47 protein-coding genes and 3 tRNA genes (1 of these 50 cut by a window edge) are annotated in these 45,951 nt (G+C 50.9%); 20 read left to right on the forward strand and 30 right to left on the reverse strand.

Annotation, left to right across the window (positions count from 1 at the left end; translation table 11 throughout):
* A protein-coding gene (locus WCV85_06085) for a glycerophosphodiester phosphodiesterase family protein (protein ID MFA6474416.1) crosses the window boundary here: on the reverse strand, nt 1-23 show its start. It extends 646 nt beyond the left edge of the window; the window shows 23 of its 669 coding nt (coding positions 1-23); it begins with the start codon at nt 21-23; its stop codon lies off the left edge, out of view.
* A 124-nt stretch (nt 24-147) separates the two neighbouring features.
* Between WCV85_06085 and WCV85_06090 the strand changes: the two genes are divergently transcribed.
* The 5 genes from WCV85_06090 to WCV85_06110 all read left to right on the forward strand — a co-directional run bounded on the left by WCV85_06090 (nt 148) and on the right by WCV85_06110 (nt 4,320).
* Nucleotides 148-615, forward strand: coding sequence for a hypothetical protein (locus WCV85_06090; GenBank protein MFA6474417.1), 468 nt, complete (start codon nt 148-150; stop codon nt 613-615).
* 84 nt (nt 616-699) lie between these two features.
* Nucleotides 700-1,644, forward strand: a complete 945-nt coding sequence (xerA, locus tag WCV85_06095; protein ID MFA6474418.1) for a site-specific tyrosine recombinase/integron integrase — start codon at nt 700-702, stop codon at nt 1,642-1,644.
* 7 nt (nt 1,645-1,651) lie between these two features.
* A complete protein-coding gene (locus WCV85_06100; GenBank protein MFA6474419.1) occupies nt 1,652-2,755 on the forward strand; it encodes a metallophosphoesterase in 1,104 nt (367 codons plus the stop codon).
* A 260-nt stretch (nt 2,756-3,015) separates the two neighbouring features.
* Nucleotides 3,016-3,091: transfer RNA gene (locus WCV85_06105), tRNA-Arg, on the forward strand.
* 128 nt (nt 3,092-3,219) lie between these two features.
* On the forward strand, nt 3,220-4,320 hold the full coding sequence (locus tag WCV85_06110) for a prenyltransferase/squalene oxidase repeat-containing protein (GenBank protein ID MFA6474420.1): 1,101 nt from the start codon (nt 3,220-3,222) through the stop codon (nt 4,318-4,320).
* 11 nt (nt 4,321-4,331) lie between these two features.
* Here the strand turns inward: WCV85_06110 and WCV85_06115 are convergent, their stop codons facing one another.
* Nucleotides 4,332-5,366 (reverse strand): polyprenyl synthetase family protein, encoded by a 1,035-nt coding sequence (locus tag WCV85_06115; protein MFA6474421.1) that lies wholly within the window; start codon nt 5,364-5,366, stop codon nt 4,332-4,334.
* A gap of 304 nt (nt 5,367-5,670) precedes the next feature.
* Here WCV85_06115 and WCV85_06120 point away from each other — a divergent pair, with 304 nt between their 5' ends.
* The 5 genes from WCV85_06120 to WCV85_06140 all read left to right on the forward strand — a co-directional run bounded on the left by WCV85_06120 (nt 5,671) and on the right by WCV85_06140 (nt 8,314).
* Nucleotides 5,671-5,937 (forward strand): helix-turn-helix transcriptional regulator, encoded by a 267-nt coding sequence (locus WCV85_06120; protein ID MFA6474422.1) that lies wholly within the window; start codon nt 5,671-5,673, stop codon nt 5,935-5,937.
* Nucleotides 5,938-6,071: 134 nt separating this feature from the next.
* Nucleotides 6,072-6,440: a hypothetical protein gene (locus tag WCV85_06125; protein ID MFA6474423.1), complete on the forward strand. Its 369-nt coding sequence runs from the start codon at nt 6,072-6,074 to the stop codon at nt 6,438-6,440.
* An 84-nt stretch (nt 6,441-6,524) separates the two neighbouring features.
* A complete protein-coding gene (locus tag WCV85_06130) occupies nt 6,525-7,031 on the forward strand; it encodes an NUDIX domain-containing protein (GenBank protein ID MFA6474424.1) in 507 nt (168 codons plus the stop codon).
* Nucleotides 7,028-7,561 (forward strand): NUDIX domain-containing protein, encoded by a 534-nt coding sequence (locus WCV85_06135; protein MFA6474425.1) that lies wholly within the window; start codon nt 7,028-7,030, stop codon nt 7,559-7,561. The genes WCV85_06130 and WCV85_06135 overlap by 4 nt, the downstream gene beginning before the upstream one ends.
* Nucleotides 7,562-7,660: 99 nt before the next feature.
* On the forward strand, nt 7,661-8,314 hold the full coding sequence (locus tag WCV85_06140; GenBank protein ID MFA6474426.1) for an HD domain-containing protein: 654 nt from the start codon (nt 7,661-7,663) through the stop codon (nt 8,312-8,314).
* 50 nt (nt 8,315-8,364) lie between these two features.
* Here the strand turns inward: WCV85_06140 and WCV85_06145 are convergent, their stop codons facing one another.
* The 6 genes from WCV85_06145 to WCV85_06170 all read right to left on the reverse strand — a co-directional run bounded on the left by WCV85_06145 (nt 8,365) and on the right by WCV85_06170 (nt 10,949).
* Nucleotides 8,365-8,616 carry a hypothetical protein gene (locus WCV85_06145; protein MFA6474427.1) on the reverse strand — a complete coding sequence of 84 codons (252 nt, stop codon included), beginning with the start codon at nt 8,614-8,616 and terminating at the stop codon, nt 8,365-8,367.
* Nucleotides 8,617-8,822: 206 nt separating this feature from the next.
* Nucleotides 8,823-8,898: transfer RNA gene (locus WCV85_06150), tRNA-Lys, on the reverse strand.
* 261 nt (nt 8,899-9,159) lie between these two features.
* Nucleotides 9,160-9,654: a hypothetical protein gene (locus tag WCV85_06155; protein MFA6474428.1), complete on the reverse strand. Its 495-nt coding sequence runs from the start codon at nt 9,652-9,654 to the stop codon at nt 9,160-9,162.
* 136 nt (nt 9,655-9,790) lie between these two features.
* Nucleotides 9,791-10,438, reverse strand: a complete 648-nt coding sequence (locus tag WCV85_06160) for a hypothetical protein (GenBank protein ID MFA6474429.1) — start codon at nt 10,436-10,438, stop codon at nt 9,791-9,793.
* Nucleotides 10,439-10,470: 32 nt separating this feature from the next.
* A complete protein-coding gene (locus WCV85_06165; protein ID MFA6474430.1) occupies nt 10,471-10,794 on the reverse strand; it encodes a hypothetical protein in 324 nt (107 codons plus the stop codon).
* Between the two features lie 17 nt (nt 10,795-10,811).
* The gene (locus WCV85_06170; protein ID MFA6474431.1) at nt 10,812-10,949 is read right to left on the reverse strand and encodes a hypothetical protein; all 138 of its coding nucleotides are present in this window, start codon (nt 10,947-10,949) and stop codon (nt 10,812-10,814) included.
* A 362-nt stretch (nt 10,950-11,311) separates the two neighbouring features.
* Here WCV85_06170 and WCV85_06175 point away from each other — a divergent pair, with 362 nt between their 5' ends.
* Nucleotides 11,312-12,076, forward strand: a complete 765-nt coding sequence (locus WCV85_06175) for a helix-turn-helix domain-containing protein (protein MFA6474432.1) — start codon at nt 11,312-11,314, stop codon at nt 12,074-12,076.
* Nucleotides 12,077-12,128: 52 nt separating this feature from the next.
* Here the strand turns inward: WCV85_06175 and WCV85_06180 are convergent, their stop codons facing one another.
* Complete coding sequence (locus WCV85_06180; protein MFA6474433.1) at nt 12,129-12,929, reverse strand: polyphosphate kinase 2 family protein; 801 nt, start codon at nt 12,927-12,929, stop codon at nt 12,129-12,131.
* A gap of 150 nt (nt 12,930-13,079) precedes the next feature.
* Here WCV85_06180 and WCV85_06185 point away from each other — a divergent pair, with 150 nt between their 5' ends.
* The gene (locus WCV85_06185; GenBank protein MFA6474434.1) at nt 13,080-13,637 is read left to right on the forward strand and encodes a hypothetical protein; all 558 of its coding nucleotides are present in this window, start codon (nt 13,080-13,082) and stop codon (nt 13,635-13,637) included.
* A gap of 66 nt (nt 13,638-13,703) precedes the next feature.
* On the opposite strand, the gene WCV85_06190 is transcribed toward WCV85_06185, so the two are convergent.
* The 15 genes from WCV85_06190 to WCV85_06260 all read right to left on the reverse strand — a co-directional run bounded on the left by WCV85_06190 (nt 13,704) and on the right by WCV85_06260 (nt 30,688).
* Entirely contained in the window at nt 13,704-14,246 is a 543-nt protein-coding gene (locus tag WCV85_06190; protein ID MFA6474435.1) for a hypothetical protein, read from the reverse strand.
* Between the two features lie 93 nt (nt 14,247-14,339).
* The gene (gene trxB / locus WCV85_06195) at nt 14,340-15,260 is read right to left on the reverse strand and encodes a thioredoxin-disulfide reductase (GenBank protein ID MFA6474436.1); all 921 of its coding nucleotides are present in this window, start codon (nt 15,258-15,260) and stop codon (nt 14,340-14,342) included.
* Entirely contained in the window at nt 15,257-15,922 is a 666-nt protein-coding gene (locus tag WCV85_06200) for an NYN domain-containing protein (protein MFA6474437.1), read from the reverse strand. Before WCV85_06200 ends, trxB begins: the two co-directional genes overlap by 4 nt.
* 544 nt (nt 15,923-16,466) lie before the next feature.
* On the reverse strand, nt 16,467-18,365 hold the full coding sequence (locus WCV85_06205) for a hypothetical protein (protein MFA6474438.1): 1,899 nt from the start codon (nt 18,363-18,365) through the stop codon (nt 16,467-16,469).
* A 93-nt stretch (nt 18,366-18,458) separates the two neighbouring features.
* Nucleotides 18,459-19,067 carry a type II secretion system protein gene (locus WCV85_06210; protein ID MFA6474439.1) on the reverse strand — a complete coding sequence of 203 codons (609 nt, stop codon included), beginning with the start codon at nt 19,065-19,067 and terminating at the stop codon, nt 18,459-18,461.
* 3 nt (nt 19,068-19,070) lie between these two features.
* Complete coding sequence (locus WCV85_06215) at nt 19,071-21,242, reverse strand: carboxypeptidase regulatory-like domain-containing protein (GenBank protein ID MFA6474440.1); 2,172 nt, start codon at nt 21,240-21,242, stop codon at nt 19,071-19,073.
* 85 nt (nt 21,243-21,327) lie between these two features.
* Nucleotides 21,328-23,124 carry an AAA family ATPase gene (locus WCV85_06220; protein MFA6474441.1) on the reverse strand — a complete coding sequence of 599 codons (1,797 nt, stop codon included), beginning with the start codon at nt 23,122-23,124 and terminating at the stop codon, nt 21,328-21,330.
* 161 nt (nt 23,125-23,285) lie between these two features.
* Nucleotides 23,286-24,155, reverse strand: coding sequence for an ATP-binding cassette domain-containing protein (locus tag WCV85_06225; GenBank protein MFA6474442.1), 870 nt, complete (start codon nt 24,153-24,155; stop codon nt 23,286-23,288).
* A complete protein-coding gene (locus WCV85_06230) occupies nt 24,152-24,958 on the reverse strand; it encodes a hypothetical protein (protein MFA6474443.1) in 807 nt (268 codons plus the stop codon). The genes WCV85_06225 and WCV85_06230 overlap by 4 nt, the downstream gene beginning before the upstream one ends.
* 61 nt (nt 24,959-25,019) lie before the next feature.
* Nucleotides 25,020-26,828: an OmpA family protein gene (locus WCV85_06235; GenBank protein ID MFA6474444.1), complete on the reverse strand. Its 1,809-nt coding sequence runs from the start codon at nt 26,826-26,828 to the stop codon at nt 25,020-25,022.
* Between the two features lie 64 nt (nt 26,829-26,892).
* Nucleotides 26,893-27,957: a hypothetical protein gene (locus tag WCV85_06240; GenBank protein ID MFA6474445.1), complete on the reverse strand. Its 1,065-nt coding sequence runs from the start codon at nt 27,955-27,957 to the stop codon at nt 26,893-26,895.
* 4 nt (nt 27,958-27,961) lie between these two features.
* Nucleotides 27,962-28,723, reverse strand: a complete 762-nt coding sequence (locus tag WCV85_06245; GenBank protein MFA6474446.1) for a hypothetical protein — start codon at nt 28,721-28,723, stop codon at nt 27,962-27,964.
* Nucleotides 28,724-28,872: 149 nt separating this feature from the next.
* Complete coding sequence (locus WCV85_06250) at nt 28,873-29,205, reverse strand: hypothetical protein (protein MFA6474447.1); 333 nt, start codon at nt 29,203-29,205, stop codon at nt 28,873-28,875.
* 247 nt (nt 29,206-29,452) lie between these two features.
* Nucleotides 29,453-29,905: a hypothetical protein gene (locus WCV85_06255; GenBank protein MFA6474448.1), complete on the reverse strand. Its 453-nt coding sequence runs from the start codon at nt 29,903-29,905 to the stop codon at nt 29,453-29,455.
* 186 nt (nt 29,906-30,091) lie between these two features.
* Nucleotides 30,092-30,688, reverse strand: a complete 597-nt coding sequence (locus WCV85_06260; protein MFA6474449.1) for a hypothetical protein — start codon at nt 30,686-30,688, stop codon at nt 30,092-30,094.
* A gap of 220 nt (nt 30,689-30,908) precedes the next feature.
* Here WCV85_06260 and WCV85_06265 point away from each other — a divergent pair, with 220 nt between their 5' ends.
* The 6 genes from WCV85_06265 (at nt 30,909) to WCV85_06290 (ending at nt 38,397) form a co-directional block, all read left to right on the forward strand.
* A complete protein-coding gene (locus WCV85_06265) occupies nt 30,909-31,433 on the forward strand; it encodes a hypothetical protein (protein MFA6474450.1) in 525 nt (174 codons plus the stop codon).
* Between the two features lie 29 nt (nt 31,434-31,462).
* Nucleotides 31,463-33,070: an SPFH domain-containing protein gene (locus WCV85_06270; GenBank protein MFA6474451.1), complete on the forward strand. Its 1,608-nt coding sequence runs from the start codon at nt 31,463-31,465 to the stop codon at nt 33,068-33,070.
* 8 nt (nt 33,071-33,078) lie between these two features.
* Nucleotides 33,079-33,675, forward strand: a complete 597-nt coding sequence (locus WCV85_06275) for a hypothetical protein (protein MFA6474452.1) — start codon at nt 33,079-33,081, stop codon at nt 33,673-33,675.
* 112 nt (nt 33,676-33,787) lie between these two features.
* The gene (locus WCV85_06280; protein MFA6474453.1) at nt 33,788-36,886 is read left to right on the forward strand and encodes a SpaA isopeptide-forming pilin-related protein; all 3,099 of its coding nucleotides are present in this window, start codon (nt 33,788-33,790) and stop codon (nt 36,884-36,886) included.
* Nucleotides 36,887-37,066: 180 nt separating this feature from the next.
* Nucleotides 37,067-37,342 (forward strand): hypothetical protein, encoded by a 276-nt coding sequence (locus tag WCV85_06285; GenBank protein ID MFA6474454.1) that lies wholly within the window; start codon nt 37,067-37,069, stop codon nt 37,340-37,342.
* A 125-nt stretch (nt 37,343-37,467) separates the two neighbouring features.
* Nucleotides 37,468-38,397 (forward strand): Clp protease N-terminal domain-containing protein, encoded by a 930-nt coding sequence (locus tag WCV85_06290; protein MFA6474455.1) that lies wholly within the window; start codon nt 37,468-37,470, stop codon nt 38,395-38,397.
* A gap of 99 nt (nt 38,398-38,496) precedes the next feature.
* On the opposite strand, the gene WCV85_06295 is transcribed toward WCV85_06290, so the two are convergent.
* The 3 genes from WCV85_06295 to WCV85_06305 all read right to left on the reverse strand — a co-directional run bounded on the left by WCV85_06295 (nt 38,497) and on the right by WCV85_06305 (nt 41,738).
* The gene (locus tag WCV85_06295) at nt 38,497-39,663 is read right to left on the reverse strand and encodes a DUF5666 domain-containing protein (GenBank protein MFA6474456.1); all 1,167 of its coding nucleotides are present in this window, start codon (nt 39,661-39,663) and stop codon (nt 38,497-38,499) included.
* A 62-nt stretch (nt 39,664-39,725) separates the two neighbouring features.
* Nucleotides 39,726-41,318: a hypothetical protein gene (locus tag WCV85_06300; protein ID MFA6474457.1), complete on the reverse strand. Its 1,593-nt coding sequence runs from the start codon at nt 41,316-41,318 to the stop codon at nt 39,726-39,728.
* Between the two features lie 168 nt (nt 41,319-41,486).
* Nucleotides 41,487-41,738, reverse strand: a complete 252-nt coding sequence (locus tag WCV85_06305) for a hypothetical protein (GenBank protein ID MFA6474458.1) — start codon at nt 41,736-41,738, stop codon at nt 41,487-41,489.
* 227 nt (nt 41,739-41,965) lie between these two features.
* On the opposite strand from WCV85_06305, the gene WCV85_06310 reads away from it, so the two are divergent.
* Nucleotides 41,966-42,502 (forward strand): hypothetical protein, encoded by a 537-nt coding sequence (locus tag WCV85_06310; protein MFA6474459.1) that lies wholly within the window; start codon nt 41,966-41,968, stop codon nt 42,500-42,502.
* Nucleotides 42,503-42,899: 397 nt separating this feature from the next.
* Complete coding sequence (locus WCV85_06315; protein MFA6474460.1) at nt 42,900-43,406, forward strand: hypothetical protein; 507 nt, start codon at nt 42,900-42,902, stop codon at nt 43,404-43,406.
* A gap of 175 nt (nt 43,407-43,581) precedes the next feature.
* Here WCV85_06315 and WCV85_06320 read toward each other — a convergent pair.
* The 3 genes from WCV85_06320 to WCV85_06330 all read right to left on the reverse strand — a co-directional run bounded on the left by WCV85_06320 (nt 43,582) and on the right by WCV85_06330 (nt 45,546).
* Nucleotides 43,582-43,653, reverse strand: a tRNA-His gene (locus WCV85_06320).
* A gap of 130 nt (nt 43,654-43,783) precedes the next feature.
* Nucleotides 43,784-44,593 (reverse strand): ABC transporter permease, encoded by an 810-nt coding sequence (locus WCV85_06325; protein MFA6474461.1) that lies wholly within the window; start codon nt 44,591-44,593, stop codon nt 43,784-43,786.
* Nucleotides 44,593-45,546 carry an ATP-binding cassette domain-containing protein gene (locus tag WCV85_06330; protein ID MFA6474462.1) on the reverse strand — a complete coding sequence of 318 codons (954 nt, stop codon included), beginning with the start codon at nt 45,544-45,546 and terminating at the stop codon, nt 44,593-44,595. The genes WCV85_06325 and WCV85_06330 overlap by 1 nt, the downstream gene beginning before the upstream one ends.
* Nucleotides 45,547-45,951 lie beyond the last annotated feature (405 nt).

Genomic DNA, 45,951 nt, shown 5'->3' on the forward strand with positions numbered 1-45,951 from the left:
CCGCGATGGCCAATGGTGAGCATGAAAGTATTGTAGCCTGAGCCGCATCTCACCGCCAATCTCCAGTACCCTTGACCATTTCCACTTTCCGTAGTACAAAGAACGTTCAGTAAAAAACAAAAAACTTGGACGTTGAAAGGATGCAACATGGACAACTTGGAAATATACCAAGCCTTCGAAAAAAAATGGTTCGCCCTCCCGCTGGGAAAAGTGATTGTGGCGAATCTTCCTCGAGATCGCCGAACCTACACAGTCGCTTTCGCCTGCGGCAACCTTCGGCTCATATCCTCTTTGATTCTTAGCTCGCATGGTACCGTGTCGGAAGAGGTAACCCTGGTGGATATTGCGCAGCCCGTCGCCACGGACCGGGTACTGCTGCACGATAGAACCTTTGTGGGTCTGCCCACCCTGCTCATTGAATTGCCTAGTCTGGACCACATGATTCGGACAGGGCAAGGCGCGCCGCACGATCTGTGCCTGGAGCGCATGCACTTCAAGTTACTCTGGTTAAAAAGTAATCCAGAGCAATCGGAGGCATTTCTCCGTTCCCTCAAGCCCCATACGGAAACCGTGGGCACCCTCTCTGCCTGGCGCACTGCCTACACAAAGGCGTAACAAAAAAAGTTCCTCCAGCAGCACCCCCAAAGGTGCTGCTTTTTTATAATGACAGAATTCCCTTTGTGTCGTACAATATCAGACATGGCCGTCCCCATAAAAAAACTCCTTACTGACTTCCTGGAGTATTTGGAAGTGGAGAAGAATGTCTCACCGCTTACCGTGCGGAACTACGGCTTCTACCTCAAACGATTTGTAGATTCAGCCAAGCTGGAAAAACCCACCGATGTCACTATCGAAAAAGTGCGGCAGTTCCGGCTTTTCCTCAACCGCCAGCTGAACCACCAAAAAGAAGTATTGAAAGCCAGTACTCGGAATTATCACTTGATTGCGCTGCGCGCATTTTTGAAGTACCTGGCCAAACGGGATGTCCCCAGTCTGGCTGCAGAGAAAGTGGAGCTTGCCAAGCAGACCGAGCGGCAGGTGAGCTTTTTGGAAGGGACGGACTTGGAGCGATTCTTGGAAGCACCGTTGAAATTGGAACAGCCGGATTTGCTGAAGGCCCGGGACAAGGCGATTCTGGAACTCCTCTTCTCCACTGGCTTGCGCGTTTCAGAACTGGCGAATCTAAAGAAGGATGGGATCAATTTGGAGAAAGACGAGTTTACGGTTCGCGGCAAAGGCGGGAAGCTCCGCATTGTCTTCCTCTCCCACAATGCCCGGCACTGGGTAGGCGCATATTTGAAAGCCCGGAATGATGACGAGCCGTGGATTTTCCTACGGCATGACCGCGCCATCAAACGCTCCGGCGCAGAACACAAACCCTTGACCTCCCGATCCATTCAACGGTTGGTGCAGCACTACGCCACCGTGGCCGGCATTACCAAACGAATTACCCCGCACACGCTCCGGCACTCCTACGCCACCGACCTGCTCATGAATGGGGCGGACATTCGGAGTGTGCAATCCATGCTGGGACACGCCAGCATTACGACCACGCAAATTTACACCCACGTCACCAACCAGCAGCTCCGCGAAGTGTACCAGGCCTACCACGGCCGGCGCCGGAAGAAAGACTCGTCCAAATAACTCCCTTATGAAATACCTCATGATCGTGTTCATCGTTGCTGCCACTGTCATTATCATTGCCGGACATGGGCTGCTCTTCGTCTCGTGGGTGAAGTTTTTTCACATCACCTCGCACAGTCTCAAACTCTGGCTGGGTATTGCGTTGGGCATACTGAGCATCAGCTTCTTGGTGACCATCCTATTGGTACACGCTGTGGAGACGCAGTACACGGACGCACTGTACGCCGGTGCCTCGGCCTGGCTGGGTTTTGTGTGGTACGCCGCGTTAGCTGTTGCACTCACCTGGGCGCTCATTGGTTTGGCAAAATTGGCGCAGGTGAACCTGCCCATTAGTACAATCTCCGCCATACTCCTGGTCATCGCTTTGGGCGTGAGTGTGTACGGCGTCTGGAATGCCTTTCACCCAGTGGTCACGCGCATAACCGTTCGTTTGCCCAACCTGCCCGAAACATGGAAAGGCCGGGTGGCTGTGCAACTCTCCGACATTCACCTGGGACCCATTCACCGTAAGAGCTTTTTGGATGACGTGCTCGCCCTGACGAAAAAAGAAAACCCCGACATTGTTTTTGTGACTGGTGATCTATTTGATGGCGGCGGCGCAGATATAGCAAACCTCCCCCTTGCCTTCAATACCCTTACCCCACCGCTTGGTACGTTCTTCAATACCGGGAACCACGAACAGTACCTGGGCTTGGAAAAATCCTTGGCTGCCATTGCAAAAACCAACTTGCGCGTGTTGCGAAACGAAATTGTGGATGCGGATGGAATGCAAATTGCCGGGCTGGATTACGCCGACACGCCGGATCGTACGGCAATCCAGAGTGTCCTGGCCAAGCGGGATACCACCGCCCCACTCATTGCCCTGTACCACGTCCCAATACTGCGTGACCTCTTCCAGGAAAATGGCGTGAACCTGCAACTCTCTGGCCATACGCACAAAGGCCAGCTCTGGCCCTTTGGGATTATTACCAAATGGGTGTACCAGGGGAAGGACATTGGCTTGCACACCGATGGCGAGTACAACATTTACACTTCAACCGGTGTTGGCACCTGGGGCCCGCCCATGCGCACGGGTAATCGACCAGAAATTGTAGTGATAAGATTTGAGTAGTGGTTGACGTGCAGAGCAATCCAACGTAGTATGAGCAACTTGCCCCGGTAGTTCAACCCCGACGTTTGCGCAGCGCAAAGTCGGGGCTCCGACGCCAAAGGCCGTCGGAGCGGATAGAACCGTGGACTTCCCCGCCCGACTCGCCTGACGCCCTTGTAGTTTCCGGCGGAGCCGGATCCCCCGCCTCCCGAAGCCGTGCGGCGGGCAGGCGCTTCTGCGGGACAATAGAGAAACCACGGACTTCCCCGCTTGCCTTGTTCGCCCCTGTAGCTCAACGGATCAGAGCAAGGGACTTCTAAGCCCGAGATGCACGTTCGATTCGTGCCAGGGGCACCAAGGCAAGCGGGGCAGGTAAGCCGGTTGTTGGGTTTCCGGCGTAGCCGGACCCCGCTACGCGGGGCAATTCCCTCCCGGGGCACCACCTATTCTGGACGAGTTCTGAAGGTGTACCTAATATTGTATGTTTGTCTAAAGACCTAACACTAAATAGAAAAATGGGAATTCAAGCACATAAAAAAACTCTCCCTTTGTTGACCGGGAATCTAGACGGCCTCAATCACTCGAAGTTACCGATACAAAATTGGGAATTTGTAGAAGCACGGTCATCTATCCGCGCTGCGCTTCGGTTCTTATTAGGAAAGCAACGATCGGACGGATCATGGCGCGATTTTAACGTCTTATTTGGTGAATCTTCTTCTTGGGTCACTGCATGTGTTCTCATCTCGCTTAGCGACACTCCTTCGTATGTACCTCGGGCTGACTTAGCCGGCGTTAAGGCCAAAGCACTTCAATTTCTTCGTTCGAGCTGCAAACCAACAGGCGGTTGGGGCTATAATGAAAATCCGATTGTTCCAGATGATTGTGATTCTACTGCCCATGCGATTCTCGCGTTCCGAATGAATGATCAGATGGTACCAAATCGTAACATAAGACGACTTGAGGAATTTGAGATCGAACCCGGTCATTTTGTCACATTCCTTAATCGAAAGGAAGGCCATTCTTGGGGTTTAACACATTCCGAAGTTGGGGCTATTGCAACAATCGCATTAGGTGGGTCTTCACGAGTTAGGGGACTGGCTGAGAAACTTGAATATGATCTGGACAGATTTGGCTCCTGGCCCAGTTTTTGGTGGCGCAAACCACTATATTCGACATATGCATGTTCTTGGTTCCTTTCGCATTTTGGAATTTGTTGTAGGTCTTTATCAGATCGTAGCGAGCAGTTGGCAGATACGCTGAGCAGTAGATCACCCTTGGAAGCAGCATTCTCAGGGCTTGCGGCGTATCAACTTGGCCATCACCAATTCGTGAAGAAAGCCTTTCGATACCTTATACGCAATCAGAAATCGGACGGATCTTGGGAATCATCAAGGCTCTTGCGTAATACCGATTCAGATCAAACTTCGAATTGGCTAAACACCGGTAAGGTTCGAGGCAAGTTGTATCACGATCAAAATAAAGTTTTTACAACATCTACAATCACACGATTTCTTATGACTGTAATCACCGAAGTACAACCATGTGACTATTCGATGTCGGCCTTTGAAGCTCATAATGTTCTATAAACTTCTATAGTTCATTGATAGCCTGCAGCAATGAACTCATTCTGATCCCAGCAAGCTCGCTGCCGAATCCACTCGCAAAAAGCCCTGAGTTGCTCGCGTGTGCTGCCCGGCGAGAATTCAGCAAGCAGCCTCAAAGTCAACTCGAATTGTTTTTCAGCTCTCTGAAGCGCTGTTACCTGAACTTTCAATTCTCTCAATAATTGAGCAATCTGCCCTCCCGTCTTGGAGTCACACGTCTTTCCAATCGCGCCCAAAACTAGACTTCGCTCTGACGTGCTCGCTGAATCCAAAGCCACAGCGATCGGCAGGCTGAGATTTACCACATAGGAACTAGGCGCTTTTCGTCGCACCGAACTTTCCCCAGATTCATCGTATACATCATTATACATCTGATACGTCTTGCCAATTTCATTACCCAATGTCGCATAGCGAGTTACTGAATCACTATCGAAGCGCTGTAGACGAGCTGCGGCTATAAAGACAAAACGAAATAACGCGGATGTCTTCTGAAGTACCACTGACTCATAGAGTTCGACATATGATCCTCGAGGGGAAACATACCCAACGTCGGCAAGTTCTCCAGTTGACATGCGGCGTATGGCGTGTCCGAACTCTGCGGCTAGATCTAATTTGTGGCTCTTATCTACTTTGTGCAGCCGAAGTATCGACTCTCCCAACAAGAGGGGAATGAGCAAGTTCGTTGCTTTGTTACCGTGCTGTTGGTGAAAGGTCTGATGCCCACGTCGGATGACATCCTCGTCAATTAAATCATCGAGAATGATTGATCCACGATGACACAATTCGATCACGGTCGCCAATTCTCCTGCTATCAGGTCATTTGACACGGTGTTCTTCTCAAGAAGCAGCATAAAGGTAAGTGGGCGCAATCTCCTGCCGGGGAAAAGAGCATCTCGCAGCAGTCCACGAAGCACAGAATCGCTTGTCGCCATAACGAAGTGATTCAAATTCTCATCAACTAACGATTGCACCTGACGGCGCGTCGAACGAGATAGAAACGAATCTATAGTGAGCTGCGGTTGGGACATATTACAATACTACCCCTTTGTCGTTAGCTGGCACAAGGACAAACCCCATCTGCATGTGGCTTCAGTAACTTACTGTGCCACAACCGCTCAGACAAGTGTACAGAGCCTCTACGCTCCTTCCCAATTTTCCTTCCCCCAGAAACACCAGCTTCTTTATTTTTTTGCAGAAGCTCTTTGAACGTGAGTATGCCAGGATTATTCTGGTAGAAGGTTCAAACGTCGTGTATCAGGGCGCACCACCACAATAAAGCCTCTTGACGATATATCGTATATGATATATAGTAGTTGTTGCGTAGACTATTTTATGAATAAGAATAACTATCTCTACAAATTGCAAAAAAATAAGGAGTATAAGAAACTTCTTAAAGAAGAGAAGGATCTACTTGATATTGCTTTGCAGATTTCCCAAACACGAAGGAAGCGTAAAATTACTCAGGTGCAATTGGCAAAAAGAGCTGGCATGCCCCAAAGTCAAATTGCAAGAATTGAAAGTGGGAATCATAACGTGACTATCGGGACTCTAAATAGGGTTGCGGGTGCATTGAACTTACGAGTGGTTGTTGGAGAGTAGTACGCTGGCATTCATTCTGAAAGGTATACCTAAACTTCCTCTACTTACTTTGAGGAATTTTACGTATTCACAGATTGAACGCAAAAAAACAAAGGTATGTTATGATTTCCAAAAATCAGCTTTTTTAGTCAGCCTTGACAACGTTACCAATTTGGTATAAGTTCGTATTTGGACATACACAGACACTCACATTACAACCCAAGGAGGAAATTATGTGCGGTGGATATCCTTACCCGCACCCGGCAGGACACGTCATTGCGCAGCTGGTATCTGGGCAAGAAGTGAAAGTTGCCAAAGGCTTTGGCTTTCCGAAAAAGCAAGAAGATTCGACCTGCATTATTGCACGCGTCGTTGGCTACTCTGCGCTTTGCGCTGATGGCACGCTGCTAGGTTGCATGGATGGCGCAGGCGTCACACCCACAGACGTCATCCACCAAACTTTTGAACTGAGCGATGCAGCCAAACAGAAAATCGCCGAGGTTGACGCAGAAAAACAAACCTAAAAATGTTACGTTAACCGAGCGTCCTCTGCGCTCGGTTTTTCATTATTCTTGCTATACTACCAAAAGTTCGCTTTTCTTTGAGTTATGCCCATCAACACTGATCCTCACATTCACCAGAATGTGATGTGCGCAAATGTGTACATCCGAAAAGGTGATAAGTATCTACTGCTCAAGCGCTCACCCAAGAAGCGGTTTTTGCCAAATCTCATTAATCCCATTGGCGGAAAAATTGAGCCCAACGAAAACCCTTACCAAGCCGCACTCCGCGAAGTGCAAGAAGAGGCCGGGATTACGCTGAAGAACCTTCGGTTAGAGGCGGTGATTCTGGAAATTCAACCCTACAAGGATAAGCCGCACAACTGGCTGGTCTTCCATTTTTCTGCGGATTGGGACGCTGGTGAGCTGCAGCCCACAGAAGAAGGCGAGTTCATGTGGTTCACCGCCGCTGAGATTCCACAGCAACCTCTTTTCCCGTCCGTGCGGGAAATTATTCACCATATCCTGAACCCAAAGGATGGCACGGTTTTCGCCACGATATCCTATGATGAGAAAGGGAAGGTGGTGAACGTAGAAAAACAACTTTGCCTATGACGGACATAGAACTCCTCCACGTTATGGATGAACAAGGTAATGTGCTCCGCACAGTGACCCGTGAAGAGGCGGAGCGGGATAACCACCTGACCCCGAACGCTATCATGTTTATTTTTACGCCCAAAGGTGAAGTTTGGATCCAAAAGCGGGCGAAGACCAAGAAGCACTTCCCCGGGGTGTGGGATATTTCCGCGTGTGGCGGGATAGTCCACGATGAGAAACCAGAAGAGAGCGCACGGCGGGAAATGGAAGAGGAGATGGGCTTCACTTGCAAGCTGCATTTCGTAGAAGCATTTTTGAACGAATTCCCAGGGGAAGACGGCTCGCTACGGCGGCGGCTATCCCATCTCTTCATTGGCGTGAGTGACAAAATTCCGCAGGTGAACGAAGAAGTAGAAGAGTTTGCGGCAGTGTCTGTGACTGAACTGGTGAAAAGGATTCAAAGCCAGCCGGCAATGTACGTTCCCTCATTCCTGATGGAACTGGAGAAGGCGCGGGTAGCTGCCCAAGCTTTGGGTTTCCTACAGTAGCCACCTCGTCAGTTGCCCTGTGGTTGGTTAATGTTAGTATTGAATCATGCTAAGTCTTTTCCGCAACAATTCATTTCTTGGCATGCTACACTAAGATTTATGAAGAGCAAGCAAATCATCACCAACGTCGCAAACCTCGTCCGCAAAAAGTTTGAGGGTGAGGGTTCAGGCCATGACTGGTGGCACATTCTCCGGGTTTGGAACATGGCCAAACATCTGAACCAGGAAGAACGGGCTGATGCTTTTGTGGTGGAACTTTCGGCGCTCTTGCACGACATTGCAGATTGGAAATTCCACGACCGAGACGAATCGGTTGGGCCACGGGTAGCGCGGGAGATACTTACAAAGCAAGGGGTACAAGCCGCAACAATTGATCACGTGTGTGATATTGTGGCGAACATCTCCTACAAAGGCGCAGGTGTGCAAAATGGCATCAGTACTTTGGAAGGCAAAATTGTCCAGGATGCTGACCGTTTAGATGCCCTTGGCGCGATTGGCATTGGACGCACATTTGCATACGGCGGGCATGTGGGGCACGCCATGTACAATCCAGAAGAAAAACCTGTACTGCACCAAACCAAAGAAGCATACAGCAAAAGTACAGCCTCAACGGTCGGCCACTTCTACGAAAAACTCTTACTCCTCAAAGATCGGATGAATACGAAGACCGCGAAACAGTTGGCGAAAGACCGACACAAGTTCATGGAAACCTTCTTGGCGGAGTTTTATAAGGAGTGGGAGGGGGAGCTATAAAAAATCCTTCGCCAGTAGAGCGAAGGTTGTAGCATTCGGTGAAAAAAGAATTAGATCTGCAATGGTACCCCAAGCTTGTCAGCGATTTGCTTGATCCATTTTTCATGCCGGTCAACACGGTGTACTTGGACAACGAGCTCTTGGAAAAAAGTATCAGCCTTTTTGGCGTAGGCATCTACTGAACTAATAAGCGAAGACACCTTTTCATCAAGGCGTTTTTCGGTATCTGCCAAATCTTGCTTTGTAGCAAAAGCATTGCTGAGACCATCAATTAGTTGGGTGATTTCTTCCTTGTTTAACATAGCTTCCTTAGAGTACCGAAAAGCGGTTTTCTCGTCAAACCGGTTGATTATCCATCTTGTACGCTTTTCTTACGGGGTCCCCACGAATGTGGCGCGGAGTCCTGCCGCAGGACGAGCACGCGTTCGTGGGGCAAAGCGAGGCTTCGCGCGACGGGCGGAGCGGAGACGTAGCAACGTCTACGCGCAGCTCTGAGCGCGAAACGAGCTGGTGCGTCCAGAGGGAATCGAACCCCCAACCTTGGGCTTAAGAGGCCCCTGCTCTGCCAGTTGAGCTATGGACGCGTGCCAGACTATTGTACTTATTCTGCAGCGCAATGCAAGCCTTTCGGTTATCCAGTTGACCTATCAAACGTAAAAGAGTGAAATTGGACAACAAAATGAAAGGCCCTTTGAAAGGCGCCAACGTGCCACGTGCGAAGCATGGCGCTGCTGGCCTCATCATCGAGAAGAAAAAATGAAGTACCTTGGGCGACGTAGCAATGCGCCGCCTTCTTCATCTGCAAAAAAGCCGAGTTGTGTAAACTCGGCTGTAGTAACGGTCTGCTATTTTCCGTAGTACATATGGACTAAGGAGATAGCAAGGTACTCAGGAAAAGATCGGCACGAGCGAATTTGGAAACCAATACGAACTGTGCCATCCATCGTATTGAACCCTGCATTGTAACCATCGCCACATTGCGCAAGGAATGCGGAGCCCCATGCACAGGCACTTTTTTTAATGACCTTTTGCACATGATCAATTGCAGCATCCACAGACTGGAACGTTTTCCAAGGACCATAACCATTGAAGTAGGAATTTGGCCTCCCAGGTTCTGGCGCATGCCATCCACCAATGAAGAGCACGGGGTAGCTCGCGCTTTGGTCCTTGAACACTGGAGGCAAATGTAGGCTGAAGTCTGAACTCGTCCTGTCCAGCATTTTCACGGCCAATTCTTGCGTTGCATCCAGTACCGTTGGCATAGCTACAGTTAAGTACTGCTTGAGTAGTGCCGGTGAATCAACTTCAACCAGAAATTCTTGCACTTTGTGAATGGGCATTGGCGCCCTCCTTTCAAACTTTTTTCTACTATTTTGGATACTTCTTCTTATCATTCCACCGAAAGTTTGTCAAAGCATATAAGCATATAAAAAAGCCGAGTTGTGTAAACTCAGCTTTGAAAGTACATTGAACTCCTTACAGCCCGCGTATTGCATCTCTCCGAATGTCGAGACTAATTATAACTCCAGGGATGAGACTCTCAGCTCGTTGCCGCATCTGGTCCAAGAAAGGTTCAAGTGCGCAACGTTGGCAACTCAGACTCGCCGTCGTATCAACCCGTGGAATGGGTGTTTCCAGCAGCGTGTGAAATTTCTTCCTGGCACCCGCCTCAAGTGCATCTTGATTCTGATATATACGGTGGAGCTCAAGTAGTCGCGCAGTGTCCGGCATTACCCAGGCCCACATCGTGCTGCCGTCAACTGATACCCTATAGTACTCCGCCACCTTTTCACCATGCCAAGTGAAAAAGAAACCATCACCCATCCGATCCAACAATTCATTTTCTGGGACGCAGATAACCTCATCATGTGAAGCATGATTGATGAGCAGCGGCAGGCTAAAGCCGGCTTGCCAGATCAAAGTACCCACTACCAAGTGTGCCCAAGTCAATTTGTCAGACACCATCGGAAATAAACTAAATGCGAAACCGACCAATATTCCTAATACCAGAATGAAGCCCCGGTCAACCGTCATGCCGCCCCATACGCTTGTGCCTAACCATAGAAGCACCCAAATCCCACTGGTCAAAACGAAATTCGTTATGAGCCACTTTTTAAAACTCATACCTTCTCCTTGTTTTTATCATCGGCTTAATTTTACTCTTCTTCAATTTCCCCAAGCTCTTTTTTGAGCTGCGTGATTTTCTCTTCGTTACGTATTTCAGCACTCACGACTTTATTTACAGCAAGCAGCCAGGCCCCAAACCAGATCAAAACGAACGCAACAAGGAAGAAGACATTTTCAATAATGACTGCTACCTCAGGGTTGCTGTCTGCCCATATCCGAATAAACATTGGAACCGGAAACATCATCAGCGTGCAATACAATACTGAGATGACCCAAAAGACGAACTTCTGTTTCTCAATCTTTCTCTTAAGCCTCTGGATCTCTTGCCGTTTGTCCTCATCGGTCTCAAACATTTCTACCTCATTTCGAATTACTCTTTGTTTTCCAAATACCCACAGACACAAATAATGAGAATGAAAAACCCCTCAATAATCCACGACCAATACAAAACCAATGGATTCTCAGTAATTTTAATAACAATTTGCGCACGGTCTGGAAGAATGAACATAGCAACCTCTGCAATAGCAATAAAAACTAGTATGGCGCGTGGACCAGAGGAAACCCATATGATTCTTCTGACCCGCTGAGTAAGCGGTTTGTCATTCCTGAAAAGCAGCCGGAAATCATTGATAATGAATGCAATCAATGCAACCACTCCAAGATAATAGAATGTCGTTAACGTATATGCCTCATTTCTCAATTGTGAAAGTTCTTTGTTTAACCACCTATGATAGCGCAAATATACGTATATGTCAATTATTACGTTATATACTTAGTCAATAATTTAGCTAATATTAAACATATATTGGATATATATTTATGAATGACATAATTATTGACACATTTTGATATTTGATTTATACTGAAGTTATGGATATTCAAGAAGCACTGACCGAGCTCAACCTCAGCCCACGGGAGGCGGCAATATATACGGAATTACTGGGGATTGAGCATGCTTCCCCGGCTTTTTTGGCTCGGCGGACTGGCTTCAAACGCTCCACTATATACCTGGATTTAGAATCCCTGAGAAGGAAGAAACTGGTGGGTCTAGCTTTTGCCGGCAAACGGACTGTATACGCCGCAGAATCCCCCACCCATTTGCTTCAATCTATAAAGCAACAGGAAAAGACGGCCGTTGCCTTACTGCCCTATTTGCAAGCCAAAGCAAACCACCAGAAGGGTAAACCGCAGATTCGGTACTATGATGACCCTAAGGACATCAAAAGAGTCTGGGTAGAGGAAACGTTTAATGCAAAAGACAATGATTATGTCTCACACTACGTGGACACGCTGACAGAATTTGCAGATCTTGAGGAGAAGTACCAGGCAAAAATTAATGATGGAACAATTCAAAAAAATAGGGAGCTGCACCCTTACACGCCCGAAAGTATTTCTTTTTCACTAAAACACGCAAAGAAAAACCGGCCTATCCGAATAATGCCCGCGGGTATGCAGTTTGATGTAGATATTTCCGTCTGGGAAGACTCCGTGGCGCTGTACTCGCAGTCAGGCAAGTACATGCTGGTCATCCGAGATGCGGCAATCGCCCAGAGCTACCACACACTCATCGACATGGCATGGCAGGTGTCTTTGACGCCGCAGGAAGCGGAGAAACAATTGAGAGTGAAAAAATAAAACACCGCTCTGGGAAGCAGAGACGGTGTGTTTGCATAGAAAGGGCGAGGCGCTACGGGATGATGATGCTTTGCGGATCAAACGTCGGGGTTGGGTACCGCATTTTCAAATCCTCCAGCGTTTTAACGACAATCCGGGCGATAGCCAGGTTCCGGTACCACTTGTGATTTGCCGGAATGATATGCCACGGAGCAGCAGAGGTGCTCGTTGCCGAAATAGCGTCCTCGTACGCTTGTGTGTACTTCGGCCACAGTTCACGTTCCTTTAGGTCGTCCGGGTTAAACTTCCAGACTGCCGTTGGATCTTGCAACCGTTCCAACAGACGCTGCTTCTGCTCTTCCGGATCAATGTGGAGGAAAAATTTCAGAATGGTAACGCCACTAGCAGCCAGTATGGCTTCGAAGTTGTTAATAGCGGCGTACCGTCTGCGACATTCTTTTTTGGTAATCAGACCATGGACAGGCACCACGAGCACGTCTTCGTAGTGGCTACGATTGAAAATGACCAACTCGCCTTTGCCCGGCACTTTCTGGTGCACACGCCACAGGAAGTCATGGCTGCGTTCCACTGCAGTGGGTACTTTGAAATTGGAAACTTGCACTCCTTGGGGATTCACACCACTGAAGACATGGCGGATAACGCCGTCTTTACCGCTGGTGTCCATGCCCTGCAATACGATGAGAATCTTGTGCTTGTCTTCTGCATACAGGCAAGCTTGCAGGGCGCCAATTTGGGCTGTAAGTTTTGCCAGCTCCTTTTGACTCTTTTTCTTGCCACCATCGAAATCCGGTGTAGCATTCGGATCAAGCTTTTCCAGATTGACCTTGGTTTGCGGTTTCACTTTGAGACTCACGTTTTCTCCTTGGTTGTAAAGGTTGCATTCTACTTTTCTGTTCCAGCAACCCTAGCGGGTTTTGGGGTGGCTGTCAAGACCAATGCCATTCTCTTGACTGCCAATCAGGAGTGGACTAGGTTGAAATGAACACCAAACATTGGAGGTTATATGCACGTTGCTATTGTGTGCGGGTACGGATTGTACGATCCTGCAGTACGCACCCCAGAAGAAATGGAGGGTTTACAGGAATACCTGACGGCGGTCTTCCAAGATATTCAACGCCGACCGGAAATCACCACCATTGTGCTCTGCGGTGGATGTACCAACCCATTGCGACCACAGGTATCTGAAGCGAAGTCCGTCATGGAAAACTGGGTGCTGAAGCAAACCGTTTTCGACCCACGAGAGTACCGGTGGGCCTTGGAAGAGGCGAGTGCGAATGCAGCGCAAAGCCTAAGCTTCGCCGCGATGCTACTGCTGTACCACCTGCCACAAAAATGTACGGTATACTGTGACACTGTGCGAGAGTGGAAAACCCGGATTCTCGCAAAGCAAATTCTTGGCAACCTGGGCTACGCGTACGAAGTGGTTGGCTTCCCCCGCCGTGACATCCACCCGCGCAGTACCTGGGGTATGCAAATTGCCCAAGGCATTCGCTGCCTGGTCTCTCCAGAGTACGTGCGCAGCCTGCTGATGGCCGAACCCGCACATCCGCCTTCTCCTTAAGAGAAGGCGGTTTTCCTATGACAAAAAGCCGAGTCCTTATGACTCGGCTGTGGCAAACTTGTGGGCTTACGACGTTTCCTTCGGGAGTAGCTTCCAAGAAGGAAGCCACTGAGATAAAACGGTGAGCACAATTGCTTCCCGCTCAGCAAAGGTATTACTCTCGCTATACCAAGGAATGAGCTTGGTCAGCCAGAGAATGTCCACCGCGCCAGTAATAGCAAACTCTTCCGGGGTGTCTTGATCGTAGTAGGTCCAAGATTCACTCCGAGCACAGAGCTCCTGATTCTCAAAGATACTGTTGAGTGTACTGGCGACATCCTGTAATTGGCTGTCGGTCAGCTCGCTGAAAAACTGCCACCGCTTCGGATGCTGTTCAACTGCTTGAAGCACAGCTTCAACGATGTTCCCATCGCGGTCGCCATGTATCCCTTGAGGCAAATCAAAGATGAGAAATCTGAATCGCTCCTGAACTGGTGTAGTGTACAAATCCTCTGGCGGTACAGGGGGTTTGTACCCCGGCTGTAAGCAATTTTGGCGGGTGAACTTCAACCAGAAGAAGACAATTGAAAAGAAGATGATTTGCTGCTCACGAAGATTCGGTTTTCTCAAAGATCCACAATCCATGTTTCCCTCGCTTGGTTTGGATTTTCAATAACAAAAAGTAGCACAGTAAGCCGGCTCTGTCAAGCGTCTGTACGTTCTCTACTCCCCCTTCGCTGCCAAAAACTTCTCTGCGTCCAGCATAGCCATGATACCCCAGCCAGCCGCAACCCCAGCTTGGCGGTAGCGCGGGTCTTGCACATCACCAGCCGCAAAAACCCCAGGCACGGAAGTATTGGTGTAGTTCGATACCACCATGAACCCATGGCTATCCGTCTGCACCTGGCCTTGGAAAATGGTGGTCGCTGGCACGTGACCAATTGCCAAGAATAACCCTTGGCAGGTAAAGTCTGATTCCTCTCCGGTTTTTGTATCTTTGAGCTTAAGCCCGGTAACGACATTTTCACCCAGCACATCGGTGATGCCCTTGTTCCAGAGTACGGTGATTTTTGCATTGTTCAGCACACGCTGCTGCATAATCTTACTGGCATTGAAGGTGTCTTTGCGGTGGACGATGGTCACCTTGCTGGCAAACTTGGTGAGGAAGTTTGCTTCTTCCATGGCTGAGTCACCGCCGCCCACAATTGCCACTTCCTTGCCCTTGAAGAAAAATCCATCGCAGGTGGCACAGGCCGAGACACCCCGACCGCGGAGCCGCTGCTCATTGGGCAGGTTCAACCAACGGGCACTAGCGCCCGTGGCAATAATGACGGATTCGGCCTGGTGCTCTTGGTCACCCACCCAAACTTTGAACGGTTGGTTTGTGAAATCCACCTTGGTTGCATCGCCGTCCACAAAAGTTGTGCCAAAGCTCTCGGCCTGCTTCCGCATGACTTGCATAAGCTCTGGACCTTGGATGCTGGGTACACCGGGGTAATTTTCCACTTCCGTGGTGTCCATTAGCTGGCCACCAGGCTTGCTGCCAGAAATGACCACGGGTTTGAGATCAGCGCGGGATGCGTAAATGGCGGCGGAAAGACCTGCTGGGCCGGAACCGATGATGAGAAGTTTATGGGGATTCATAAAGATAACGTTGCTTGGGGTTTGATAGTAAAACGACGAAGATCATTTTCAACAAAAACCCGTTGGATATCGGTACTCGCGATCATCGTCGGAACAGGCTTCGTTGATTCTGCCGCATCTATTGCTGGAATTGAAAAGCCGATGTACTCAATAAGTTTCTTTCCACGATTTCGAACCCAGTCAATGGCAGGGACAAGATCTGTGTCTGAGCTCACGACAATTGCAACGTCATACCTATTATCAACCGCTCCTACAATAAGATCAGTTGCAAGCTTCACGTCTATACCTTTCTCTCGACTTCGCGTAAATTCAATTTTTTCTACACCTAGTTTCAAAAGACGCTTATAGTCCTTTACACGCGTATCAATAGTGAGCCGTTCTGTACGTATCCGAAGTTTGCTTGTCTGAATTTGCCACCCTGTCTTTTGAAGTACTGTAAAAAGCTGCGTTTGCCTGGACATCGCTTCTATAGTTTTTGGATTTTTTACGTCTTCACGAACAGTGCCAATGTAGTAGCGCTTCCCTAATGAAGTAATCACGCGCTCACCTGCAAGAAATATGGAAAATTTTTCAAAGTCAAAATCACGCTCTTTCAGTCCAAGCGGCTTTAACGCGCGATGGTAGAAATTTCCAGCGTCAATAAAAATTTGTACTCGTTGCATAAATGAAGGTATAGAAACCCTGCACACTGCCCCCGGAGGGGCAGGCGCAGGGGACGTAACACTTGAAGCCTAGCGGATTGTGGGACATCTGTCAATACCACGCTTTAGCAGAGAATTCCACAAAATTTTTTATGAAAAGACATGCATCCTTCAGCTATATTTCATGAGTTCGATTTTTGATCTTCTTCATATTTTCAAATCTTTGCGCATCGGGCATTCCGTTCTTTTTGCATATTTTTTCATGTTCTAGACGTTCTTCATTAGTGATGTATGATTTTTCACAAAATGTGCACTGGTAGTATGTGGGCATAAAAAATTTTAGGGAATCAGCGTTTCCATAATAGCATATTCAACTACCTGATACTGTTTAGGGTTACCACCCCTTCCCCTCCTTAAAAAGGAGGGGACAGAAAATGCACCGAGGCTGGTTCCGTGTTACAGCGGGATTGCCGCGTCACTCGAGGACTCGTTCCTCGCAATGACAGATTGATACAATACTGCAAGATCTCTAATGCTCTATACCTTTATACCTCTACACCTTCCCCTACTCCTCCTCCCAACTCAAAATATCGTACTGGCCAGTGGTGGGGAAAGAGGGTGGCGGGGCAAAGGTGAGGTTGGAGTCAAAGATTAAGTCACGGGTGCAGTACCCGGAATTGTTCCAGCTGCTGCCGCAGTTGAAGAGATTGAAACCGGTCCAGGCAAAACCGTACCGCTGGTTGGTGGCAATGGAGCCAAAGGCAGTGAGCTGGGTGCGGCCACGGTACTCCTGGCAAGTGGAGGTCCCAGCCGGATTCGCGCTGATGATACAGGTGCCTGGGTTGACGCAGTTTGCCGTGGTTGCACAGGCGCGGTTCACGTTGTTGGAACAGTACCCCCGAAGCGGACTGAATAAGCACACTCGATTACTTCCAGATGGACAATTACTGTTGACCGTACATACCTGGTTGACGCTGTTCTGACAGTAGCCAACCGTAGGCGAAAGTTGGAAATTCGCATTGTTCGTGGAACTGGTGAAGCCCGCTCCATAGTATGGGCGGCCCACCCGGCCATTCTGGGCAATGAGCGCCGCGTCAATGCGAAGGTCATTTTCGCTAAAGAATCCAGCGAGAATGTTGTTCTGCGCTATGAGGCCAATCGCATCTGTGCCATCGTACGGGGCAGTGTACGTTAGGTCATTGGTTACAAAAATATTTGCATTACCAGATGCCAAAGGCTCACGTGCGGCTACAAGCGTCACCCGAGAATTGTTGACAGAACCGTCCACCCACACATCGTCCTCAATGAAGATAATCCCATTCGTTGGTAAGTCAACCCCCAATGATGAACCGCTATTGTACGTAAAGGTAGACTGATCTGTATCACGAGAACCAATGGAGTGACTTGACTGCGTGCAGGAAAAACCATTGGTAATGCAAGTACCAGCGCCTTGCGATGAGCAATTGAGGTTCGTGGTACAAGTGAGATTCCCATTGCCGGAGCAGTAGTTACAGTTGCTGGTTTGCGTGCACGAGCGGTTGAAGTTGTTAGAGCAGTACCCATAGTCCCGCCAGTTACCGCCAGAATTGTACTGGCAGCGAAGCTGGGTGTTGACCACGCGCATATCCACTTTGCCGTCCGTACGGAAGGTCACATGGTAGCCTTGCCCGCCGGAAGGCAGGAGGTGAATCCCGTTGGCCAACGCAAGAGTTTTCATGTTCTGCAGATCGACGGTGATGGCATTGAAGTCCACGCGTGGCACAGGAAATTGCCGCCCAGCCTCAAAGACATCTGGCCGAGCGGGTACTGGGTTTGGCGGAGCTTCCAGAGCGCGGAACGTGTCATTGATGGTTGAGCCAGCGCCAGTGTCCGTATCATGCGTGTGCACGGCATATTCATCATTCCCGCTATGATCCGGGTCGTCATAGGTGGAACGGTACGACGTCACCAGATTGTGCGCCAGACCGTCAAACCGAATACCACCATTGCTATGGATAGGACCAAAGACTTCCGTACCCACACCAAAGCGCATATCCGCATTTGCCACCACGGCCCACTGCGTAAAGGAGGGAATGCCCTGGCGGATAGTCACCGTGCGCTTGCTCCCAGGCTTGTTTGTGAGTTGACCCACAGATTGAATGGTCACCACGGTGGAACCTGATGGCGGTGGCGTAATGCTGAGGCTGAAAGTGCCAATCACATTCCCGCTCACATCTTCGTAGTTATGGACGTACGGACCAGCCGCACCAGTGCCGTCTTCAAAATCATCGGGTACGTGCGCCAGGTGCCAGCGGTAGTATTCCACTCCAGCTTCCGCAATCTGGAGCGCGCGCTCCCGATCCACCCGCTGATTGGTTGCGTTGTTCTGGGTAATGATGAACTGCAAAGCAAGCATGCCCAGAGTAACCAGCAGCCCGGTGATAACAAGGATGCTGACGAGCATGGAACCGTGAGGGGAAGCCATACGCCGTAAGCCGTAAGCTATATGCTTATGCATTCTCTTTTTCGTATATTCGTATCTTTTTTCGTAATTCGTACGCATGTTCGTAATTCGTATTTATAAATTATCCTTCAAGTTACGGAACGCAATGTTGGTTTCTAATGTCAACGTGGTCGGTGGCAAGTTTGGGTCGGTATCAATTTGGAGATTCACGTGCACCAACCGAACGTTCTGCGTGGTGACCGGCTGCGTCAGCGCCGCCTCAGAGCCAGTAAAGCTTGCATCGTAGTAGGTGAAAACAGCTTGCGCAGCATTGCGCACGTTGCTCGCCATCACCCGCACAGCTTCGCTCCCTGCTGGGTAGGTTGCCGGCGTGCCGGTGGGCTGAATGATCCCTTCACGCAATTCCGTGCCCTGCAAGAAGAAGCGTACTTGCTCACGGTCAGTATCACTGTCCACGTTCGTGTAGAAAACCAAAGATTGCGCTGCTGCGGCGTTGATGGGGTAACTGCCGTTACTCGACGTCTGCGCTTCTCGGATCAGCTTGGTCATCCGCGCCAGCGCTTCCCGAGCGGTTTCCTGCGCTTCCACCTGTGCACGATTTTGGTTCCAGGAGCGCAAGCCGCTGACCGTCAGGACGCCCAACAGCGTCCCTACCATAGCAGTGATGCCAGCAGTGATGAGCAGTTCCATGAGGGTGAAGCCTTTTGGTGAGGTACGGCGCATAGGTTAGCTTGGGCTGAGGGAGAACGTCTCTTGCTCGTTGCCATCCACATCCACATCCTGGGTAAACGGGTTGTAACCGGTTTTAGAAATTGTTACCGTGTACGTCCCAACGCTTAGCGCATCGAAGAACGATTGGCCAGGCGGCGTGCAGCCAGAAGTGTACCCAACGGCCACATCGGAAACCCCTGGAGAAAACTGGGGGTCTGCGGTTTGCAAGAAGAGCCGATACCGTATGTAGCGCTTGGTCTGCTGCGCGGCGGCCACGGGGGTGCCACTAATGGTGTAGTACGTCCCGGCAGTACCATCTGGCCCAGCGTAGTTCCAGGTGGCGTTATCATCATTCGTGGCCAGTTGGAAACGCACACTGTCTGCACCAGTGCCCACCGGCTGGCTTTCGGGGTTCCAACTAAGGGTGACGAAGGTGCTGGGTGTCCCTGTATCAAAGCTGGAGGAGGTGAGTGTGCCCGAGCCAGCGTACGCATCCACAACTACCTGTATACTCAGGCTATCCACGGTTGGCGTTATGCTCCCATTGCCCGTTGCCAGAGATACCCGGAACCGGAAGTCATTGCCCGTGGTGACAAAGGTATGCTCCACGCCTGGGGTCACATCCTCAAAGTTAATGCCATTCGCCGTCAGGGCATACTGGATGGTTTCCCCATTCGCATTGTCTGAGGCCGTGAGCGTTGCGCGGACAACTTTCCCCGCCGGAATGCTCAGGGTAGAGCTCTGCGCCTGGGCTGATGCATCGTAGACTCCCGCGGTCTGCGGCAGACGCAATTCGCCCGCGCCTGTGTCCCACACCGCCGTGGTACTGGCGCCGTCCCGGTTGCTGGTGGTGCTAAAGGTTTCGCTGAGGTTTTGGGATGAACTGGATTGCGTCAGCGTCACTTGCCCACCGGTTGTCGTGGGGTCAATATTAGCATCGGCAGATTCGAACATCGTGGCATCGGTAAAGTCCGCTTGGCCAGCACCGCCAATCCAGGTGGTCTGCGCCCACGCGCCTTGGCCCGTGGTCTTGGTTTCATCGTACACGCCGCCCTGCACGCGAATGGTGGCACCGCTAATGGCCAAACCGGTATTGGCATCTTTCAGGTTCGCCAGCAGCGTTTGCGGATTATAGGTGCTGGACATAATCAAATCCAAAGCAGCGTTGGTGCCGGGAAGGACATTCAGACTCGCTGGCGGAATGAGCCCAATGAGATTTCGGCTGGTACCGCCAAGCGTGAGCTGGTAGTTGTCCCACTCCAGGTTCGCAATGTTCCGTGCGCCTGCGCCATCAGTCGTGAAATTTTGGTCAAACTCCAAAATTGGTGTGGGTGGTGGATTGCCAATGAGCTTTTGGCCACGGAGGTTGAAGCTAATATTTCCCAAGGGCTGGCAGAGATCATCCTTCGTGGTAATTGCCAGACTAGCTACTTGGTCAATGGCAAAGCTACTGGTAGAAATGGCGTTGGCCAAAATGGAAACATTGGGCTTGATGGGATTTGGGTTGGCGCCGGAAATGGCAATGGTCGCGTCCGTGGTATACCCAGCTTTGCTCACCGTCACCACGTAGTCGTCAGCGTCTGGTGGGTAGCCAATGAATTGGTAGTTGCCGCTGCCATCAGTTTGGCGAGTGAGATCAATGGCTGGAACCAAGGTGCTATTTGCCAAGCGGACATCTGCATCTGCCACAGGTAAACCCGACGCATCAAAGACGCTCACGAGTAAGGAGCCGGTATTCGCCGGGGCTTCCACGCCCTGGGGCGCAATGGAAGAGGTGAGCTTCACGCTCGCCGTGGCGTTGGGCCAGGTGATTTGCACCTCAGCTTTTTTGTAGTCTGTGGGCGTGGTGTCAGCCGGGATCACCCCATCAAAGGGATCATCCACCCAGTCCACGCGGGTGGTGACGGTGAAGGCAATGTTGGACCGAGTGATGGTCTGGGTTTGGGGAATATTTCCAGATGGCACCCCGCTCTGCGTACCCACGGCATTGAAACTCAGATTCCGAATCGTCTCTAGCTGCTCATTCGCTAAGGCAGTGGCCAGCACGCGCATTTTGGAACGGCTCAACCGATCTGTGCTGGTAACGAACACCCCAATGACAAAAGTGAAGATCATGGCCAGAATCGCCGTGCCCACCAAGGCTTCAATTAATCCCACACCACTTTTCAGACCCTTTTGCTTTTGCATGGGGATAGTATAGCGCAATTTGCTGGTTTTCTGGGATAACAAAAAAGCCGACCTTGGTAGGGGCGGCTTTCTGGAATGTGCAAAATTAATTCTTACGACCTTGGTAGAGCTTTGTGACCGTGATGGATGCATCGGGTCGCTGTTCGCTATACTCGTGTAGAGCGTCCGTGTGGTCGAGCAGCTGCTCGGCACGGTGTGCATCAGCAATGGCCGCGACTACGTCTGCAAATTGCAGAGCAATGGGCCCGTTACCTTTCTCAATGCGCGTTGCGGCAATGCGTTTTGCCTCCTCGACAATCGCATCATCGATGAGCGCACCACTATTGAGATCGGAGAGTCCAAATTGTACTTCTTCAACACCTTCTGGCGTCGTCACGCTCAACTGGTACAGGGGGTACCGGTCAGAGTAAAGTTCTCCCGTAGCTTGCTCGGCAAGCGCTTGAGGGCTCACACCATCGAGCGTCACGCCGTTGAAGTAATAAGTGAACATTGCGACGGTTGCGGTCTGGTCGGGACGACCCACGATGATCTTTTTGCTAATTCGGCCTGGCCGAATGAGCGCGGGATCAAGTGTACGATGACGATTCGTAGCGCCGATGATGAACCCTGGTGTTTGGTCAATTTCGATGAGCATCGTGTTGACCAAGGTGTCCGTGGCGTCAGAGCTGATGCCTGAGCCACGAATTTTTCCCACCGCGTCAATTTCGTCGATGAAGAAGATTGGTTGAATACCAGTCTTCCGGAAGAATGCAAGTCCCTGCGCAAAAATGTGGCGAATGAGCGCCTCGCCCTGGCCAACTAAGGAGGCCAGCAACTCAGGAGCCTTGATGAAGAAGAAGCCTTGTTCGAGGCCGACTTTACCGTGCAGCTTGAGCATGGCTTTTGCCGCAGCTTTTGCTACACGTGTCTTGCCGCAGCCTGGAGGGCCAATCAGCAATACACCTTTCAGTCCCTTCATTTTCAAGGCTTGGATAATGTCGGCACGTTTACCGGGAAGTTCGATCGCTTGGCGTAGTGCGGCTTTTGCCACGTCTTGGCCAATGACGTCATCCCAGTCTACATTTGGCACTTCTGTGAAGTGAAACCCGAGGTCAGTGTTCCCAAGGTTTCGGAGGATGAGTTTACCGGTGCTGTCGAGAACGACCCGGTTCCCAATTTCTACATTTGAGACCGCGGGTATTGCGGTTACTATTCGTTTGGTCATGCTGTCAACAGTGACCACAAACTCGTGCGTACCGGCGATACTATCTACCGTTGCAAGGTCGCCTGCACCGTCTGCCCATTTCGCCACGCTCGAGAAGTGTTTCCTGCCATCCAGGCGAACCGTATCGCCGGGAATAACCGTGACATTCTCAGGAATGGTAATTTCGATAAAGGCACCACCCAGCGCTACGACCGCTGTTTTTGATGACAGCGGAGCGCGAGTGATAGCTTCGGCGGGTACTGGCTCTGTTCCGTCGTGGAGTTGGTACTCACTGTGTTCGCCATTCGCAAACACAACGAAGCACTGACCATCCGTCTCTTCCTGAAGCGCGTAACCAATCATACCAATGCATGTAGCATTGGCACTTGCAACGACGCGCACGCGGAAAAATTCAGACGCATCTGTTGGCATACTTGGCTGAGTAGGATCGCTCACCCAAAGAACGTGTGCTAGGTCTTTTGGCTCCGCACTGCTTTGTTCCAGTTTGCCCACAATTTCATAAAGAAACGCAGTTGCGCGTCCTTCAGTGGCAACCTCCTGTTGCAGCTGCTCTTGCCTTTCGACTCGGTGGTTCTGCGGATCAGCCTTGTCGAATTCTTCTTTCGAAGTATCCAACGTAGACAAATCGCCCAACTTTTTTTGAAGGGCTTCCCATTTTTTGCGGATAGAATCCACCATGTGTTTTCCTCTCTTTCTTGTATATACAACTATTCAATTTTCAAAGTTCAACAAAAGAGCATAGCAGTTTTCTTGAAAAATGTCAAGCCTTTACTAAGAAAAAACGAACAAAAAGAAAAGCCGAGTATTTCTACTCGGCCTTCGAAAAGTGCATGTGGATTTTACAGCTCTTTAAACTGCCTTTTGATGTCTCGTACAAAAGTCAGAAAGTGTTGTTCTTCGGTGATCGAAGGTCTCCAGGCCAAACCCTCTTCAACGAGATTATATTTGTACTTGATGTACGAACCAGAGGTGGGTGAGCCATCAGGATTGTTATCCCGGCCCATCAACCACAAGGTATCGGCCACAGTACAGCCTGCAGTCACGTCGTGGGTGACGACAAAGACTGTGTTTTTCTCGTTCTCGTTCGCAACTTCCATAATCGTCCTCGTGACGTTGTCAACTGCGATGGGATCGAGACCGGAAAATGGTTCGTCCATTAGCAGCAGGTGCTCAGAACACATAAGCTGCTGACAGATTGCAATGCGCTGGCGTTGCCCTCCGGAGAGGAGTACCGGCCACTGGTCTGCTTTATCGGCCATGCCGAAGCGGTCCAGGTAGTGCATTGCTTTTTCCCGTGCCCCAACTTTAGTCAAGCCAGCTTGACGGCCAGCAATGACTAAATTTTGTAGCACTGTACGGTGCTCGAGCAACGGGTAAAATTGTGATACCACACCGACCATGCCAGGGCGTACGACTGTTCCTTCTGGACCAATAAGTACTTGACCGGTGGTGGGTTTTTGTAAGCCAGCGATGATGCGGAAAAGTTGGGTCTTCCCACGACCCGACGGTCCAAGGAGACAAACAATTTGCCCCTGGGTCATATTCGGCCGAATGATGTCGCTGACTGTTTCTGAGATGCCGTCCAGAATGAGGTGCTCTGCACTAGCAATGGAACCATCAGGATTCTTCTTGATTTTTCCATACGCCATGGAAATGCCTTCAATCCGAAGCAGGGTCTCACCAGTGGTATAACTGAAGTCTGTTATCATGCACGCCTCCCAATCTTTATGAATGCGTAGGCGCACTTACGACGAATAACAACTCCACCGCAGAGATCAATAACAACCCCAACGATGAAGATGGCGAGCGCCATGGCAAAGATATCCTCAATGCGTAGGTACTTGTCACTGTTCAGTATCATCACGCCGATACCACCCTGGGATCGCGATAGACCTTCAACGGCAGTGAGAATTGCCCATCCATAGCCAGCAAACTGCAGCAAGACGCCTAGCGTCTCATGCAAGGTGCCGAGGATAACAATTTCCCACAACGTCCGCCACCGACCCATGCGCATCGTGTACCCGTACTCAATACGATCGTCGGTCACCCCACGGACAATCGCAACGATTGCCATGAGATAGAACCAAGTGACTGCAAAGAGCATGAGTGACATCTTCAATCTAAACCCGGTACCGATGTACAGGGAAAAGAGAAAGACTAACCCAGTGAAGCCCAAGAAACGTAACTTCGTACAGAAGATTACGATCGGGCGGATGGCTGGGATCGTGGACAAGTACCCTAGGCCGAATGCAATGCATGAACTTGCGCCCAGGGCGTAGAAGTTCAGCTTCAAACTCGTTAGGATTTCCCCAAACAACCCGCGCGTGGTCCAAAGTGTGCCGAACGCACTGAGCGTATCGCCAAATTTTGGTATGAACGGGAGCTTGACGAATGTCCACAGGATCAGTAGCAAAGCAACTAATCCCCAGCTGTACCGACGCATCGCTTGTGTTGACACAATCTCAAGAGGGGTTAAGAATCGCACCACCTCACGGAGAATTTTTTTCAACATGTTTTCCTTTCTGTGTACTGCCCAACCTAGGAGAGGTCGGGCAGTCACAAGGTGCAAAGCGTTAGCGGCCAGTGATGACATCCACGCGACGATTCAGCTGACGACCTTCCGGCGTGTCATTGTCCGCCTTCGGTTTCGCTTCACCGTAACCCACAATATTCATGCGAGATATCGGGAAATTGTAGGGATAGTGACTGAATAACCAATCGCGGCATGCTTTGGCACGCGCCTCTGATAACAGTTGATTCTTGTACTCATCACCAACGTTATCAGTGTTGCCTTCGAACATCATTTTGAGATCGAAGTCACTGCTGTGCTCGGAAGCAAGTTGTTCAAGCGCAGCTTCGCCCTGAGACGTCAGTTGCGCACTGCCGAACTCAAAGGTGATGCTGCCCCATGACTTTTTACCAACGGCCTGCGTAATTTCCGCACCCGCTTGGTACTTTGCCATGGTCGGCGAAGCCTGCGTATTTGTTTCGTTCTTCACCTGCAGGATGTAACTCAAATTGACGACCTGCTCGTAAGGCGGGTAGGTCGGAATAAACTCTGGGTAGAGTTTGGCGTACAATCTGCCAAAGTAGTTGTACGTGTCCTTGAAGACGTCACGACTATTCGGTGCCATACCGAAATAGCCAACGACATCCTGGAGGGTACAGACTCTAGAGCCACCAAGACTGAGTACATACGAACGTCCTTCAACTTCAACCGTACGAGGTTCGCCGTCGAAGTACTTGTACCAATATGTACCGTCATTCTGCTTGTAAACCTCAGCACTGATTACCGCACCGCGCATACGAGCTTGGTCGTTGCTGCGGATGGCTTTAGCGCCTTCGTCTGCTGACTTGATAATGCCCTTAATAATTTCAGGATGGCGCTGGTTGAACGCCTTGATTCCAACGACCAGGCATGGCATCTGCCCGGCGTAATCCTTGGTAGAGGCAACGGTTATGACGCCACCTCTCTGATCAACGACTAACTGGTCACCGGGAAGCCAAGTAGCAACACCTTCGGCCGTGATGGTCTGGTTCTTCCCGGTCCGCTTGCCGTGATTGACGACAGGACGTTCCTCGGTCACGCCTGAGATGAACAGCTGTGCCGCATGGGAACAGCTATTGGCAGGGTAGAAGTTGATGGCATTCGGATCATAGGTTGTTGGATCCGGATTGACGTCAATATCATTATCGGCGGCCCACTTCAGTATGATATTCTGGTCACCATCACGTAAGACGCAAATGGTGAGACTACCCCGAGCCGAATCTGGAAATTGCTTCCAAATCGGTCTGCCAAGCCACTTGTCTTCTTCGTAGCTAAATCCCCACATGTCAAAGGCCTCGACAATGTACTCCGGCCCCAACTCACTGATAATCAGCGGATTGATGGCCTGAGCGAAGCTGGCGTAGTTGTCACCCATGAAGGCGGCAAAAGTAACACCTTGGCCACTGAAGTCATTGCCCTGAGCGCAGGCTTTGGCATGTGCCATGAGTCCCTGCTGCATGTGAGAGTATTCGTCGTCCCATTGAAAAGTCAGATTCACGCCATTCTTGGCCATCATGCTGCCTTCGGTAGTAGTGACACCGCCGTTTGCAAACATCGCGCCAAGCTGGGCGTTCCAGGCGGCAACCATCATGGTTGTCGCTTCGTTGCTCTGTACCGGTGTGGTACTCGGCATGGTCACATTCACCGTTCCCGCCAACTTGTCGCCGACGGTCACCTTTTGAATGTTGGTCTTCTCAAGTTTCTGGGATTCGGTTGTCGTCAGGCCGGGGGCAATAAAGTCCAGCCAACCGTACTGAATGGAACCATAAATAAGAATGGCGCCAACGACGACAATAATGGCCACCCACGTGGCCCAACCAATTTTCTGAAACATATGTTTACTCCAAAATTCGTGTTTATGATTCGTGCGGCCAAAGGTGACCGCGTTGATTTATCGCTTACTGCTGGTTCCGATTCCGCAACCCGAAGCGCGAAGGTTGAATGACCGGCTTCCGCTGTTCGGCAGCGTGCTCGGTAATTTTCGTCGGGTCGCCAGTCGCGGCCGCGTCGAAGTTCCCTTTCGCTTTAGTTGCCATCTGTTCGGCATTTGAGCGCAGAGCTAAGATGCGTTTCCTCATCTTTTCTCCCGCTATTGCCATGGAGAGATCCTTCGCAGTAGTGAACCTCTTCGTCAGGTCGAGAGCGGTATCGATCTCGCCTGCCATGCGACTGATGTCCTCGCGGACGATATCAGCCGCCATATTGAAGTCGCGAAGTTCCTTCCCACCAAGGAGTACACGTTGAGCTGCACGAGCGGATCTTTCACCACTCTGCATTCCGCGGTACTCAATTGACTTGATCCGGACTGTTTGGCGAATGTACTTCGCATTGTAGTCCAGGGTCTGGTGGAGGGATTTCAGTGCTTCGAGAAGTTCAAACAGGACATCCCGTGAACTCTGAAGGCGCTTAATAGATTCCTCGCTATCGTCGACGAACTTTGAGGCCAGGTTGTAGGCACCAAGTTCCTCATCATTTAGTTTCGTCAGGTCATTACCGCACTGACTCATTAGGAAGTCCGCATGCTCTTGATTGCTTGCTACCTCCTCTTTGAGTTGTTCGATAATCGTGTCCTGCTCTCGAATCGCAGCTTTTAGGCCTTTGATGCCCTCGGCGCTCTCCTCGAGCTTTCCGTCCAAGTACTCCTGCGCAAATCCTTCCATGAGTTCAAGAGGACCCATGCGAATAATTGCCTTGGAGATCTTTTTAGAGTAGATCGTAAACAAATTTCCACTATTCTTGATGAGAATGAGTAAGAAAATTGCCAAGATGATGAGGATTCCACCCATGACCGCAACGGCGATGCCGTAGGCCAGGGAAGTCAGAAGACCTTGGAGAATTGCGATCAATGTCGGCAAGATGAGCTTCAGGACTAGACCTGCAACTCCGATACCGACAATCGTTCCGATGACTCCCCACATTTTCTCTTTCTTCAAGAGGAAGAGTTTATTGGGAGCTTCGGTCATAATATCAGCCATTAGCACTTCCTTCAGTGTGTCCACCCTCCAGGAGATCCAAGAGTATGGCGATGCCAAACCAGTTGTTGCTGGGGGCACCCTGTTTCACGGCTTCACATGCGCTGGTGAATGCCTGGCGATCGAGCTCCAATTGGGTATCGACCGAACTGACGGCATTTGACTCGGCTTGCAACTTTTGGGTTGTGTCGTCGAGTTTTGTTTGTAAGTCTCGGAGATCCTGTTCAAGATCACTCTTGAGTCTCTCCAATTCCTGCTTCTTCTTCGCATGCTCAGCCTTTTGATTAATCGCGTCCTGCTGGGTATCCTCAGCGAATATTTTCTGGACCTCAGACATGGCCGTGAGTTGATCTCGCAGCGTCTTGATGACAATTTCCTTCGTCAGTCCCGTAGTGGGTCCGACTGTGGCTAAGGCCATATCAATGCGCTGCTCCAGCGGTACGGAAGCCATCGTCGTAGCCATAGTGAGTGCCAACTGAATAAGTTGATCAAATCCCTGTGGGCTCTTGACGCGACTGCCAATATTTTCCAGAATTTTCTGGAAGTAGTACTGGTCGAAGTCGGCTGGGGCTTTCGTCCCCTGTGACCTGCGTGCCGTTGTTACGCTACGCGGGACAACGCCAGAAGTCTGGTTTGACTGCCGCGGTACGTACGTTGGCCTGGCGCCAGGCGGAAGTTGCGTTTTCTGCGGATCTGACGATTTGTCATCGTCATCACCTTTATAAAACGCGCCTCCAATTTTTTTCCAATCAACCATTTACGTTTCCTTCACAAATCTCCGACATGTCATTACTGTATGTCGGTAAATGGAACTTCCCTCACAATCCCACATTACTGCAGGCAGAGGACTTCTTTCGACTTTTCGCGAACTTGCGCTCGAAGAAAGTCTACTTCTGTTTGACTACGTTAAACCGGATCAATCCAAGCTTTGTACGCACGATGCTTCACTTCATCTTTGCGTTTCCGCTTTGATTTTAACCGAGCTTGCTTCGACGGACGATGCTTTCGAACATCATCAAGTCGAACGTAGTCACCTTCATTGGGCCATTCACCTTTCCATGTTACTTTCCGCACCTTCGTGGGATCAGTTTCAATGGAAAAAGATATTTCGCCCAAATCTTTACGCTCGTCGCATCTTGCGAATGCATGAGCGCCGTTATGACCTACTGGAGCCACACGGGTTACATAGGCCAAAATTGACGTGTCTCCAGGCGCACGTCCTACCTTGTGATTACTCACATTGTTTCTCCTTTCCTTGTGTTTGTTCGCGGTTTACGTCTGTAACCTCCTTTCACTTTCTTTCTCATTCATGTCAACGTCCATACCACCCACTTTTTGCGCAGTAGTTGCCGCGCGTTTGGACAGATTTTCGCAGTGTGGATAGCGTCCCAACCTAGCGCATGTTCGTCAATTTGTCAATACCTAAGCCATTTTCACCAGTAAAAAGCCCGCAACGTGATGTTGCGGGCTACTGTAATTCGGTGCGTTACGACGCGACCTTTGGAACTGCTACTACCCAGCAGTTCGGTGCCCAGTCGCTCTCGTCCCAGTCGATCCAGAGCTTCCGGATCAGCTTTTTGACGTAGAACATAGTGACGTATCGGCAGCCGCAGGCATGGTTCCAGGTCTGTCCGATCTGAAGAATGATCGCATTGTTGTCGATTGCAAGTTGGGTAGCAACCACAGCCAGCAGGTCATCATTTTGCCCAGGCTGCAGACCTTCTTCGTCGAGCTTCTCCCGCATTTCGTCGCTGCTCAGGATTTCGTTGAAACAGACGAGGGTGATCTCCCTCTCGACCTTGCCGCTCGTTTGCTGGCGGGGGAAGTTTGGTTCAGTGATGTCGACAAAGACTTCATCGCAGTTGCAGCCGCTCACCATCACGTCGAAAGAAGCATCGTAGTCGATTGGCACGCGGAGCGTCATTTTTGAAAGTGGCATGTTGTACCTCCAAGTACGTTATTGGTTTTTCTACCCTAGGCGTTTTGCCACGCATTAGGTTTGAAAACTTCGCAATCTATATATGAGTTAGCATTCATAGCAGAAAAAGTCAAGAAGGGTGTGATTTCCCCATGAAAAAAAGCCCGCAACGTGATGTTGCGGGACTTTGTGTTTTGACCGTAAAGATCAGTCAGCACTGTACAGTGGAATCGTTGCCTGAAACCGAATGTTCCAGCCGACATCACCAATGTATGTGCCGAGTTCGAACACCCCCATGCCTAGACGAGCGCCACCTTGGGCAGTTGTGCGTCCAGACTGTTCAATAACTTCAATGTGCGGGCCAACCCAGGCTCTCGTACGAGACACCTCAAAGTTGTAATCGACACCAGCCCAGCCGTAGAAATCAGTGAAGTCCTTGTGGAGAATGACATCGGCCTCGATGTTCCCAAACCATGGTCCGTGCGGAAAATCAAGATTGATCCCAAGCATACCGGCGTCTTTTTCGACCCAGTTTGAGACCAAGCCGCCGTAGAAACTGGTATTCTTATACGTCGGACCAAGGTAAACAAAGGTCTGGGTAAAAGCACTTTGGGGCATGAAAAAAGCCGCAGCTTTGCCGAATAGGTGCCAGTTCACTTCTTGCCTGCTCCACTGCAACGGCGGGTTATACGTAACTTTCAGCACGAACTGATGTCCGGCGTAGTCACCAGCGTCAGCCTGCGCGGGATGCGGAAGTCCAAAAAAAGCAATAGCGATGAGTAGGGAGAAGAGCAAACTCTTCATTTTTTCCTCCTGTTTGGAAAAGGTTACGTGACGCGCACAATGCGCATTTTTTGATTTTCATAAAACCCTATCCATATTCTGCGGTTTTGTCAAGTCCAACAGAGTCAATTCCCTTGACAAAACATTCCCTTCCTGTTACATTTTTCTGCTAAAAATACTCACAGAAATTGTTTCATTACCAACTACATATGTACACACAAAACCTTGAAGGAGGTTCAGAATGATGGTTTTTGCAACGATCGGGATATTTGGCTTTGCCATACTCCTGCTGAGTTTGCTTTTCGGGCATGATCACGACCATGATTTCAGCGATCATGACCATGACGGAGCACACGATGGAGATAAAGGCCCATCAATTTTTTCAGTGAAAATGTTGGCCATCGTCATGGTAGGCTTTGGTATTGCTGGATTTGGGATAAGCGCAGGAACCGATTGGTCAATGCTCGCTGCATCCCTGTGTGGAATCGGCGGTGCTGTGGTCATGGGTTTTCTTGGCTACACTGTCATAAAGACAATCTGGAGCCAGCAAGCGTCATCGACCATTACCAAATCCGACATCATTGGTGCGGTTGGCCGATTAATTGACGCGATTGGGAAAGACAGTGTTGGCCAGGTGGCTTGCAATGTCCGGGGTCGCGAAGACACCTATATGGCGAAGACGGAGGATGGCCATGCAATTCCACTTGGCGCCACCGTAAAAATTATCGACAAAGTTGGACAGTACGTTATTGTTGTTGAATCGTAACCCAAAATCACCTAACCCAAGGAGGATTCGTGACTGAATTTTTCACCAATTTCATGTGGCCGATTTTAGCCCTCATCACCCTGTTGGCCTTAATCATTTTGGTACGCATCATGACCAGCTTCTACGTGAAGGTGCCGCCGCACAAGGCTGCGTTCTTCTACGGCGCGAAGTCGGGCCAGAAGAAAGGCGCCGAAGTGCATACGCCCGCAACTGGAGCAGCAACTGTTCGCGTGCTCCCAGCCGGAACCGTGGTGGTCACTGGTGGTGGTCGGTTGCGCAAGCCGATTATCGAAGCAGTGGAATTTCTGGATTTATCGGAAATCACGCTGCAAGTGCAAACGAAGAACATGGCGAACAAGGACGGCGTACTGATCACCGTTGAAGCCTTGGCGAATATCCGTTTTAAAGACGACGCGGATTCGCTGTTGATAGCTGGTGGCCGGTTCCTGGGCAAAACAGCACAGGACATCCGCCAGACTGCACAGGAGACGCTGGAATCGAACTTGCGTGGTGTGATTGGCCGTCTCACGGTCGAAGAACTCATCAACGACCGGGAGAAGTTCCGTACCGAAGTACTCAAGGAAGCCGGTGAAGACTTGGCGCGCTTGGGCATTCAGATTGACGTGTTCAACCCGCAGTCAATTACCGACACGCAAGGGTATATCGAGGCGCTTGGCAAGAAGCGAACCGCGGAAGTGCAGCGCGACGCTTCGATTGGCGAGGCTGAAGCAAAGGCAGAAGCCAAGAAACGGTCCACGACTGCGGCGCAACAGGCTGAAGTCGTAAACCAGAATAACGAGAAACTCCAAGCTGAGGCAACGAAGAATACGAACGTTGCGAAGCAGCAATACAATGCGGAAGTTGCGAAGGAAACAGCAACTGCCGGACAGGCTGGACCACTTGCAACGGCCCAAGCGAAGCAAAGCGTCGTCATTGCTGAAGTCAAGGTGGAAGAAGAGCAAGCACGCGCCATGATCGCCGTGGAAGAGCAGAACATCAAACGCGAAGAGAAGAAGCAGGAAGCTGACGTGGTTGTGCCAGCCAAAGCCAAGGCCGATGCACAAGTCAAAGAAGCGGCCGGCTACCAGCTTGCCCAAGAAGCCAGAGCTTCAGGTGACAATAAGGCGATCATCCTTCGCGCCGATGCCGAGTCGCACAAGCGGAAGGTTGAGGGCGAGGGCATGGGATTTGCGATCGAGGCTGAAGGTTTGGCCAAGGCAAAGGTGACCAAGGAAACAGGCCTTGCTGAGGCCGAGGTTATTCGGCAGAAGCTCCTGGCCGAAGCCGAAGGATTAGCGAAAAAAGCTGAGGCGTATAAACAATTCAGCCAAGCGGCAATACTTCTTGAAGTCGTGCGTGAACTGCCGCCGGTGGTAACGTCGTTTGCGTCTGTCTTTGGAGCAATTGCTGCGCCGATGGGCAACATCGACAAGGTCATTGTCTACGACGGTGGCGGGAGTGGTGACGGCCAGGGTAGCTCACTAACTCGCATGGCAATGATGGGGCCAAAAATGATCAGCCAACTCCTCGACAGTGCCCAGGCGATGGGTTTTGACATTGAAGGGCTCCTCAACCTTGCGAAAATCAAGGTTGCAAGTGCCCAGGATGCTGCCACAATCACTGATAAGAAGGAGTAAGTTCCACAATGAATGGACGCAACATTGCAGAACAATCCAAAAGCGGGAGAGCGAGCCAAGCTGAAGAAAAAGCAGCGAGGGTCGTTGCTCCACGACGAGGTGAACCGACGCCCATCGTGGCATCAGAACCACAGGAGGTACAAGCCACGGAATACCGGCACAACAAACCGGTATATCGTCTTGACAATACGCCGTCTGAAACGCTCGTAATCCACTGCAGCTCACCTCGGTTTCAGAAAGCTTTCCGGCTATTTGTTACTGAGGAGCTGGGTATTGAGCACTACACGCCAATCATGATTGGTGGCGGCGCTCATGCCTTTGGGATGTCAATGTTCTTACCGAAGAATTTGAAGTTCCTTTGGGAGCAAATCAAATTCTTCGTGAAGGAACAAAAGGTCAAGCAAATCATCATCATCAACCACCGCGATTGTCAGTGGTATGAGAAGATGAAAGGCTACCATCCGACAGTCGATCTCCCGTTGAAAGGACGGGTTGACCTTCGAACCGCAACCAAGTCAATTTTGACTGATTTCGCGGGGGTGCACATTCGATCATTCTACGCCGATGTGCATGGCGACGAAATTGTGTTCGAAGAAGTAGTGTAAATTCGTACATTCGTACTTTGCAGGAGCAGCCACTTGGCCGCTCCTGTTTTTTATTAGTCGTTTCTGGCCGTGCTATACTTCCGCCAACCCCGCAAACTAACCAAAAAAAGGTATGCGAACAGTCTCCAAACGTCTGTGGTCCAAAGTTAGCACCACGCTAGCCATCACCACCTTGCTTTTTGCTACCCCAGGGTTGTCCGCTCTTCCGGCTTTGGCCATTACCAATGTGGTGACGGGCACGGTGACCACGACCACCGGCACAGCCATTGCGGGTGTGGTGATGGAACTGCACACCCCAGACGGCATTTTTAGTGTGCAGACCACCACTGCCGCAGATGGCACGTATAGCTTTTCGAATGACTTAACCAACGGCACCAGCTACGTGGTGGAAGCGCGGACACCCACTGGCTACAACCGTTTTGGGGAAGGCTCAATTAACTTTTCCTACGTCACCGCCGCCACACACCCCAATGTCAACTTCCAGTTTATCCAAACTAGCAAGACCATTAGTGGCACAGTGCGGAACACCGCCGGCGCACTCATTACCGACGCGGACATTACCATTGACCCCTACAACATTTCCGGCGCCAGCCGAGTCTCAACCCGAACTGATGGCAGCGGGAACTACACGGCCACAGTGGTGGGCGGCACCTGGTTTGTCCAACCGGAGATCAACCTGTCCGAGTACACGCCCCGGTGGATTTCTGAGATTCCCCCACAGCGCGTGGATTTTGCCGCTGACGCCACCACCCAATCCACAACCCTGAATTTCACCGTGACCCCCGCCACCGGCAAGGTGAGCGTCTGCTTGCTCAACAGCGATGGGAGCAAACTCACCACCAGCAACTTCGTGGCAGATATTGACTTCCGCCGTTCAGACGGCGTGGGCACCCGACGCAAGGTGCAGCAGGCTGACTCCTGCCTGAGTGTCTACCTCACCCCAGGGATCTACGGCATTTCCGCTTTCCACAATGACCTGAATGGAAAATCATTTGACCCTGCAGCCACAACCTTTGTGATGACTGAAGGTGGGATTGTGGATTTGGGCACAGTAACCGCGCAGATAAACAGCGGGCACTTGAAAGGCAAGGTGACCAATACCACAGGCGCAGCCATTGGCAATGTTGCTCTACTCGCTGTTCGTGAAGGTGGAAACGAACGGGTGAATGCGAACAGCGACCCTGCCGGCAACTTTGACTTGACCGTGGGTGGCGGCACCTGGACCATTGGTTTGAATGCGCCCACCGGCAAGTCCCAGTACTCCCAAGTCACCCCAGCCACGGCAACGATCACCAACGGGCAGACAGTGACAGGTCTGAACATCCAGATGAAAACCATTGACCGGAATGTGAGCGGCAACGTGCTGAATAGCGCGGGAACAAAAGTGACGGACTTCGTAGGCAGCGCCTACGTCCGGACCACCAACAACAAAGTTCGTATTGCTGCCCCAGTGGTGGACGGCGCCTTCAGCATTGACTTCTCCTCTTCCGAAGTAACCGGCAGCAAGGTTGTGGTGGGCGTCATGGCTGCACCCGGCGCAGACTACGCGGGTGGTGCGGAAAAGCAGGTAACCATTGTTGGCGCCGGCGCAACCCAAAACCTCACCCTCAAAGCCTACGACGCAACCATGACCGGCAGCCTCCGGGTTGGTGGCGCAGTGCTGACCAGTGCTGGGTCTGACATCCAAGTTGTTGCCCTGGATGCTGATGGCAACTTCACCAGCACCACGGTTGCCGCTGATGGTTCGTACACCCTGCCCCTAGCAGCCGGTACGTGGCTGTACGATTACGATATTGAAAACCCTGAGCTGACTGCTGGGCTGCTGAACAAACCCGCCGGACAAAACAGCATTACGGTGAAGGCTGGTCAGGCTGTCACGAAAAACATTACGGTCTTCAAAGGGAACAATACCGTTACCGGTACAGTAACCGATGCCGCAGGCGGCGTGGTGAAGCGTGCCGTGGTTACCTTGGACAATCGGAATGCACTAGAAGCAACCGGCACCACGGATCCAAATAATCTCATAACGGTGACTGCAGAAACGAATGACAGCGGTGTGTATACCGCCAAGGTGCCAGATGGAACCTACCTCATTACCGTTGGCGAAACCCCCGCCGTGGCTGAGACGCAGCTACCACCTGATGCGAAGACGGTAAAAATTTCCGGCAGCACCACTGCAACTGCCAACCTGGTCTTCGAAAAGACTGACGCCACCTTGCAAGGTACAGTGAAATTCAACAACAAGGCGGAGAAGGGCGGAACCGTGACTGCGTACTCTAATGATGGTTCTCAGGTAACAGGCACGGTCAGCCCCACGGGGACGTACAGCCTGAGTGTCACCAAAGGTGAACGTTGGAATGTGGTGGTGACTGACCTCTCTGGGAATACCCTGACGTCCAGTGAGCCAGTGGGTGTTACGCCAAAAGCCGGAGCGAACACCGTCAACCTAACCTTGAAGAGTACAGGTATTGCCGTGCCTGGTCCGGTAACGAAGTCTGGGAATGCAGATGACAGCATAAGCATTGGTTTGGCAGATGGTACGACCGTGACCGTCCCGCCTTTCGCCTTGGGAACCAGCGGTACAGTTTCCCTCACCGTCACGCCAACCGTTGATATTGATCCCACCACTTTGGATCGGCCAGCCTCCCTGGCCTACGAAGTGAAAGCCCTTGATAGCACTGGGCGCGAGAAGAAGGATTTGGATCAACCTGCCACCATCACCCTGCCGTACTCCGATGCAGCAGTTGTGAACAGCGGGCTGCGCGAAAAAGGTTTGGCCACGAAGTTCTGGGATCCGAACACCGAAACGTGGTCCACCGATGGTGCAACTGGTTTGGTTGATGTGAAAGATAATACCGCCACCTTAACTACAACGCACCTCACCAAGTTTTCCGTCACCGGAACCTCTCGCGTCAAACCCACGGTGAGCAAATTTAGCGTAAAGAGCAAGAACAGCAGCACCATGGTGCTCACTGTTGCGGGCACGAACTTCAAAGGCAAGGTTGGGCTAAAAGTTGGAACCATCGCTGCCTCCAAAGTCCAGGTGGTGAATGCAACAACGCTGCTGGCCACTGTCCCGCTGAAAAATTTGAAAAACACCACATACGATGTGACGGTGACGAATGGCGATGGCCGCCAAACCATCAAGCGCATGACCTACAGTAAGGGTCGGGTGCTGGGTGCCAGCATAGTGAAGCTCATTCCTCGGTAAGGAATCGAGAAGAAGCAGAAAACCCGAGTGACAACGCTCGGGTTTTTTGTTGGGTACCCCAGGTCCCCCTGTCATTCGACGGGGCAGGCTTGACCTGGCTGCTGCCAGTATGACATTTGACAAGTACCAACCCTCTGCTAAGCTTCTGTGAAACCAAAGAACTCTAGAAAAGGAGCGGATATGCCGGTAATGACAGCGCATAAGATACCTAAAACCACGAATACAGTTGAAAAACCGTACCTGCAAACGGTAAAGAAAATGAGCGAGGACGTGCTCAGTTACGAGGAACTTGGCCGACTACAGAAAGTGCGCCTACGGAAATATGCAAAACACACCAGCTTGCAGTACCTGCTGGTTGGCGTTGACTGTACGGTTGAAGTGAAGATGAAAATTTCACCCAGCGCCCAGGTGAAAAACCACACGATTGTGGAAACTGAAGCGGTTGTGTACCGCTAGTAATCGCACGAAAGTAGCCCCCAGGAATAACCTTGGGGGCTTTTTACATTGTATTGACAACCCACACGGGTGCGTTAAGATGCAGCCAAAATACATTGGATACAGAACTTTCCCAAGGAGTTACAATGATCGAGATCTTCTCTGAGCTTTCTAGAAAAGCAATTGAATTTTCACGCGACGAAGCAGTCCGCCTTCGGCATGATTACATTGGTACTGAGCACATGCTCTTGGGACTTATTCGGGGTGGACCCAACCGCGTAACAAAAATTCTGGAGGATGCAAGCATCCAACTGGATGAGCTCATTCTTGAAATTGAGGATGTTACACAACCAAGCAACACTTCCTCGCTAATCATGGGGCAGCTCCCACTGACTGCACGGACAAAAAAGTGTCTGGAGCTAGCTCTGCAAGAAGCGCGGACACTGCAATCCAAAGAAATCGAACCTGAGCACATCCTCCTCGCGTTGCTGAAAGAGGAAGAAGGGGTTGCCGCACAAGTACTTTCCCTGTTCGACTTTGACTACAAGACTGCCTACGAAGGTCTCACAGGCACGCCAAAAATTGCAGCAGAAGGGACGAGTTTCCCAATTTCCCCGGCTGTACGTGACATTCTGGAGCATGCAAAGGCTGAAGCTGTAAAACTTCGCAAATCATATCTTGGTGTGAGCCTTCTTTTCCTGGGTCTCCTTAAACTCGAATCTGACCCGGCGACTCTATGGTTGGCGAACTCAGGCGTGGACTTCAATAAGGTAAAAGCCGAACTTGAAGATCAGCTCTTGCCGGATGAAAACACCAAAATACACGTTAACCTCCGTACGCTGAGCCTGCACGTGGGGCAACCCATAGTGGCTCCACGAAGAATGCCCATAAATACTGCATACCAGCGCACACTGTTACTTGCTTTAAAGGAAGCTCAGACGCAAGGGCTCCAGGAAATAACCCCGATGTGCATACTCTTGGCAATCCTCCGAGTGCCGGACAACCTACCGACAGAGGTTCTCACTCGGCACAACATAAAATACGAAATGCTAAAGTCCATGCACCCAACTGTGTAATGAAGGTCGTTTTTTACCGCCACTTCCAATAGGAGCTGGCGGTTTTTTATACCAAAAGCCACCGGTTTTCCGGTGGCTGTAAAATCGTACTCGTGAAACTTACTCCGTTACCTCACTCTGCGCTTCTTTGAAGAAGATGCGCGTTGCCGCTAGCTTTTTCGTGTTGGAGGTGTAGGTTCCTAATACTTTCACCTTGTCCCCAACAGAAACGTCGGCAAAGGTTCGGAGACCGTTCTCATCCACGTATTTTGTGCTGGCAGTGGTGGTAACGGTTACATCGCCAAACTTCTTGCTGCTCACGCGCAGAACAAAAGTTTGCGCTGTAGCATCCACGGATTTCACCGTACCCGTGAAGTCCCCAAACTTAATGGTGAGGGTGTTGTTGCGGATCACGTTCGCATTGAGGGTGTTGGCCGTTGCTGTCCGTGTCCCCCGCACTTCCAACTTGTCGCCCACCAGAAATTCTTCAATCGTGGCCTTCCCCATGTAGCGTCGGAAAAGCTTGGTGGCGCTGGTAACGTTCACGGTCCAGGTCTCGGTGGTAGTTTCAGTGCTGTCAGATGTGCTGGCGCGCACCGAACTGCTGTGAACTTTCACCTTCCGTTCAAGGGTCAACGTCGCTTGTAGGCCGCCGTTGGTGAGAGTGATGCTGGCAATGGTACCCGAGATGGTTTTCATGTCCACCACCACGCGGTCTGCGTCAATGCGGTTGCTGGACTGGCGCCAGAGCCCAATGACTTTTGCACGTTCGCCATTCTTCAAACCAGCACAGGTTCCCACTTCCCCACCCCGGGTAATTTTTGTGGTGCTGGAGAGGTAGACAGTCTGCTGCACTCGCTTATCAGGCAAAAAGGTGAACGTGTTGTTTACACAGTCCGTGGTGACAATGGTACCTTTAAACGTGCCACCAACGCGTTGCATAGTCCAATTTTTAACGCGTGTGGCGTTAATGGAATTTGCGGCGTCGTTCAAGGCAGTGCCGCGCACTTCTACCCGATCACCAATGAGAAACTCCCCCAGATCGGACGTGCCGTTGTACCGACGGAGAATTTTCGCTGTGGTTGGCACTTCCACCGTATAGGTGGTGGCTCCCACGAGCAGGCTGAGCGTGGACGGCAACGCAGTACCGCTGATGGCGGTAAGCGTCCCGGTAACGGTAATACTCCCAGCGGCTGGCTCACTGGCCGCTTGGGCTGGCGTGAATCCGCCAAAGACGGTCGCCAAAGCAATGGCGCCTGTCCCGATAATTGCTGCGACTTTTCGCATAGGCTTATGGGGTTAGGGGCGAGGTGGGAAGTAGTATAGCACACCCCTAAAACCCAAGGTTTTTAGCCAATTTCGTCCCGCTTCTCCCGCAAGAAAGAGAACCACTCTTCAACGACTTCCACGAAGATTTTGAAGGGCGCTTCAATGATGAAATCCAGAATGAAGCTGAAGAGGTTGAATTTGGGAATTTTCTTGGAAAACCACCGGCCCACCCGGAGAATGGGGAGGGAGAAGAAATCCAAGAGGAGCATGAAGAGATTTTCTCGTCGGTCCAGGATAACCAAATCCCGCACCACCAGCCGGACGCGCATGCCAAAGAAGCTGATGACCGAGAGGAAGAAGAGGAAAATGAGAATGCTAATCCAGGTGAATTGCAAAGACAGGAGCAGCCAAGCAATGCCGCCGAAGCTCAAGACGAACGTGGCCAGGTAGGCAAGCGTGAACACGAAATTTGTTACCGAACGACGGCGACGCGGCCGGTGCTTTTTCCCAAACACTTGGCGTGGTGAACTTGGATTCAAAATTTCACGCACGGCAAGGACCACCCGTTCGGTATTCTCTTTCCCCGGGACCACGGCACTGAGCCCAATGAATGCCATGAGCACCGGATGGAAGGTGGCGTTGATGTAGAGCGGGAGCAACGCATGGTTCCGGAAGAAGAGCAGTTCAATGGGCAATTCCACCAAGAGCGCCAAGAACATTTTGGTAATGAAGATGTACACAATGCTCCGGACCGTGGTTCGGCGCAAGCGGGTCCGCACCAATTTCACCCGGTCGCCCATAGCCTTCCGCACGGTCTCATCCATCAAATCGGGATTCATGACCAGCGTGCGCTCTTGGCCAGCGTTCGTCCGCAGCACGTCTGCCAGCGTAATGAAGGAGATGGCGTACCGACGGCAAATGCTCAACATCCGTTCGGACAGCGGATGATTGATGCGTCGTTCAATCCCTTCCACCAAGCTAGCAAAGTGGGTTCGGACTTCCTCAGTGATTTTATGGTCTGGATTCCGCCAAGTCGGATACGCCCAGGTGAACAAATGGTACCGCAGGGTTGCTTCGTCAGACTTCAGCAACGCGCGGTGCATGGCCAGGTAGACCAGCACATCCTGCTCTTGACCTGTCGGAACCTCATCCGGAAGCACAATGTTATTCCGCAATGTTCCGTACATCACTTCTACCAATGCATCTTCCCGCGTGGTTGGTGACAAGCGCTCTTCCACATCTGCAGATGCCACGCTCAGAATCCAACCAATGTGCTTCCGGTCTTCCGGGCTGGTCCGGTGCAGCTGCAGGTGGTCAAGGAGCGACAAGTACCGGTCAATGTAGTTCTGGACAATAGGTATGAGCGACTCCGGCAGTTTATCATTGGGTAAGTAGCGCGCGCGGATGAGCTCATGCACCAGGAGCTTCGCATCAATGAGCTTTCGGTTCTCCACCAAGTACCGCCGACGGAGAATCCGCTCAATGGCATTCCGGCGGAGCAAATGCTCTTCCCGGAAATCAATAGAGTTCCGCACTTTTTCGTACACGTAGGCCAGTTTGCTGATGACCTCATTGAGCTTAATCCGTGGCACGCCCGGCAAGGCCTCCAGGTTGGGTAGAGGTTTTTCGTACGAAGTAATGAGTTTTTCTACACTCTGTGGGTAAGAAGCCATAGGGAAACAAAAAAGGCGACTACCTATACTTTACAGGCTGCCAGACTGAATGGGAAGCGGGTGATACGCTGCTCAGGCGGTTTTAAGACCCAATTCCAATTTCTGAATGCGGATTTCAGCATCCCGGAGATGTTACCGCATGACGGTGCATTCCTGATTGAGGTCTGTCTAAATTTTGACAAACCGGTCGACTGACGTTGTGAACGTCTCAAATTTTTGTTCCATAACCAGGAGCTTTCTTTCCTGCGCGACAAGAGTTTCTTTCACAATGAGCAGGTCTTTACCGAGTGTACCCACGGTTACTTGTACAGCCTGAAAGTTCTCACTCATTTCATCAAAACCACGTTTCGCGGAGCCTAAAATATACTCCGCGTGTGCTTCTAAACGTTTGTCTAATTCTTCGAGGGTGAGGGCACTCATGGGCAATCTGTACTGTACTAAGCGGGTTCATTTTTTGTCAATTTAATGTGTCTAGCAGCACAGCTTATGAAAAGTACTTTGATTGCTACACGGGGGTCTCCAGGAACGAACTCTACGACCACCTATACGCCCTACCTACAATTGACAAAAAGGAGATACTTTGCTACGTTAGCCTGAAAATGAAAAGTCCTTCACATTCATCTTCCACACACGCAGAGGAGGAAATCATGCGTAAAGTAATGTTGATGTCTACCCTTTTACTACTCTTCATCCTTGCGATTCCTGTGCAAGTATCGGCTGGCCTGAGGATTGTGGCAAAGGCCTCAGTTGACAGCCAAACTGTTCAGGGAGTATCGACTGCCGTTGCGAACGGCGTGAACAAGAAAAAAATGCTGCTTTGGAAGCAATACCAGGCTCCTTACTCCGGCTACCAAGCGGTTATCACAATGGATGGGAAACGGTATACCATCTACATCTCAAATCGCTCGGGATTACCGGATTCAACCAACCTGGACCTAATCTCAATTTGGGTTCGGCCGGAGGGTACGACCGGGCAAAAAGTACTCACGACCTGGACGGACTACAATTTCGATGGATCGGTTGATTGGGCGCTTGGTCCGCTCGATTGGGGGACATTTGGTTCATCCGAACCACTCGATTTCAGATCAGACACCTCCCTTGTGGTTCTGAATAACAAAGGACCATTTCAATTGCTGCACAACGATACGATCATAAAACTTGCAATGTTTTTCCAAAAGAAGTGAAATTACGATCGTCCCGATTGTACCTAAACACAGAGTCTATTCCTACCAAGGAGTAGACTCTTTTAAAAACTATTATTTCGATTGGTGCACGGGGGTGGCCAATGCCCGCCCGACACGCTCCCGCCTGCGATGACGGGATGTCGGGTAGGTTGCTTGCGCAGCGGGAAAGAACACTTTTTACCTCGCACATTCAGCCATACGCGCACTTGACATGCGTCATTAGGTGTTGTAAGGTGTGCGGTTATTAAGAACCTTGAAAAATCGTTAGCATTTGTCTGCTATCAAGAATAGGAATGGCTCAGCCCAGCACCTTTGCGCTAACTACCATAGAGAAAATTACACCTTGTTATCACCATAAACCCAGATCATCCACGATGTGGAGGAACGGAGTGTTTGTATGCGAGGCTATGTGCGCATCGCAGTAGTCGTCATGGTGGCTCTGACCATCGTCTTTTTATCATCCTTGCCGGCGGCAGCAACTCATTTGACCGAGGCGCAACTCATGGCAGAACCACTCGATACCGGGATGGTTATCCAGTTCGACCAGGTGGAAATGGTTCGATTTGAACCACGCATCTGGTCAGACAGAAGCATTGGTGTCGTTTTTCTCTACACCGATTCAACCACCGAGGACGGAAAGAAAGTTCGCAATGTTTATCGGTATGATATCGATGACACATCGACGGTGTGGGTGATATTTAATATGGATGACAACGAGGTGGGTGATAATACTGCCTCTGTTGGTCTCCATGACGTGAACCGCCCCAATGAGGCTTTCGGACGGAGATCCTCCCCCGAAAAGAGGCTCGTACCAACCCTCTACATTAATTTAACAGATGTAGAAAGGGCAATAAGTCTCTTTCAGAAGTTGCCGGGAGTATTTTTACTTAATTTTAGCGACTAGTTTCAAGAGGCCGTGGAAACACGACCGAAAGCCCTTTGGAATATTTCCCCTGGGCTTTTTTTACACCAAAAAACTCTACCTTTTTTTGGCAGCCGTCCTCGCCCTTCGAGTCCCACATACTTTACTCCAATGACGCACCTAATGCCTGAAAAAGAGTTTTTGATTGGTGCACGGGGGTGGCCAATGGGACTCGAACCCACAACCACTGGTACCACAAACCAGTGCTCTACCATTGAGCTATGGCCACCCCCCTATATCAATCACATGACAAAGGACTTCTCTCAGTGTACCCAGAGGTAGCAGTGTACGCAACGGCTGAGATCGTGTCAACAAAAAAAACCAAGTGCGGTTCTACACTTGGAGCGTCTGTATGAAAATTACTTCGCCTTCCGCCGGAAAATGGTGGTGGTGACGGTCAGGCCGACCACTAAAATAATGCAGCTCCACACCACTGTCCACCCCACGTGGTTGCCCACTGGAGTACCCACTAGCAGAGCGCGGATGGCTTCAATGAGGTGGGTGAGTGGCTGGTTCTCAGCGAAGACGCGCAGCCACGAGGGCATAGTACTCACGGGCACGAACGCGCTGCTCACGAAGGTGAGCGGGAAAATAAGGATGAAGCCAAACTGCTGGACGAACTGGATGGATTTGCCAACCAACGCCACCAGGACGAAGAGCCACGAGAGGGAGTACGAAAAGAACAGCAACAGGGCGATGGCCAGCACCCACTCACTGGGGCTTGCTTCGGGCCGGAAGCCAACAGCCAAACCTGCGCCAACCATCACTGCGGTTGCCAGCAGGTTGCGGAATAAGTCGGCCGTCACGTGTCCCGTGAGCACTGCGCTCTTCACCATGGGCAAAGACCGAAACCGATCCATAATGCCTTTTTCCAAATCAATGGCCACGCTGTAACTAGACATGGTTGAGCCGAACGCTGCCGTCTGCACGAAGATGCCAGCCATGAGGAAGTTGACGTAGCTCACGCCACCCGTATCAATGGCTCCACCAAAGACGTAGCGGAACAGCACCACGAACATAATTGGCTGGATGGTGAGACCCAGCAGCTGCTCCGGGTCTTGCCGGATTTGCAGCAAGCTCCGCTTGACCATGACCCAGCTATCAATGAAGAACCAGGTGAGGCCTGAGTGTTTTTGCTGCGGGATTTTGCTCGCAATAGTTGTAGACATTATGGTTTCTCCTCGGTTTTTATCTCGGCTTCGTGACCAGTGAGCTTCAAGAACACGTCGTCCAACGTGGGCCGGTGGGTAGCAATGCTCTTCACGTTAATGTGCGCTTCATCAAACTGGTCAAGAATGGATCGCAGTTGGTGCACACCGTGCTCAACCGGGAATTTCATCGTCCGTGTTGCCGCATTGTGCTGGACCGCCTGCGTGCCAAGCTCAGCCACGGCTTTGGTAAAGTCCGCGTCGTTCTCCATTTCCACTGCCAGCTGCTCGCGGCCCACTTTGTCTTTGAGCTCATCGGCCGTGCCCATAGCAATCACCACGCCGTTGTCAATAACAGCAATCGTATCTGCCAGCCGGTCTGCTTCTTCTAAGTACTGCGTCGTCAGGAGAATGGTGGTCCCCTCCTTCACGAGTTCCTCAATAATCGTCCACATGGTGTTGCGGCTGTGCGGGTCCAGGCCAGTCGTGGGCTCGTCCAGGAAAATGATCGGCGGCGTCACAATCAAACTAGCAGCCAAGTCCAGACGGCGACGCATCCCACCAGAGTACTTCTTCACCGCCCTGCCCGCGGCATCTAGCAGTTCAAACCGCTGCAGCAGTTCCTGGGCGCGGCGCTTCGCATCGGCGGCGCTAATGTGATAGAGCCGGCCAATAATTTCCAAATTTTCCCGGCCGGTGAGCTTCTCATCCACAGCCGCAAACTGGCCCGTAAGGCCAATGATCCCCCGAACCTCCTGCGCCTGCGATTTCACGTCAAAACCGCCAACGGTTGCAGTGCCGCCATCAAGCTGTAGGAGAGTTGAAAGGATACGCACAATGGTTGTCTTCCCAGCGCCATTTGGCCCCAGTAGAGCAAAAACCGTGCCCGCGGGTACTTCCAGGTTAATCCCCTTCAGGACATGGTTTTCCCCAAAGGATTTATGGACGTTGGTGGCGGATATGGCGACAGACATAAGAGTACAAATACAATATCATACTAAAGCGGTATGAGTATAGTGTGGAAAAAAACGGGCCTGCTGGTGCAGACCCGTGTGTAGGTTAAGCGGAAAGCCACCTACTATTCGTCATCTTGCCAGGGATGAGCACTGTAAATCGAGATAAGCCAATTCCACCAGAACATCGTCAGTTACTCCTTTCTCGTCTTGAAATTGTGAGGGACTATTCCTGTACCCAAAAAGTGTACAGGGGCGGTTAAGGTACTACTTGTTGTCCTCTATTCTAGGGATAAATTCCTGCATATGCAAGTTCCAGACTGCAATTGATTCTTTTGACCTTCTGTGCAACCTTTGGTACAGTGGTCAACCATAATACAAAAGGGCAGTTATCTTACAACGGAGAAAGGAGAGTACTTTGAAAAA

The organism is Patescibacteria group bacterium (assembly GCA_041665345.1).
In the GTDB taxonomy this organism is placed as follows: domain Bacteria; phylum Patescibacteriota; class Patescibacteriia; order PEXW01; family PEXW01; genus JBAYJA01.

Excerpts from the sequence above, each read along its gene's own strand:
- WCV85_06280 (MFA6474453.1), top strand. The coding sequence starts at position 33,788 with ATGCGAACAGTCTCCAAACGTCTGTGGTCCAAAGTTAGCACCACGCTA.
- WCV85_06290 (MFA6474455.1), top strand. The coding sequence starts at position 37,468 with ATGATCGAGATCTTCTCTGAGCTTTCTAGAAAAGCAATTGAATTTTCA.
- WCV85_06215 (MFA6474440.1), bottom strand. The coding sequence starts at position 21,242 with ATGCAAAAGCAAAAGGGTCTGAAAAGTGGTGTGGGATTAATTGAAGCC.
- WCV85_06220 (MFA6474441.1), bottom strand. The coding sequence starts at position 23,124 with ATGGTGGATTCTATCCGCAAAAAATGGGAAGCCCTTCAAAAAAAGTTG.
- WCV85_06200 (MFA6474437.1), bottom strand. The coding sequence starts at position 15,922 with ATGCAACGAGTACAAATTTTTATTGACGCTGGAAATTTCTACCATCGC.
- WCV85_06260 (MFA6474449.1), bottom strand. The coding sequence starts at position 30,688 with ATGAAGAGTTTGCTCTTCTCCCTACTCATCGCTATTGCTTTTTTTGGA.
- WCV85_06130 (MFA6474424.1), top strand. The coding sequence starts at position 6,525 with ATGCCCATCAACACTGATCCTCACATTCACCAGAATGTGATGTGCGCA.
- WCV85_06170 (MFA6474431.1), bottom strand. The coding sequence starts at position 10,949 with ATGTTCATTCTTCCAGACCGTGCGCAAATTGTTATTAAAATTACTGAG.
- WCV85_06295 (MFA6474456.1), bottom strand. The coding sequence starts at position 39,663 with ATGCGAAAAGTCGCAGCAATTATCGGGACAGGCGCCATTGCTTTGGCG.
- WCV85_06155 (MFA6474428.1), bottom strand. The coding sequence starts at position 9,654 with ATGCCCATTCACAAAGTGCAAGAATTTCTGGTTGAAGTTGATTCACCG.
- WCV85_06235 (MFA6474444.1), bottom strand. The coding sequence starts at position 26,828 with ATGTTTCAGAAAATTGGTTGGGCCACGTGGGTGGCCATTATTGTCGTC.
- WCV85_06255 (MFA6474448.1), bottom strand. The coding sequence starts at position 29,905 with ATGCCACTTTCAAAAATGACGCTCCGCGTGCCAATCGACTACGATGCT.
- WCV85_06100 (MFA6474419.1), top strand. The coding sequence starts at position 1,652 with ATGAAATACCTCATGATCGTGTTCATCGTTGCTGCCACTGTCATTATC.
- WCV85_06305 (MFA6474458.1), bottom strand. The coding sequence starts at position 41,738 with ATGAGTGCCCTCACCCTCGAAGAATTAGACAAACGTTTAGAAGCACAC.
- WCV85_06285 (MFA6474454.1), top strand. The coding sequence starts at position 37,067 with ATGCCGGTAATGACAGCGCATAAGATACCTAAAACCACGAATACAGTT.
- WCV85_06315 (MFA6474460.1), top strand. The coding sequence starts at position 42,900 with ATGCGAGGCTATGTGCGCATCGCAGTAGTCGTCATGGTGGCTCTGACC.
- WCV85_06115 (MFA6474421.1), bottom strand. The coding sequence starts at position 5,366 with ATGTCCCAACCGCAGCTCACTATAGATTCGTTTCTATCTCGTTCGACG.
- WCV85_06145 (MFA6474427.1), bottom strand. The coding sequence starts at position 8,616 with ATGTTAAACAAGGAAGAAATCACCCAACTAATTGATGGTCTCAGCAAT.
- WCV85_06325 (MFA6474461.1), bottom strand. The coding sequence starts at position 44,593 with ATGTCTACAACTATTGCGAGCAAAATCCCGCAGCAAAAACACTCAGGC.
- WCV85_06265 (MFA6474450.1), top strand. The coding sequence starts at position 30,909 with ATGATGGTTTTTGCAACGATCGGGATATTTGGCTTTGCCATACTCCTG.
- WCV85_06240 (MFA6474445.1), bottom strand. The coding sequence starts at position 27,957 with ATGACCGAAGCTCCCAATAAACTCTTCCTCTTGAAGAAAGAGAAAATG.
- WCV85_06165 (MFA6474430.1), bottom strand. The coding sequence starts at position 10,794 with ATGTTTGAGACCGATGAGGACAAACGGCAAGAGATCCAGAGGCTTAAG.
- WCV85_06300 (MFA6474457.1), bottom strand. The coding sequence starts at position 41,318 with ATGGCTTCTTACCCACAGAGTGTAGAAAAACTCATTACTTCGTACGAA.
- WCV85_06160 (MFA6474429.1), bottom strand. The coding sequence starts at position 10,438 with ATGAGTTTTAAAAAGTGGCTCATAACGAATTTCGTTTTGACCAGTGGG.
- WCV85_06330 (MFA6474462.1), bottom strand. The coding sequence starts at position 45,546 with ATGTCTGTCGCCATATCCGCCACCAACGTCCATAAATCCTTTGGGGAA.
- WCV85_06120 (MFA6474422.1), top strand. The coding sequence starts at position 5,671 with ATGAATAAGAATAACTATCTCTACAAATTGCAAAAAAATAAGGAGTAT.
- WCV85_06175 (MFA6474432.1), top strand. The coding sequence starts at position 11,312 with ATGGATATTCAAGAAGCACTGACCGAGCTCAACCTCAGCCCACGGGAG.
- WCV85_06140 (MFA6474426.1), top strand. The coding sequence starts at position 7,661 with ATGAAGAGCAAGCAAATCATCACCAACGTCGCAAACCTCGTCCGCAAA.
- WCV85_06310 (MFA6474459.1), top strand. The coding sequence starts at position 41,966 with ATGCGTAAAGTAATGTTGATGTCTACCCTTTTACTACTCTTCATCCTT.
- WCV85_06090 (MFA6474417.1), top strand. The coding sequence starts at position 148 with ATGGACAACTTGGAAATATACCAAGCCTTCGAAAAAAAATGGTTCGCC.
- WCV85_06245 (MFA6474446.1), bottom strand. The coding sequence starts at position 28,723 with ATGGTTGATTGGAAAAAAATTGGAGGCGCGTTTTATAAAGGTGATGAC.
- WCV85_06135 (MFA6474425.1), top strand. The coding sequence starts at position 7,028 with ATGACGGACATAGAACTCCTCCACGTTATGGATGAACAAGGTAATGTG.
- WCV85_06225 (MFA6474442.1), bottom strand. The coding sequence starts at position 24,155 with ATGATAACAGACTTCAGTTATACCACTGGTGAGACCCTGCTTCGGATT.
- WCV85_06210 (MFA6474439.1), bottom strand. The coding sequence starts at position 19,067 with ATGCGCCGTACCTCACCAAAAGGCTTCACCCTCATGGAACTGCTCATC.
- xerA (MFA6474418.1), top strand. The coding sequence starts at position 700 with ATGGCCGTCCCCATAAAAAAACTCCTTACTGACTTCCTGGAGTATTTG.
- WCV85_06230 (MFA6474443.1), bottom strand. The coding sequence starts at position 24,958 with ATGTTGAAAAAAATTCTCCGTGAGGTGGTGCGATTCTTAACCCCTCTT.
- WCV85_06275 (MFA6474452.1), top strand. The coding sequence starts at position 33,079 with ATGAATGGACGCAACATTGCAGAACAATCCAAAAGCGGGAGAGCGAGC.
- trxB (MFA6474436.1), bottom strand. The coding sequence starts at position 15,260 with ATGAATCCCCATAAACTTCTCATCATCGGTTCCGGCCCAGCAGGTCTT.
- WCV85_06205 (MFA6474438.1), bottom strand. The coding sequence starts at position 18,365 with ATGGCTTCCCCTCACGGTTCCATGCTCGTCAGCATCCTTGTTATCACC.
- WCV85_06185 (MFA6474434.1), top strand. The coding sequence starts at position 13,080 with ATGCACGTTGCTATTGTGTGCGGGTACGGATTGTACGATCCTGCAGTA.